At 55.9% G+C, this 57,671-nt stretch carries 45 protein-coding genes; 15 read left to right on the forward strand and 30 right to left on the reverse strand.

The window, feature by feature from the left end:
- Positions 1 to 42: 42 nt before the first annotated feature.
- The 4 genes from ACT3R7_RS16150 to ACT3R7_RS16165 all read right to left on the reverse strand — a co-directional run bounded on the left by ACT3R7_RS16150 (position 43) and on the right by ACT3R7_RS16165 (position 5,950).
- Positions 43 to 1,434, reverse strand: coding sequence for an L-cystine transporter (locus ACT3R7_RS16150; protein WP_192537400.1), 1,392 nt, complete (start codon positions 1,432 to 1,434; stop codon positions 43 to 45).
- Positions 1,435 to 2,072: 638 nt separating this feature from the next.
- Entirely contained in the window at positions 2,073 to 3,362 is a 1,290-nt protein-coding gene (eno, locus tag ACT3R7_RS16155) for a phosphopyruvate hydratase (protein ID WP_192537401.1), read from the reverse strand.
- A 56-nt stretch (positions 3,363 to 3,418) separates the two neighbouring features.
- The gene (gene kdsA / locus ACT3R7_RS16160; RefSeq protein WP_192537402.1) at positions 3,419 to 4,282 is read right to left on the reverse strand and encodes a 3-deoxy-8-phosphooctulonate synthase; all 864 of its coding nucleotides are present in this window, start codon (positions 4,280 to 4,282) and stop codon (positions 3,419 to 3,421) included.
- A gap of 12 nt (positions 4,283 to 4,294) precedes the next feature.
- Positions 4,295 to 5,950, reverse strand: a complete 1,656-nt coding sequence (locus ACT3R7_RS16165) for a CTP synthase (RefSeq protein WP_192537403.1) — start codon at positions 5,948 to 5,950, stop codon at positions 4,295 to 4,297.
- A 319-nt stretch (positions 5,951 to 6,269) separates the two neighbouring features.
- Between ACT3R7_RS16165 and ACT3R7_RS16170 the strand changes: the two genes are divergently transcribed.
- From ACT3R7_RS16170 to ACT3R7_RS16180, 3 genes are read left to right on the forward strand one after another with little or no spacing between them, the layout of a single operon-like run.
- Positions 6,270 to 8,294, forward strand: a complete 2,025-nt coding sequence (locus ACT3R7_RS16170; protein WP_225736081.1) for a TonB-dependent receptor — start codon at positions 6,270 to 6,272, stop codon at positions 8,292 to 8,294.
- Positions 8,295 to 8,311: 17 nt separating this feature from the next.
- Positions 8,312 to 9,844 (forward strand): MFS transporter, encoded by a 1,533-nt coding sequence (locus tag ACT3R7_RS16175; protein WP_087107930.1) that lies wholly within the window; start codon positions 8,312 to 8,314, stop codon positions 9,842 to 9,844.
- A gap of 23 nt (positions 9,845 to 9,867) precedes the next feature.
- Complete coding sequence (locus tag ACT3R7_RS16180) at positions 9,868 to 10,887, forward strand: HlyD family secretion protein (protein WP_225736082.1); 1,020 nt, start codon at positions 9,868 to 9,870, stop codon at positions 10,885 to 10,887.
- 72 nt (positions 10,888 to 10,959) lie between these two features.
- On the opposite strand, the gene ACT3R7_RS16185 is transcribed toward ACT3R7_RS16180, so the two are convergent.
- The 3 genes from ACT3R7_RS16185 to ACT3R7_RS16195 form a co-directional block, all read right to left on the reverse strand.
- Positions 10,960 to 12,201, reverse strand: a complete 1,242-nt coding sequence (locus ACT3R7_RS16185; RefSeq protein ID WP_087107926.1) for an MFS transporter — start codon at positions 12,199 to 12,201, stop codon at positions 10,960 to 10,962.
- 68 nt (positions 12,202 to 12,269) lie between these two features.
- A complete protein-coding gene (locus ACT3R7_RS16190) occupies positions 12,270 to 14,015 on the reverse strand; it encodes an ABC transporter ATP-binding protein (protein ID WP_192537404.1) in 1,746 nt (581 codons plus the stop codon).
- Entirely contained in the window at positions 14,012 to 15,760 is a 1,749-nt protein-coding gene (locus ACT3R7_RS16195; RefSeq protein ID WP_192537405.1) for an ABC transporter ATP-binding protein, read from the reverse strand. The genes ACT3R7_RS16190 and ACT3R7_RS16195 overlap by 4 nt, the downstream gene beginning before the upstream one ends.
- A 405-nt stretch (positions 15,761 to 16,165) precedes the next feature.
- Between ACT3R7_RS16195 and ACT3R7_RS16200 the strand changes: the two genes are divergently transcribed.
- The gene (locus ACT3R7_RS16200; RefSeq protein WP_496199299.1) at positions 16,166 to 17,101 is read left to right on the forward strand and encodes a helix-turn-helix transcriptional regulator; all 936 of its coding nucleotides are present in this window, start codon (positions 16,166 to 16,168) and stop codon (positions 17,099 to 17,101) included.
- Positions 17,102 to 17,199: 98 nt separating this feature from the next.
- On the opposite strand, the gene ACT3R7_RS16205 is transcribed toward ACT3R7_RS16200, so the two are convergent.
- The 9 genes from ACT3R7_RS16205 to pilM all read right to left on the reverse strand — a co-directional run bounded on the left by ACT3R7_RS16205 (position 17,200) and on the right by pilM (position 29,662).
- Positions 17,200 to 18,618 carry an FAD-dependent oxidoreductase gene (locus ACT3R7_RS16205; protein ID WP_192537407.1) on the reverse strand — a complete coding sequence of 473 codons (1,419 nt, stop codon included), beginning with the start codon at positions 18,616 to 18,618 and terminating at the stop codon, positions 17,200 to 17,202.
- A gap of 33 nt (positions 18,619 to 18,651) precedes the next feature.
- Positions 18,652 to 23,094: a glutamate synthase large subunit gene (gene gltB / locus ACT3R7_RS16210; RefSeq protein ID WP_192537408.1), complete on the reverse strand. Its 4,443-nt coding sequence runs from the start codon at positions 23,092 to 23,094 to the stop codon at positions 18,652 to 18,654.
- A 455-nt stretch (positions 23,095 to 23,549) separates the two neighbouring features.
- On the reverse strand, positions 23,550 to 24,656 hold the full coding sequence (gene aroB / locus ACT3R7_RS16215) for a 3-dehydroquinate synthase (RefSeq protein WP_192537409.1): 1,107 nt from the start codon (positions 24,654 to 24,656) through the stop codon (positions 23,550 to 23,552).
- The gene (gene aroK / locus ACT3R7_RS16220; protein WP_192537410.1) at positions 24,653 to 25,219 is read right to left on the reverse strand and encodes a shikimate kinase AroK; all 567 of its coding nucleotides are present in this window, start codon (positions 25,217 to 25,219) and stop codon (positions 24,653 to 24,655) included. The genes aroB and aroK overlap by 4 nt, the downstream gene beginning before the upstream one ends.
- A complete protein-coding gene (locus ACT3R7_RS16225) occupies positions 25,219 to 26,904 on the reverse strand; it encodes a type IV pilus secretin PilQ (RefSeq protein ID WP_417421649.1) in 1,686 nt (561 codons plus the stop codon). The genes aroK and ACT3R7_RS16225 overlap by 1 nt, the downstream gene beginning before the upstream one ends.
- 19 nt (positions 26,905 to 26,923) lie before the next feature.
- Positions 26,924 to 27,439: a pilus assembly protein PilP gene (locus ACT3R7_RS16230; RefSeq protein WP_417421651.1), complete on the reverse strand. Its 516-nt coding sequence runs from the start codon at positions 27,437 to 27,439 to the stop codon at positions 26,924 to 26,926.
- A complete protein-coding gene (locus ACT3R7_RS16235; RefSeq protein WP_496199300.1) occupies positions 27,436 to 28,116 on the reverse strand; it encodes a type 4a pilus biogenesis protein PilO in 681 nt (226 codons plus the stop codon). The genes ACT3R7_RS16230 and ACT3R7_RS16235 overlap by 4 nt, the downstream gene beginning before the upstream one ends.
- Entirely contained in the window at positions 28,113 to 28,682 is a 570-nt protein-coding gene (locus ACT3R7_RS16240; RefSeq protein ID WP_417421655.1) for a PilN domain-containing protein, read from the reverse strand. The genes ACT3R7_RS16235 and ACT3R7_RS16240 overlap by 4 nt, the downstream gene beginning before the upstream one ends.
- Positions 28,679 to 29,662: a type IV pilus assembly protein PilM gene (pilM, locus tag ACT3R7_RS16245; protein WP_496199301.1), complete on the reverse strand. Its 984-nt coding sequence runs from the start codon at positions 29,660 to 29,662 to the stop codon at positions 28,679 to 28,681. Before pilM ends, ACT3R7_RS16240 begins: the two co-directional genes overlap by 4 nt.
- Before the next feature lie 193 nt (positions 29,663 to 29,855).
- Between pilM and ACT3R7_RS16250 the strand changes: the two genes are divergently transcribed.
- Positions 29,856 to 32,384 carry a penicillin-binding protein 1A gene (locus tag ACT3R7_RS16250; protein WP_192537416.1) on the forward strand — a complete coding sequence of 843 codons (2,529 nt, stop codon included), beginning with the start codon at positions 29,856 to 29,858 and terminating at the stop codon, positions 32,382 to 32,384.
- A gap of 110 nt (positions 32,385 to 32,494) precedes the next feature.
- Here ACT3R7_RS16250 and ACT3R7_RS16255 read toward each other — a convergent pair whose 3' ends face one another.
- From ACT3R7_RS16255 to lhgO, 4 genes are all read right to left on the reverse strand, one after another.
- The gene (locus ACT3R7_RS16255) at positions 32,495 to 34,507 is read right to left on the reverse strand and encodes a TRAP transporter permease (protein ID WP_192537417.1); all 2,013 of its coding nucleotides are present in this window, start codon (positions 34,505 to 34,507) and stop codon (positions 32,495 to 32,497) included.
- Positions 34,508 to 34,647: 140 nt separating this feature from the next.
- Positions 34,648 to 35,172: a DUF1850 domain-containing protein gene (locus tag ACT3R7_RS16260; protein ID WP_496199302.1), complete on the reverse strand. Its 525-nt coding sequence runs from the start codon at positions 35,170 to 35,172 to the stop codon at positions 34,648 to 34,650.
- A gap of 68 nt (positions 35,173 to 35,240) precedes the next feature.
- On the reverse strand, positions 35,241 to 36,200 hold the full coding sequence (locus ACT3R7_RS16265) for a TAXI family TRAP transporter solute-binding subunit (RefSeq protein WP_193090929.1): 960 nt from the start codon (positions 36,198 to 36,200) through the stop codon (positions 35,241 to 35,243).
- 120 nt (positions 36,201 to 36,320) lie between these two features.
- Positions 36,321 to 37,517: an L-2-hydroxyglutarate oxidase gene (gene lhgO, locus ACT3R7_RS16270; RefSeq protein WP_192537420.1), complete on the reverse strand. Its 1,197-nt coding sequence runs from the start codon at positions 37,515 to 37,517 to the stop codon at positions 36,321 to 36,323.
- A 150-nt stretch (positions 37,518 to 37,667) separates the two neighbouring features.
- Here lhgO and csiR point away from each other — a divergent pair, with 150 nt between their 5' ends.
- The 6 genes from csiR (at position 37,668) to gabT (ending at position 44,269) form a co-directional block, all read left to right on the forward strand.
- Positions 37,668 to 38,357, forward strand: a complete 690-nt coding sequence (gene csiR / locus ACT3R7_RS16275; RefSeq protein ID WP_192537432.1) for a DNA-binding transcriptional regulator CsiR — start codon at positions 37,668 to 37,670, stop codon at positions 38,355 to 38,357.
- A gap of 193 nt (positions 38,358 to 38,550) precedes the next feature.
- Positions 38,551 to 39,729 (forward strand): acyl-CoA dehydrogenase, encoded by a 1,179-nt coding sequence (locus ACT3R7_RS16280; protein WP_193090928.1) that lies wholly within the window; start codon positions 38,551 to 38,553, stop codon positions 39,727 to 39,729.
- 32 nt (positions 39,730 to 39,761) lie between these two features.
- The gene (locus ACT3R7_RS16285) at positions 39,762 to 40,976 is read left to right on the forward strand and encodes a CaiB/BaiF CoA transferase family protein (RefSeq protein ID WP_496199303.1); all 1,215 of its coding nucleotides are present in this window, start codon (positions 39,762 to 39,764) and stop codon (positions 40,974 to 40,976) included.
- Between the two features lie 214 nt (positions 40,977 to 41,190).
- Positions 41,191 to 42,000: an EAL domain-containing protein gene (locus ACT3R7_RS16290; protein ID WP_193090926.1), complete on the forward strand. Its 810-nt coding sequence runs from the start codon at positions 41,191 to 41,193 to the stop codon at positions 41,998 to 42,000.
- Positions 41,993 to 42,919, forward strand: a complete 927-nt coding sequence (locus ACT3R7_RS16295; RefSeq protein ID WP_193090925.1) for a sensor domain-containing diguanylate cyclase — start codon at positions 41,993 to 41,995, stop codon at positions 42,917 to 42,919. Before ACT3R7_RS16290 ends, ACT3R7_RS16295 begins: the two co-directional genes overlap by 8 nt.
- Positions 42,920 to 42,994: 75 nt before the next feature.
- Positions 42,995 to 44,269 carry a 4-aminobutyrate--2-oxoglutarate transaminase gene (gene gabT / locus ACT3R7_RS16300; protein ID WP_193090924.1) on the forward strand — a complete coding sequence of 425 codons (1,275 nt, stop codon included), beginning with the start codon at positions 42,995 to 42,997 and terminating at the stop codon, positions 44,267 to 44,269.
- A 77-nt stretch (positions 44,270 to 44,346) separates the two neighbouring features.
- Here the strand turns inward: gabT and ACT3R7_RS16305 are convergent, their stop codons facing one another.
- The 7 genes from ACT3R7_RS16305 to ACT3R7_RS16335 all read right to left on the reverse strand — a co-directional run bounded on the left by ACT3R7_RS16305 (position 44,347) and on the right by ACT3R7_RS16335 (position 51,352).
- On the reverse strand, positions 44,347 to 45,651 hold the full coding sequence (locus ACT3R7_RS16305) for a TRAP transporter large permease (protein ID WP_193090923.1): 1,305 nt from the start codon (positions 45,649 to 45,651) through the stop codon (positions 44,347 to 44,349).
- A gap of 22 nt (positions 45,652 to 45,673) precedes the next feature.
- Positions 45,674 to 46,186, reverse strand: a complete 513-nt coding sequence (locus tag ACT3R7_RS16310; RefSeq protein WP_193090922.1) for a TRAP transporter small permease — start codon at positions 46,184 to 46,186, stop codon at positions 45,674 to 45,676.
- Positions 46,183 to 47,199 (reverse strand): TRAP transporter substrate-binding protein, encoded by a 1,017-nt coding sequence (locus ACT3R7_RS16315; protein WP_192537428.1) that lies wholly within the window; start codon positions 47,197 to 47,199, stop codon positions 46,183 to 46,185. Before ACT3R7_RS16315 ends, ACT3R7_RS16310 begins: the two co-directional genes overlap by 4 nt.
- Positions 47,200 to 47,493: 294 nt before the next feature.
- Positions 47,494 to 47,742: a YkoF family thiamine/hydroxymethylpyrimidine-binding protein gene (locus tag ACT3R7_RS16320; protein ID WP_192539586.1), complete on the reverse strand. Its 249-nt coding sequence runs from the start codon at positions 47,740 to 47,742 to the stop codon at positions 47,494 to 47,496.
- Positions 47,743 to 47,751: 9 nt separating this feature from the next.
- Positions 47,752 to 48,582, reverse strand: coding sequence for an alpha/beta fold hydrolase (locus ACT3R7_RS16325; protein WP_193090921.1), 831 nt, complete (start codon positions 48,580 to 48,582; stop codon positions 47,752 to 47,754).
- 172 nt (positions 48,583 to 48,754) lie between these two features.
- Positions 48,755 to 49,801: a DNA polymerase IV gene (gene dinB, locus ACT3R7_RS16330; RefSeq protein WP_193090920.1), complete on the reverse strand. Its 1,047-nt coding sequence runs from the start codon at positions 49,799 to 49,801 to the stop codon at positions 48,755 to 48,757.
- Between the two features lie 87 nt (positions 49,802 to 49,888).
- Positions 49,889 to 51,352, reverse strand: a complete 1,464-nt coding sequence (locus ACT3R7_RS16335) for a protein adenylyltransferase SelO (protein ID WP_193090919.1) — start codon at positions 51,350 to 51,352, stop codon at positions 49,889 to 49,891.
- Positions 51,353 to 51,422: 70 nt separating this feature from the next.
- On the opposite strand from ACT3R7_RS16335, the gene ACT3R7_RS16340 reads away from it, so the two are divergent.
- Entirely contained in the window at positions 51,423 to 52,034 is a 612-nt protein-coding gene (locus ACT3R7_RS16340; RefSeq protein ID WP_193090918.1) for a DNA-3-methyladenine glycosylase, read from the forward strand.
- Here ACT3R7_RS16340 and ACT3R7_RS16345 read toward each other — a convergent pair.
- Complete coding sequence (locus ACT3R7_RS16345; RefSeq protein WP_193090917.1) at positions 51,956 to 52,870, reverse strand: NAD-dependent protein deacetylase; 915 nt, start codon at positions 52,868 to 52,870, stop codon at positions 51,956 to 51,958. The genes ACT3R7_RS16340 and ACT3R7_RS16345 overlap by 79 nt on opposite strands.
- Positions 52,871 to 53,005: 135 nt before the next feature.
- On the opposite strand from ACT3R7_RS16345, the gene ACT3R7_RS16350 reads away from it, so the two are divergent.
- Positions 53,006 to 54,178 (forward strand): UbiH/UbiF/VisC/COQ6 family ubiquinone biosynthesis hydroxylase, encoded by a 1,173-nt coding sequence (locus ACT3R7_RS16350; RefSeq protein WP_193090916.1) that lies wholly within the window; start codon positions 53,006 to 53,008, stop codon positions 54,176 to 54,178.
- 72 nt (positions 54,179 to 54,250) lie between these two features.
- Here the strand turns inward: ACT3R7_RS16350 and ACT3R7_RS16355 are convergent, their stop codons facing one another.
- The gene (locus tag ACT3R7_RS16355) at positions 54,251 to 55,198 is read right to left on the reverse strand and encodes an alpha/beta fold hydrolase (RefSeq protein WP_226940020.1); all 948 of its coding nucleotides are present in this window, start codon (positions 55,196 to 55,198) and stop codon (positions 54,251 to 54,253) included.
- A gap of 92 nt (positions 55,199 to 55,290) precedes the next feature.
- On the opposite strand from ACT3R7_RS16355, the gene ACT3R7_RS16360 reads away from it, so the two are divergent.
- Entirely contained in the window at positions 55,291 to 55,863 is a 573-nt protein-coding gene (locus tag ACT3R7_RS16360) for a CGNR zinc finger domain-containing protein (protein ID WP_193090915.1), read from the forward strand.
- A gap of 127 nt (positions 55,864 to 55,990) precedes the next feature.
- Complete coding sequence (locus ACT3R7_RS16365; RefSeq protein WP_193090914.1) at positions 55,991 to 56,425, forward strand: hypothetical protein; 435 nt, start codon at positions 55,991 to 55,993, stop codon at positions 56,423 to 56,425.
- Positions 56,426 to 56,505: 80 nt separating this feature from the next.
- On the opposite strand, the gene ACT3R7_RS16370 is transcribed toward ACT3R7_RS16365, so the two are convergent.
- Positions 56,506 to 57,468, reverse strand: a complete 963-nt coding sequence (locus ACT3R7_RS16370; RefSeq protein WP_193090913.1) for a ribonuclease Z — start codon at positions 57,466 to 57,468, stop codon at positions 56,506 to 56,508.
- Positions 57,469 to 57,671: the final 203 nt, after the last annotated feature.

Raw genomic sequence — 57,671 nt, forward strand, 5'->3', positions numbered from 1 at the left:
ACCCTGGGGCGGCTCTTTGCGTTACATGATGCACCTGCTGGCTTACACGGGCTTCGGCTCGCCCAGCTCGTTATCATTAGAGTCAAAGACCGCGCTATCGTGCTGCTTGAGCAGGCGGCTGGTCACCGTGCCCGCGGTCATTGAGCCGTTGACGTTGATCGCCGTGCGGCCCATATCGATGAGCGGCTCGATGGAGATTAATAGTCCTGCCAGCGCAATCGGCAGATCAAGCGTCGAAAGCACAATGATGGCCGCAAAGGTTGCCCCACCACCGACGCCTGCAATCCCGAAAGATGCCAGAGTGACGACCAGCACCAGCGTTGCCAGAAACTCCAGCGAAAATGGATCGATCCCTACCGTAGGCGCAATCATCATGGCCAGCATGGCCGGATAAAGCCCGGCACAGCCGTTTTGGCCGATGGTTGCCCCGAAGGAAGCAGAGAAGTTGGCAATGGCGGGCGGCACGCCAATGCGGTCCACCTGGGCTTCGATGTTCAGAGGAATCGTGGCCGCGCTTGAGCGCGAGGTAAACGCAAAGGTGAGCACCGGCCAGACTTTTTGAAAATAGCGTTTGGGATTGACTCCAGCGCCCATCAGAAACAGCGTATGCATGACCAGTATCAGCGCCAACCCCACGTAGGAGGCGATGACGAAACCAAGCAGATTAAGAATATCGTTAAGATTGGATGTGGAAACCACCTTGGTCATCAACGCCATCACCCCGTAAGGCGTCAGGCGAATCACCATTCGCACCAGGCGCATGATCCACTTCTGTACGATATCAATACCTTCGATTAGCTTATCGCCAAGTGCTGCATTTTCACGCTTGATGCCCAGTGCCGCCATGCCCAAAAACGTGGCAAAAATTACCACGCTGATAATCGACGTCGGACGCGACCCAGCCAAATCTTGAAAAGGATTGCTGGGAATAAAAGATAGCAGCAATTGCGGTATGGTCAGGTCAGCCACTTGAGCACTGCGTTCAATAATGGCCTGGCCCCGCTCAAGCTCGCGGGCGCCCTGCACCAGCCCCTCGGCAGACAACCCAAACAGCTGCGTCATGCTGATGCCGATAACCGCCGAGATCGCCGTAGTAAGCATCAACATGGCGAGCACGCCCAGGCTGATTTTACCCAGCGCACTGGCATCATGCAGACGCGTTACGGCGGACAGAATAGTGACCAGCACCAGAGGCATGATGATCATTTTCAACAGTTGGACATAACCGCCGCCGACCAGATTGACCCAGTCGATAGTACCGTCAAGTACCACCGAATCCGCAAACAACCACTGTAGCAGCGTCCCCAACCCAACACCGATGACAAGACCGGCTAACACCACCTTTGAAAGGCTTGCGCCGTTTCGCTGCCAGCGTGCCAGCAGTGCGATCGCAAGCGCAAAGACCAATACGTTGATCGCAATCAACCCATGCATGTAATGCCTCTCCTAAAAAATAAAAAAACGGCACATCAACGATGTGCCGTAAGATAAGTAAAACAGAAATATAGCCTGCTAACTCTTGCGCGCCATAGTAATTAATAGCGGCACACAATAAAAATGTATTTTACTTATAACCTTGGAAGCATTTTCATCACTGGGTCGTCGGCAGAATGTCTTATTGAGAAAAGACCCATTGAAGCAAGGACCATTGAGATACTTTTTTCAGACAAAAAAAAGGCGGCCCATAGGCCGCCCGCTCCAAGCACTTCCTCTGACCACTCCCTGTGTCAAACTCCTCAGGTAACTTCCTTGCTAGGCCTCACATCAATGTGGCACCGCGCGTACCTGTTTACATCTCTTACATTGCATTCTGTCTAAAGCATCCTTGCCTCCCCTGTCCTGAATGCATTGTGGCAGATAACGAATGCTTCTCAAGACGGGCAAAATAGAAGAGGGCAAGCCTTATCGGCTCACCCTTTTTTTCAAACCAATTTAAAATCAATCACATGAATTTTAATTAAGGCAAAATTACGGATTTTCTTACCCTAAAACGAGCGATTTTCGTCGGCATTTGTAAGAGATCTCTTACAAAATCTTGAGACATATCTTACAAACCAACCCCTTAAAAAGCCTTACTGACCTTTAATAGCGCTGATGCCTGGGTAGTTAACATCACCTAGCTCAGCCTCAATCACCAGTAAGCGGTTATATTTAGCTACCCGGTCAGAACGGCATAGCGAACCGGTTTTAATCTGGCCAGCACAGGTACCCACCGCCAAATCAGCAATGGTGGTATCTTCGGTTTCGCCGGAGCGGTGCGAGATAACCGCGGTAAAGCCTGCATCCTGCGCCATCTTGATGGCGTCCAGCGTTTCAGACAGCGAGCCGATCTGGTTGAACTTGATCAGAATCGAGTTACCGATCTGCTCATCGATACCGCGCTTGAGGATTTTGGTGTTGGTCACGAACAGGTCATCGCCTACCAGCTGCACCTTGTCACCCAGCTTATCGGTCAGCGCTTTCCAGCCGTCCCAATCCGACTCATCCATACCGTCTTCGATGGAAACGATCGGGTAGTCGGCGCAAAGGCCCGCCAGATAGTCGGTAAAGCCTTGCGCATCGTAGCTTTTACCTTCGCCGGAAAGGTTGTACTGGCCGTCCTTGTAGAACTCAGACGAAGCACAATCGAGCGCGAGCGTAACGTCTTTACCCAGGGTATAGCCCGCATCTGCAACGGCCTGCTTGATAACCGCCAGGGCATCGGCATTAGAGGCCAAGTCAGGCGCAAAACCACCCTCGTCGCCAACCGACGTGGAAAGGCCTTTCGCCAGAAGTACTTTCTTCAACGCATGGAAAATTTCTGCGCCCATGCGTAGCCCTTCGCGAAAATTAGGCGCGCCCACCGGCTGCACCATAAATTCCTGGATATCGACGTTGTTATCCGCATGCTCGCCGCCATTGATGATGTTCATCATCGGTACCGGCATGCTGTATTGACCCGGCTGGCCGTAAAGCTCGGCAATGTGCGCATAAAGCGGCACGCCCTTGGCATTGGCCGCCGCTTTGGCAGCAGCCAGCGATACCGCCAGAATCGCATTCGCGCCCAGGGTCGCTTTATTGTCAGTGCCATCCAGCGCCAGCATGGCATCGTCCAGACCGCGCTGATCGCGCGCATCCATTCCCAGCAACGCATCACGGATTTTGCCATTGACCGCATCGACAGCTTTCAGTACACCTTTGCCGAGATAGCGCGCTTTATCACCGTCGCGCAGTTCAAGCGCTTCACGCGAACCGGTGGAAGCACCGCTGGGCGCGCAGGCTTCGCCTACCGCGCCACTCTCAAGACGCACGCGCGCCTGTACTGTCGGATTACCGCGTGAATCAAGTACTTCCAGTGCACTGATATCTACAATTTTGGTCATGACAGTGTCCTTGGTTGTGGGTCTAATAAAGGATTACGTACCGCGTTGGCTACCGCTTAGCGAATGGTCAACGGCGCAAAGTTTTTGACTAGTGAATCCAATTGCGAAAGCTGGGTTAAAAATGGCTCAAGCTGATCAAGCGGCAAGGCACAGGGGCCATCACACTTGGCATTATCAGGGTCTGGATGCGCCTCCAAAAATAGCCCGGCAAGCCCTACCGCAACGCCGGAACGGGCAAGCTCGGCTACCTGGGCACGCCGCCCATCGGCACTGTCGGCGCGTCCACCCGGGCGCTGAAGCGCATGGGTGACATCAAAAAACACCGGATAGCCGGTCTGTTTCATGTCCCCGAACCCAAGCATATCGACAATCAGGTTGTTGTAACCAAAGCTTGAGCCGCGCTCGCAGAGCATCAGGCGATCATTACCGGCTTCCTGAAACTTGCTGAGAATATGGCGCATCTCATGAGGTGCTAAAAACTGGGGCTTTTTGATATTGATCGCGGCACCGGTTTTGGCCATCGCCACCACCAGATCCGTCTGGCGCGCCAGGAAAGCGGGCAACTGGATGATATCCGCGACGTCTGCCGCCTGGGCCGCCTGCCAGGGCTCGTGAACATCGGTGATGATCGGCACGCCATAACGCGACTTGATATCAGCGAGAATCTGCAAGCCTTTTTCAATACCCGGACCACGGTACGAGTGAATCGAGCTGCGGTTGGCCTTGTCAAAGCTCGCCTTGAATACATACGGCATACCGAGCTTTTGCGTCACGCTGACGTAGGCTTGGGCTACCTCGTCGGCAAGCTCTGCCGACTCTAGCACGTTCATGCCGCCAAGCAGCATTAAGGGCAAAGAATTGCCGGCGGTTAGGCCGGCAATGTTGATGTGACGCTCTTGAAAAGGTGCTTGAGAAGACATTGGCTTCCCCCCTTATTCCTGAGGTGTCGCGTGAGATCGGGTACGCGCCGTTTTGTGCTCCAGCGCTGCATTCACAAAGCCCGAGAACAGCGGGTGCCCGTCACGCGGTGTGGAGGTAAATTCCGGGTGGAACTGACACGCCACGTACCAAGGGTGATCGGCCAACTCGATCATTTCAACCAGCGACTGATCAACGCTTTTACCTGAAATTACCAGGCCGGCTTTTTCCAGCTCGTCAATAAACTGGTTATTAACTTCGAAGCGGTGGCGGTGACGTTCAACGATTTCATCAGAGCCGTAAGCTTCACGCGCTTTGCTGCCGGAGGTCAGATGACATATCTGGCCGCCCAGACGCATGGTGCCGCCTAAATCAGACGCCGCATCGCGCAGCTCAATTTTACCTTCCGCATTCAGCCATTCGGTAATCAGGCCGACCACCGGGTGCTGAGTGTCATGGGTAAACTCAGTGGAGTTGGCATCTTTCCAGCCCGCCACGTTACGCGCAAATTCAATAACCGCTACCTGCATCCCTAAGCAGATCCCCAGGTAAGGCACGTTATTTTCGCGGGCAAACTGGGCGGTCATAATTTTGCCTTCCACGCCTCGCTCACCAAAGCCGCCGGGCACCAGAATAGCGTCTTTACCCGCTAGGCGCTCGGTGCCGTGACGTTCGATGTCCTCAGCGTCGATATAGTCGACATTGACTTTGATGCGCCCTTGAATGCCTGCATGAATCAAGGCTTCATTAAGCGACTTGTACGCGTCCAGCAGTTCCATGTACTTACCGACCATGGCGATACTTACGGACTTGAGCGGATTAAGCTTGGAGTCCAGCACTTTCACCCACTCGGAAAGATCGGCGGGCTCGGCATCAAGGCGCAGCTTATCGCAGACGATATCGTCCAGGCCGTGTTCATGAAGCATCAGCGGGATACGGTAGATGGTATCTGCGTCCTGAAGCGGTACGACCGCACGCTCTTCAACGTTGGTAAACAACGCGATTTTGCGGCGTTCGCTCTCTTCAAGCTCGACTTCGCTGCGGCAAATCAGAATATCCGGCTGAATACCAATCGAGCGCAGCTCTTTAACGCTGTGCTGGGTAGGCTTGGTTTTCGTCTCGCCCGCCGTCTTGATATACGGCACCAGCGTCAGGTGCATAAACAGCGCGCGATTAGCACCCTGCTCGCTACGAATCTGGCGAATAGACTCCAAAAACGGCAGCGATTCGATATCACCTACCGTGCCACCGATTTCTACCAGCGCCACGTCGAAACCTTCACCGCCGGCATAAACGCGCTGCTTGATTTCATCGGTGATGTGCGGGATGACCTGTACCGTGCCACCCAGGTAATCGCCACGGCGCTCTTTGCGCAGCACGTGCTCGTAAACACGGCCTGTGGTGAAGTTGTTGCGCTGGGTCATCTTGGTACGAATAAAGCGTTCGTAGTGGCCCAGGTCCAGATCGGTCTCGGCGCCATCCTCGGTGACGAACACCTCGCCGTGCTGGAAAGGGCTCATGGTGCCCGGGTCCACGTTGATGTACGGGTCGAGCTTGAGCATGGTGACCTTAAGGCCGCGGGCCTCTAAAATCGCCGCCAGCGAGGCCGACGCGATGCCCTTGCCAAGAGAGGACACAACGCCGCCGGTCACGAAGATATATCGTGTCATGGAAAACCTGTCGAAACGTGATCAAAAGGCGTAACAGAAAGCCACACCAGGATGGGACGACAGAATAGCAGACTACGCCCCAAGGCTCAATTTGAACTGAGCAGTCAAAATCAGCTCGGCCGAACCAGAATGGGCAGCTGCCCCAGCCCTGCGCTTGCATACATTCATAGGTAAACCGCCAACCACCATACTTAATAGCAATGATTACTATTTGCCTTAAGAGTATCCTTGTTCTCAGCGTACTCCCCGTACCGATGAGATTGTAGCGGGGAAATTAGCACGTAATGAAATAACATAAGGGAATAAGGGGAAACGAAAGATGCAGCACAAGCGACGTCGAATTTTCCATTTGGCAGCCATGATGAGTTGCCTGCAAGCCGTCCCCGGGTGGGCGAATACGACAAACTCAGCAATAACGACAGAGGGTGAAGCCCCCGCCACCCTCACACCGATAACGGTGACCGCGGAAAAAACCGAGCAGCCACTGGAAAATGTGGCTGCCAGTGTCGCGGTGATTGATGGTTCTGAAATTGAAGCAGCGGGCCTGACCAGCCTCGAACAGTTAGAGGGACGGGTTCCTGGGTTATCGTTTCAGCCATTCGGACAGGCCGGCATGAATTCTCCCGTAATGAGGGGACTAACGGCTAACTTCAACACCTTTTCCACCTCAACGTTGCTTCTGGTGGATGGTGTACCAACACTGTCTGCTCAGGGATTCGAGAGCAGCCTACTTAACGTCGACCGAATCGAGATACTACGCGGCCCTCAGTCCACACTCTATGGCAGTAATGCCGAAGCTGGCGTCATTGCTATCCACACCCAGCCGATGGACAACCAACCTCGCGCCACTGTTAGCGGTGAAGCCGGCAACCATGGCCATCGAGCCGTTCGCTTCGCCGTCAGTCACCCCATCGTTCAGGACAATCTCTATGCCAGTATTGCGGGTAGCACGTCGAGTGAGGATGGTTTTATCGACAACATCCACACCGGCAGTAATGAAGATGACCGCAATCGGCACGATCTCAACCTAGGGCTGCGCTGGACGCCTGGTGATGCGACTGATTTGGCACTGCGCTATACGCGCCAAGAGTATGATGATGGTGCATCCCGCTGGGGGGCACCTAGCGCGCATCGTGCCACTGTTGCCTCAGGCACCCCAAGTTGGAACCGATCCTGGGGGCAAACCCTAGCACTAACCGCGGAACATGAATTCGCCTCGGACTTGAGTCTCCATTCCGTCACTGCCTGGAATGATTTCCGGGATCATATACAGCAGGATACCGATTTCAGGGCCGAGGATATCTTGCACGTAGGTCGTGACAACCGGCTACGCACGCTATCCCAGGAGCTTCGCTTAGAGGGTGCTCTTGGCGAGACAGAGTGGTTGCTCGGCGTCTACGGCGATAGCAGTGATAACCGGCTGCATAGTATCAGCAAAAATATGATGGGCTCTGTGGATCTTCATGCCAATCAGGAAAGCCAAACGACAGCCCTGTTTACCCATTGGAACCTACCCTTGGCACAACACTGGCGCCTTTCTACCGGTGGGCGCATTGAGCACAATCAGGTGGAACTACACCCACGTGGTGCGGCAAGCCGGTCGGAATCATGGTCGCACTTTTCGCCCAAGATCGCGTTGCAATATGAAATCAGCCCACGCAATCAGTGGTACGCCAGTATCTCGCGAGGCGTGCGTAGCGGTGGGTTCAATATATTATCCCCCGCAACGAACTATCAGTCCTTCGGTCCAGAGAAAACTTGGTCCTACGAGACCGGCGCTAAGGGTTGGCTAGCCGAAGGGCGCCTGCGTTACTCTCTCGCCGCCTATCTGATGGACATCGACAACATGCAAGTCATGCAAATGCCCACCGCCGGCATGATGTACATCACCAATGCTGCCACAGCCACCTCTAAAGGGGTAGAACTCGACCTTGACTATCTGCTTGGCGATGGGTGGCAAATTAAAGGGGGGTTAGCCTGGAACCATACCCGATTTGATCAATTCCAAGATGGCTCAGCCGACTACGCTGGTAATCACAATCCTTTCGCTCCCGATTTTACCGGTTATTTGAGCCTACGCTACGACGATCCAGAAGGCTGGTACACCCAGGGCAGCCTGGTCGGTAGCAGCAAAGTCTACCTAGACGCCGCCAACCAATACGAGCGTAACGACTATGCACTGCTCAACTTGGTCGCTGGCTATCAGTTAGGTGATTGGGAGCTCGCCGCCTACGCCGACAACATCGGCGATAAGCGCTATGACGCCGTGGGCTACCAGAACGGCTTCGTCACCATCTACAGCCCGCCCCGGGAGGTAGGAATGCGCTTCACTTGGCGATTGTGATCGCCGGAGCGCTCTCCATGCCTAATACCCGCACCGCCACCCCAGCCCAGCCTGTTTTTGGCCCTCGGCTTATCGCCGGGCTGACCGGCGTATTCATCGCAGCCATCATGGCAGGATTTAACAACCGGGTTCCTGCCTTATCATTGCCAGATATTCGCGGCGCCCATGGTTTGGGTGCCGACGCTGCCTCCTGGCTGGATACCGTCTATCTCGTTGGCGAAATCACGGTACAACCGTTTGCCGCCTGGTTCGCCATCACCCTATCACTGCGCCGTTATCAACTGGTGTTAATCTCCGCTGCCACGCTGCTCGGATTACTACTGCCCTTTGCCCAGTCGCTACCGTCCATGCTCCTACTGCGCGGTCTGCAAGGTGCCGTCGCTGGCGGTCTGATCCCGACACTGATGATGGCAGCGCTGCGTTTTCTGCCGTTTCATATTCGCCTGCACGGTTTGGCGCTATTCGCCATGACTGCCACCCTAGCACCCAATCTGGCGGTGTGGCTGGCTGGCGTGTGGACAGATCAGTTGTTCGACTGGCGGTGGGTCTACTGGCAAATCGTTCCGCTGGGTATGTTCAGCTTAGCGCTATGTGCATGGGGCCTCCCTCAGGATCCACCACGCCATGAGCGCTTCGGTCAGGGCAACTGGATCGGCCATATTTGTCTGGTTACCGGATTAGCGCTGCTTGCGATAGTTCTCAGTCAGGGTGTACGTCTTGGCTGGTTTCATTCAACACTGATCTGCAGTGCACTTGCTGGCGGCCTAATCGCCACCTTCGCCGGTCTGCTCAGCGAGTGGCATCATCCCAGCCCTTTTATCCGCCTTCAACTGCTTTCCCGGCGCAACCTTGGGCTGGGCTTCACCCTGTTTGTTGGGCTGTTGGTTGTGCTGATGTCCGGCGCTCTACTGCCGCTTAATTTTCTCGCCCAAGTGCAAGGTTATAGACCACTGCAATCCAGTGCCGTTGGGCTCACCATCGGGCTACCACAGTTGGTGCTCGGCTCCCTGGTGGCTCTGCTTCTATACCAGCCTTGGATGGATGCACGCAAGGTATTTGCCACTGGCCTGCTGATTGTGGCGATAGCCTGCTGGCTAGGCGCCCAAATCACCAGTGAATGGATGTGGCACCAGTTCGTCGCTGTACAAGCACTGCAAGCGATCGGCCAGCCAATGGCGGTGGTCTCACTGCTATTTCTGGCTACCAGTGTGGTACAGCCAATGGAAGGCCCCTTCGTATCCGGGCTGGTGAATATGCTGCGCGCCTTCGGCACCGCCCTGGGCAGCGCGCTGGTCACTCAGTTGATACTGATTCAAAGCCATTTTCACAGCGACATGTTGCTGGACAGCATGGCTCGAGCTGGCGCCGCCCTAGGAATGCATGAAGACCAACTGATGACGTTGTCCGACGCCGTCACTACCCAAGCCGTCACGCTGGCCACCGCCGACGCTTACCGGGCACTTAGCGTGCTTGCCCTGATGCTGATTCCGCTGACGCTCTGTCTCACGCCCGTAACGCCACCGTCACCTCCCTCTCGTTCACCGGAATAATAGCCATGACCTCATTACGTCGCTTGCGAACTCCTTTCATTCTGATACTCCTGGCCCTGGCAATTACGGGTGTCTATGCGCTGAACCGCCCGGAAAGCGCCGCCAGATATCAATCCACCAACGATGCTTATATACAGGCAGATCTAACACGGGTGGCGTCGCAGGTTGCCGGTCGTGTACAGCGGGTACTGGTGGAAGAAAACCAGACGGTGAGCGTCGGCGACCTGCTAGTAGAGATCGATGACAGCGATACACGAGCTAAGGTGGAAGAAGCAAGTGCTGGACTGGCCCAGGCAGCTGCGGAAATCGTCAGTCTACAAGCGCAAATCGTGCGTCAGGAAAGTCGCATTCATCAAGCACAGGCAAAACTTGACGTCGATCAGGCCGCAGTGACACTGGCTCGACAGGAGCGAGAACGCTACCTCAACCTGCGCGCCCGCGGTGCCGGTACCGTTCAGTCGCTGCAAAGGGCAGAGGCAGAGTTAGCTGCATCAAGGGCCACCCTGATCGGCGACCAGGCCGCCTATACCGCTACCCAACAGGCGTTGGAAGTGTTGCAGGCCGACCTAGAGAAAGCCCAAGCGGCGCAAAACATCGCTCAGGCCAAACTGGACGCAGCGGAATTGGCATTATCCTACACCCACATTACAGCACCGGTGAAAGGTATCGTCGCTCAGAAAGTGGTGCGCCTCGGCGGCTATATGAAAATCGGTGAAACGCTGCTGACCTTAGTTCCTCTGGACAATCTCTATATCACCGCCAATTTCCGTGAAACACAAATCGCCCGTATGCGGCCCAGCCAACCGGTAAGTTTCACCATCGATGCTCTCCCCAACATCACCCTAACCGGCAGAGTGGATAGCCTAGGCCCAGCCAGCTCGGTGAGCTTTTCAGCCATTCAACCCCACAACGCCACAGGTAATTTCACCAAGATCGTCCAACGTCTACCGGTGCGCATCGCCATCGATCCAGGTCAACCTCAAGCCCAACAGTTAAAAGTCGGCATGTCAGTGGTGCCGGAAGTCGACACCGGACACGGCTAACATCACGATGTTCTCAGCACAACCGACCTAGCTCCGCAGTACCCCACTATAGTGACCACAACGGTTCGGGAATCAGGCGACACGCCCCATCTTTGGTGGCATCTCGCCCATGCCCCGCACAAATCGCAGGCTCCAGTAACCTATTCCCAGCATGCCAGCCATCAGAGCGCTTAACATGCCCAGATACCCGAAATGGTCAAGCAGCAGCCCTGCGAGCATGGGCACAACCGTACGCGTGAGCACGAATAGACTCGATTGCAGACCATAGTCCACAGCCGTCAAACCTTCACGGGTGTAGTACATCATCATGCCAAACACTAATCCAGCCGAGGCGCCCATGGCCAGCGCCAGAAGCACGGTGCAGGCAGTTAGCAACGGCAAGCTCGCATGGCTGGCCAACGCCGCCGATAATGCAGCCAAGGCAACGAGGGCGAGCATTGCAAAGCCAGGCAGGGCATAGTGCAAACCACGACGGTAAGTGACATAACCGCCTAGCAGACTGCCCAAAGCACCGACCACGCCACCCAGCAAACCAGCTACCACGGCCACCTGACCGGACGGCAGTCCTTGATCGAGCAGTAACGGTTTAAGGTATACCCAGGCAGTGCCAATAAAGGGGAAATAGAGCATCAACACGACCACCCAACGGCGACGCTGAGCAGAAGCGAAATAGCCAACCCATTGGCGCACCCCCACCTCTGAGCGTTTGGGTGTCGCTATCGTATCAAGATGCACTGGGCGTATGAGATAAAGTCCGACAAGGGCCAACAACAGTCCAACCCCCAGCACAAAGAACGGCCAAGACCAGCCAACACGATCATGCAAAATGAGCATCGCACCACCCCCGAACACTGCCCCCAATGAACTGGCGGCTGAACGGATAGTGCCTGCGCGCATACGTTCAGTCTCGGGTAAACAGCGAATAGCCAAGGCATTGACCGGCGCGTCGGCCCAAGTGCCGAATAAGCTAGCCAGCATCGCCAGGGCGAATAACGTCGTGAAGCCCGTTTTTCCTATGTCGAGCCCCGCCAGCGCTACAAGGCTTGCGGCATAACCGACCAACAGTACTAAGCTCCAGCGCCGATAACCGGCGGTATCTCGCGCCCAGCGATCTACCGGAGCAGCCAATACGAACTTGAGCACGGCCGGCAACCCTGCCAATTGGAAGAGGCCGATGGCGGTGCCGGACCACCCCTGCTGGCGCATCACCAGCGGTAACCCTAGGTAGAGATAGATCATTGGTGCGGTCATAGCGAAGTTGATCCAGCCGAGCAGCAACTGCAACGACCAGTACGAAATGGCGGGGGCTTTCATGTCGGTATTCCCAGGTTTTAAGTTTCTGGAGCTAAACGCTTAAGGTACTCGTTGCTAAGCATGTGTTTTTAAGCGCTGGCTGGCTGCGCGAGCAACTGGACATATTGCTCGCAACGGTGCAGCAACTGCTCATGAGAGCCCTGATCGAGAATGCAGCCATCCTGCAGGAGTACGACCCTGTCAGCCTGAGCAATGGTGCTTGGACGATGTGCTACCACCAGTAGCGTGTACTGCCCACGAAGCGCCAACAAGGCCTGCTGCAGGGCATGTTCACTGTCAGCATCGAGGCTGGATGAAGCTTCATCCATTACCAGCACGGGCGCTTGAGACAGCAGTGCCCGGGCGATGGCGATACGCTGACGCTGACCACCTGAAAGCCGCGCACCATTCGCGCCGCAACGCGTTTGGTAGCCCTCAGGTAGGGCCTGAATGAAATCGTGGGCCTGGGCCTGATGCGCAGCGATTTCGATTTCCTGCTGCGTCGCCTCTGGTTTGCCCAAGCGCAAGTTGCCCTCGATACTGTCGTCAAACAAGTAGGCCTCCTGACCAACCCAGGCGATCCAGTGGCGCAGCTCGGATAGGGGAATATCACGCAGATCTTCGCTGCCCAGCTTCACTGTGCCGCTCTGCACCTCATAGAAGCGCATTAGTAAGTTGGCGCAGGTGGTCTTGCCAGATCCAGAGGGGCCAACCAGTGCGACCATCTCACCCGTTTCTACCCGGAAGTTGACACCCTGCAGCACAGGGCGCTCGGAATGGGCGAACACCACTTGGTTGAATTCGATGCTGGCATCCTTAGGCAATCGCTGGCCATTGTCCTGAATCGGCGAACGCTGATGCAGCAACGCCAACACCCGTGCCGCACTGGCGCGCACTGCACCCAGTTGGCTGGCACTGCGCGCTACCTCTGCCAAAGGTAGCAGTGCCGCGCCTACCAGCACGACCGATAGCGGAACTTGAGCCAACGCTAGGGCTTGATATTCAAGCAACACTGCGCTGGCCACCAGCGCGGTGATCAATGCTAAGGACTGGATCAGCTCTATACCGCCTTGCTCCGCGCCTGTTCGCAAGGCGTAACGACGCTGCTCGCTCTTCAGCCGCGCCAGATACTGCCCCAGCCGAGCGCGCCAAGCCGCCTCCTGATTGAACAAGAGGATCTCTCGACGCGCCTCAATGCCCTCAATCACTTCAGCGTTTAGTCCCGCTAGCGCGGCATTCATCTCGCGCCCCTGGCGAAAAGCACGCTCCCCCAGCCAGAATGGCACGCTGGTCAGAGTCGGCAGAAATGGCAGTAACACTAAAGTAAGCCAAGGCTGTATCCAGGCCAGCGCCAGCAGTGCCAACAGCGGTACCACAACTGCAGCGATGGTATCGGCCAGGGTGTGGGCAAAAAAGTGTTCCAGCGCCTGAGCATCGTTCAGCGCCACGTTGGCCTGCTCGCCGCTGCGGGTGTCGGACAAACCACCTGGGGCGGCACGCTCTAGACCGTCGTAAATGCCCACCTGCAGCGTTTCGATCAGAGCAAAAGCAAAGGCATGGGAGATATGTGCCTGCCACCAGCGACCACCGGCCCCAGCAACGGCGCTGACAAGCATGCCCCAAAGCACGGGTTGCCAGAGGCTCTCCGGTGCACCCGTCAGCGCCAAACCTGCTAGCCAGGCACCCAACGCAAGGCTTGTCACCATGCCAGCCTGGGCAATGAGCGTAGCAGCGATAGTGAGTGCTAGCAGGCGCGGCTGGCCAGCGGAAAGGCGTAACAGGTCACCCCATGTGCTACGCGGCCCCTGGGGAATTTCGTGGGCATTGACTTTCATATTAGTTCTTCCTCGGTTTGGGGCGACGCTTCGTGGGCGTGCTGCCGGTTCCAGAGGCGCGCATAGAGGCCATTTCGGGTCAGTAGGTTGTGGTGATCACCGATCTCAACTAAACGACCACGATCAAGCACCAGAATGCGGTCGGCATTCCGAACGTTGGCTAGACGATGTGCAATCACCAGTAGCGAACGCTGACCGCGAAGCCGCTCGATGGCCTCTCCAATGTGGGTTTCGCTGGCAACGTCCACGTTCGCGGTCGCCTCGTCCAACACCATGACCGGTGTATTTTTTAGCCAAGCACGTGCGATAGCTATGCGCTGTCGCTGACCGCCAGAAAGTCGCGCGCCGCCTTCTCCCACGGCAGTGGCAACGCCTTTTTCAAGACTTGAAATCCACGATTCCAGTGACGCTACCCGGCATGCCTCAGCCAGATCCTCATCACTGGCTTGAGGAGCCCCCATCCTCAAGTTCTCTTCGATGCTGCCATGCAGCAGCACACTATGTTGGAACACGCCACTGACGTTTTCGTATACGTCATTGACGCGCAAATCGCGAAGATCAACGCCGCCCAGGCTGACGCGGCCGCAGTCAGGTGCAACAAAGCGCATCAATAGAGCTGCCAGGGTCGATTTTCCTGCGCCAGAGGGCCCTACCACAGCCACGAACTCACCAGGCTCAAGCGTAAAATTCACATTGTGCAACGCAGGTTCGCAGCCACCCGGCCAGGTATAACTAACGCTATCAAAGGCCACTCCATGATGGGTCGGTAAAGCCCGGGCCTCAATCGGCTCTGGCACCCCAGGTATAGCGTCAAGTAAACGAATGACGGGGGCCGCCGCCGCATTACCCGACCATGCAATGTGGAAGGTCTTATCAAGCTTTTCCAGCGTACCGAAGGCCTCGCGGGCCAGCAGCACAACGGCCAACAACGCAAACGGCGATAGCTCACCGGCAACGGCGCGCTGAGCGCTAAGCGCAGTCACCAACGCTAAACCACCCAAGCTAAGCAGCCCTGTTGCGCCGTTACGCATGAGAATGGCGTAAAGCACACCCATGGCCTGCTCACGCAGATCCCGTGCCTGTTGACTGAGTACCTGACGGCGCCGGGTCTGAGCATTGAAGGCCTTGAGCGTGGTGACGCCGCGCAAGCTGTCGAGCAAATACGCGGAAAAACGCCCCATACTCGCGAACAACCCACCTGCAGAAGCGCGCCGCCAACGCAACCAGAGGCGATCAGTAAAGGGTAGCGCCAGCGCAGCAAGAGCAGCCACAAGGGCAGAACGGCTATCGAAATACGCCATTAGCAGTAGCACACCCCCGCCACCAAACACCGCACCCAGCACTGCAGGCACATAACGGCTGTAATAGGCTTGCAAGGCTTCCACCGACTGCACCAAGGTGGTACTCAGTTCCCCGCTATCTCGGTCGCTGGCCGGATCAGCCGCCACACGTAATACCTGACCAATCAGGCGCTGACGCAAGTAGTGCCGGGCAAGCCCTGCCACACGCATAGCGAGTGCTTCAGACAACCCCATCAGCACGATGCGTAGCCAAGTAAAAACAAAAAAAACCGACAGCGGCCACCATAGTTCGGACAATGGCTGGTCAGCGAATAGCCCGGCCAAAGCACTGGCTAAGCATAGCGCCTGACCAACATGACAGGCGGTGACAACCACTTGGCCGAACGCAGCCAGTAAAATCGAAGGACGCAAAGGCCGCGACAAGCGCCAGAGAACCGGGTTCATGAATTCTCCTTCGCGTTAGTCAGCGCAGAGACTAATGATGGGTATTTGCCTGTCAGCGATGATATTACAAGGATCGAAATCATCAGTTCCTCCTCTTTTGACCACATACACTGAAACGGATATGCCCTAAAAACACACTCCCCGCTCAACACCAACTCAGACGGTGTGTAAGCGGCAACTTCCACTTGGCTGAGCAGTCAACGAATGATACTTTCAAAATAAATACACATCATTCTCATTTAATATTGCATCCAGCGTTATTCATATCCTATTCCGACTAGGCTGTTTTTATGCCTATGGGGCTTGTGCTCTTATGAGCTCAATCACAAGGCGACTGGTTCTGCAATGATTGGATGCTCTGCAATAGAGAGCACTCAGTAGGATGGAAATAAGGAAGGCTTTGCTGTGAATAATTTGTCACGCCCAACGTTGACCACTGCTCAACATCTAACTGAATGGGTTTCCCATAAGTGCGATTTACCCCATCGCCATACCCTGATTGAGCGGCTGGATTGCGAAGCAGGCTTTTCCGTTGTTCGTTCCAAAATCTCGTCTGGACGTGTATTACGTGAAGTCTGTCAACACGAAGGCAATGAGCGCACCCTGGTGATTACTTTCGGCTTATCTGGTCAATCAGAGTTTCTTGACCGTACAGGCAATCGTCTGCACTTCTCGGCTAACCAAACGACAGTGTCTGTATTTCAGGAAGGGGGTGGTGAGCGCCGCTACGCCGCCGACAAGCAGACTCAGCAGTTACGATTAGTGGTATCGGAATCGGCATTAAGGCGTTATATCGGACCACAGCGCTGTGACCAACTGCTCGGTAAGCCCTTGCGTCACAATGAAAGCTTTCGCCAACTATCTCACGTTAACAGCCGCGCCAGTCAACATCTAAGCTTTTACAAGCACCCGTGGGTAGGTGAGCAGGACGGATTACGCCAGCGTATCCATGCCCTCAGCTTACTCGGCGAACAACTCAACCTGCTAACCCCTGCGGAGGGGCAGAAAGAACGAATTATCGGGCGAGACGTGGACTTGCTTGAAAGAATCGAAGCCTATATGCGTGCGCACTTGGATCAGCCTCTAAACAATGCCTACTTGTGCGCCAAACTTGGTATCAGTGAATACAAACTCAAGGGGTGCTTTCGCCAAGCCTATGACACAAGCCCTGCCCAACACCTGCTAGCAATGCGCATGCAGCGAGCGCAAGAATTACTGGCCGCAGGATGTCGGGTATCGGAATCGGCCTATCAGGTCGGCTACCAGCACCCAAATAATTTCACTGCCGCCTTCACAAAGTTTTTCGGCTGTACGCCGAAATCGGTGCGAGGAGCACACTAGCAGTATGTCGAATCAAAGGCTGGGGAGTCTCGCGTTTGCCTGATGCCGGGGTAGTCGCGGAGCCAATTAAGGCCCCGGACAGCTGGAGTAAAGGTGAATTACACGCCCAGGTAGTTCATGATGCCTTCTGCGGCCTGGCGGCCTTCATAAATAGCCGTGACCACCAGGTCAGAGCCGCGCACCATATCGCCGCCGGCAAAGATTTTTTCATTGCTGGTCTGAAAGGCGAACTGGCCGTGCTCTGGGGCTTTTACCAGGTCACGCTCGTTCAGATCAATGCGCGAGCCCTCAAACCAGGGCGCAGGGCTTGCCTGGAAACCAAACGCTACGACCACGGCATCGGCGGCAATAATCTCTTCAGAACCTGGTACCACCTCAGGGCGGCGGCGACCGTTTTCGTCAGGCTCGCCGAGTCGAGTGCGCACAACCTTCACGCCTTCAACCTTCTCTTCGCCCACCACCGCCACCGGCTGGCGGTTGAACAGGAACTCGACGCCCTCTTCGCGCGCGTTGGTTACTTCACGGCGAGAGCCGGGCATGTTCTCTTCGTCACGGCGATAAGCACAGGTAACGCTCGCAGCACCCTGGCGGATCGAGGTGCGGTTACAGTCCATGGCGGTATCGCCACCGCCGAGAACAACGACGCGCTTGCCTTCCATCGAGATGTAATCGTTGGGATCTTTTTCGAATCCCAGGCAGCGGTTGACGTTAGCGATCAGGAAATCGAGCGCCTTGTACACGCCGGGCAGGTCTTCACCGGGGAAGCCGCCTTCCATGTATTTATACGTCCCCATGCCCAGGAAAACCGCGTCGTACTCCTGGAGCAGCGTATCGAACTCGATATCCGTACCGATTTCGGTATTCAGGCGAAACTCGATACCCATTTCCTCGAATACCGCCCGACGACGCTCCATCACGTTCTTTTCAAGCTTGAACTCAGGAATGCCGAAGGTTAACAGGCCACCGATTTCCGGGTACTTATCAAATACCACGGGCTTGACGCCGTTGCGCGCCAGAATATCGGCACAGCCAAGCCCGGCAGGCCCGGCGCCGACAATCGCGACTTTTTTATCCGTCCACACGACCTTGGACATGTCCGGGCGCCAGCCCATGGCAAACGCAGTATCGGTAATGTACTTCTCGACAGAACCGATGGTGACCGCGCCAAAGCCGTCATTGAGCGTGCAGTCGCCTTCACACAGCCGATCTTGCGGGCATACGCGGCCACATACTTCGGGCAGCGAGTTGGTTTTATGCGAAAGCTCAGCGGCTTCGATGATGTTGCCTTCCACGACCAGCTGTAGCCAGTTGGGAATGTAATTGTGAACCGGGCATTTCCACTCACAGTAAGGGTTGCCGCAATGCAGGCAGCGATGCGCCTGGCTTGCCGCATCAGTGGGTTTGAACGGTTCGTAAATCTCAGCGAATTCTTTGGCACGCGTATGGGCGGCTTTTTTCTGTGGGTCTTGACGACCCACATCAACAAACTGGAAATCGTTGTTTAAACGGTTAGCCATGATTTCTCTCCTCGAAGCGTAGACACAGGCGGTTTATTGCGGCTGACGCCGAGATTGATCCAGCAGACTGCCCAGGCTTGCCGCTTTTGGCTTCACCAGCCAGAAATGACGCAGGTAGTCGCTAAAGTCTTCTAAAATCGCGGCCCCACGGCTGGAACCCGTCTCTTCGACATAGGTGGTAATCAGCTCGCGAAGATGGCGGCGATACGCCTCCATGGCTTCCGTACTAATGCGATGAATTTCGACCAGCTCGTGGTTGTACTTGTCCACGAAGGTACGGTCTTCATCCAGCACGTAGGCAAATCCACCGGTCATACCTGCACCAAAGTTAACGCCCGTTTCACCCAGCACGCATACCAGACCACCGGTCATGTATTCGCAGCAGTGGTCGCCAGCGCCTTCAATCACCGCCGTGGCGCCTGAGTTACGCACCGCAAAACGCTCGCCTGCGGTGCCCGCGGCCATCAACGTGCCGCCGGTTGCGCCATACAGGCAGGTGTTACCGATAATCGCGGTTTTATGGCTTTCGAACTGGCTAACCTTAGGTGGCACGATCACGATCTTGCCGCCGTTCATGCCCTTGCCCACGTAGTCGTTGGCATCGCCTTCCAGGTACAGATTCAGGCCGCGGGCATTCCAGACGCCGAAGCTCTGCCCTGCCACCCCGGTAAAGCGTGCGGTAACGGGCGCGTTTTCCAGGCCTTCTTCCCCATAACGCTTGGCGATAGCGCCTGAGCTAAGCGCACCCACACTGCGATCACAGTTAGTGATGTTGAAGCTGAACTCACCGCCCGACTGGCTCTCGATAGCCTCTTTAAGCGCTGCCAATACTTCCTGGTTTTTAGCACCCGGGTCGTGAGGTACGTTGCGGCCCACCTTGCAGAACTGCGGCGCATCAGCAGGTACAAAATCGTTCGTCAGCAGCGGCATTAAATCGAGCTTGCGCTGGCTTGCCGTATTGCCTTCCAACACTTCCAGCAGGTCGGTACGCCCGATCAGGTCGGTCAACTGGCGCACGCCTAGCATGGCCATCAGCTCACGCACTTCTTCAGCGATAAAGCGGAAGTAGTTTTTGACCATATCCACCGTGCCGCGGAAATGCTCGCCGCGCAGGAAGTCGTCCTGGGTGGCAACCCCAGTAGCGCAGTTGTTCAGGTGGCAGATACGCAGGAACTTGCAGCCCAGCGCTACCATTGGCGCGGTACCAAAACCAAAGCTCTCCGCCCCCAGGATGGCCGCCTTGACCACGTCTAAGCCGGTTTTAAGGCCACCATCGGTCTGCAGACGAATCTTGTCGCGCAGGCCATTGATACGCAGCGCCTGATGCACCTCAGGCAAGCCCAGCTCCCAGGGGGAACCAGCATGCTTGATCGAGGTGAGCGGGCTTGCAGCGGTGCCGCCATCGTATCCAGATACTGTGATGAGGTCGGCGTAAGCCTTGGCAACGCCCGTGGCGATAGTGCCAATACCCGGCTCGGATACCAGCTTCACCGATACCTGCGCCTCTGGATTAACCTGCTTGAGGTCAAAAATCAGCTGTGCCAGGTCTTCGATTGAATAGATATCGTGGTGCGGCGGCGGTGAAATCAGCGTGACGCCGGGCACCGCATGGCGCAGGCGAGCGATAAGCGCGTTGACCTTGCCACCCGGCAACTGACCGCCCTCGCCCGGCTTGGCGCCTTGGGCCACCTTGATCTGCAGCACTTCGGCATTGACCAGATAAGCCGGCGTGACCCCAAAGCGGCCCGAGGCAATCTGCTTGATCTTGGAGCTGCGAATGGTGCCGTAACGTGCGGGGTCTTCGCCGCCTTCGCCGGAGTTGGAGCGTCCGCCGGCTTCGTTCATGGCCTGGGCCAGGGCTTCGTGGGCTTCTGGTGAGAGTGCGCCCAGGGACATGCCCGCGCTATCAAAACGTGGCAGCAGCGCATCAACCGGCTCAACGTCATCCAGCGGAATTGGCGTTTCAGCGGCTTTAAGCGTGAGCAGATCACGAATGGTCGCGACAGGACGCTCGTTCACCAGCTGCGCGAATTTTTTCCACTTGGCGTAACTGCCTTCCTGAACGGCTGCCTGCAGCGACTTTACTACATCAGGGTTGTACGCATGGTACTCATGACCATGCACATACTTGAACATACCGCCCTGGGAGATACCTTTACGGGTAATCCAGGCGTCCTTGGCCAACAGCTCTTGCTGCATCTGTAGTTCAGCGAAGCCTGCGCCCTGTATACGCGAGGCCATACCCACAAAGCAGGTGTTCATCACTTCATCTGAAAGCCCGACGGCTTCAAACAGCATGGAGCCACGGTATGAAGCCAGCGTCGAGATACCCATTTTGGAGAGTATCTTGAACAGCCCTTTCTGCAGGCCTTTGCGATAGTTCTCCCGGCCGTCGGCCGGATTACCGGAAAGCTCGCCGGTGCGGTGCATATCGGCCATAACCTGATAGGCAAGCCATGGGTACACGGCGGTGGCACCAATCCCAAACAGCACGGCCATTTGGTGCGCATCACGGGCGTAGCCGGTTTCAACGATAATATTGGCATTAGGACGCAACGCCAGACGACCCAGATGCGTGTGCACCGCGCCAACAGCCAGCGGTGCCTGAATGGGAATCAGCCCCTTGGGCAGGTCCGCATCGGTAAGCACCAGCAGTACTTTACCCGCTTTTACCTGGGCTTCGGCTTCCTGGCAAAGCGCATTGACCGCCTGCTGCAAGCTTTGCTGCTCGGGATCGTAACCCATGGACAGCGTATAGCTTGCAAACGCCGGGTCGTCCTGGTCGATCAGCGCGGTAAATTTACGCGGTGAAAGCACCGGCGTAGTAAGAATCAGGCGATGGGCGTGCTCGGGCGTTGCCTTAAAGACATTGAGCTCCGCGCCACAGCAGGTTTCCAGCGACATCACGATCGCTTCGCGCAGCGGGTCAATCGGCGGATTGGTTACCTGAGCAAACTTCTGACGGAAGAAGTCGGTCAAAAGGCGCGGGCGGCTTGAAAGTACCGCCATGGGCGTATCGTCACCCATCGACCCTACGGCTTCCTGGCCGCTTTCCGCCAGCGGGCGCAGCACCTGGTCGCGCTCTTCAAAGCTGACCTGGAACATTTTCTGCTGCACATTCAGCGCATCGGCTTCCATGGACTGGAAACTTGCAAGTTCGGTGAGTGCCGACTCAAGGTAGTTGGCTTCCTGCTTGAGCCAACGCTTGTAGGGGTAGGCCGATTTCAGGCGGTCATCGATATCCTGGGTATGCAGCACTTCGCCGGTCTGGGTATCGACAGCGAGCATTTGCCCCGGACCCACGCGCCCTTTAGCGACGACGTCTTCAGGCTTGTAGCCATAGGTGCCGACTTCCGACGCCAGGGTGATATAGCCGTTTTTAGTGATTACCCAGCGCGCCGGGCGCAGGCCGTTGCGGTCCAGCATGCACACCGCCTGGCGGCCATCGGTCATTACCACGCCTGCAGGGCCATCCCACGGCTCCATATGCATGGAGTTGTATTCGTAAAAGGCGCGCAGCTCCGCGTCCATGGTTTCAACGTTTTGCCAGGCCGGCGGCACCATCATACGCACGGCACGATGCAGCTCCATACCGCCGGTCAGCAGCACTTCGAGCATGTTATCCATGCTGGAGGAGTCGGAACCGGTGGTATTGACGACTTCATCGAGCTTATCGATATCGGGCAAATACTCGCTCACGAAGTTAGCCTTGCGCGAGTTAGCCCACCCGCGGTTAGCCTCAATGGTATTGATTTCACCATTGTGAGCCAATAAGCGGAACGGCTGCGCCAGCGGCCAGCGCGGTGCGGTATTGGTCGAGAAGCGCTGGTGGAACACGCAGATAGCAGTTTCCAGACGCGGGTCGTTCAAGTCCTTATAGAATGCCGGCAGATCTTCCGGCATTACCAGTCCCTTATAAGACACCACTTCCGCCGAGAGCGACGCCACATAGAAATCTTCATCGCCGCGCAACGCCTGCTCGGCGTAACGACGGGCCATGAAGAGGTCCACGGTGAACTGCTCGCTCTTGCCTGGCTCGACAAAAACCTGCTCAATACGCGGTAGGCAGTCCAGCGCCATCGGGCCGCATACGCTTGAATCGGTAGGCACCACACGCCAGCCCGCCACCTGAAGGCCACGTGCGCTCAGCTCGCGCTCGACAGTGTCACGCGCTTCAGTTGCCTGAGCATCATCGCTAGGCAGAAATACAACGCCTACCGCGAACTGCTCATTAAGCGCCACGCCCAAGGCTTCTTGGGCGGCTTCACGCATAAACTGGGTCGGCATTTTGAGCAATAGACCACAGCCGTCGCCGGTTTTACCGTCAGCAGCGATACCGCCCCGGTGTGTCATGCACGTGAGCGATTCGATCGCCGTTTTCAGCAAGTCGTGACTGGCCTGCCCTTCCATATGCGCAATAAGGCCAAAGCCGCAGTTATCGCGAAACTCGCCAGGCTGGTGGAGACCTCTATTCATGGGCGTGCCTCTAGTCAAGGTATTTTATTAGCAGCGTTCTTATGGTTTAATGGCAGGTTTTTCTTTTTTTATGAAGCTTTTTAACCGCCTAGAACAGGGCGCCCGCCCGATCCGCTGCTGCAAGAAAATGGTCGCTCAGCATAGCGATTCGCCCCCTTCCTGCGCAATCACTGCAAAACGACAATTAACAGAAAGTCTTTTCAAATCCTACAGTTGCAACCCAGTTAACAGGAAAAAAGATATACACTTCAAGCACTTGCAAAGCCATATAACGTTATTTCAACGAAAAACCACAAGAATTAAACTTTAGTCTAACGAGCACTAAAAACACCATGCCGATAGCGCATAAGCCATGCGAATTGCATTATACATGTGTGCATTGCAGTATCGTTGAGCCATAAAAAAACCCACCGTGAAGGTGGGCTTATTGAACACACAACGCTTTTACAGTCGAGTTACAGACGCGGGTAGCTATCCAGCAAAGCGCGCAAGACCTCCTCCGAGGTCGTGTCATCAATACACGCATTGCCGATAGCATGTAACAGTACCAGCCGCAGCTTGGCGTCCACGTTTTTCTTATCCAGACGCATGCGGGTTAAAAAGTCATCGCTTTGCATATCAGTTGGCGCCGCCAGCGGCAGCCCGGCACTCTCAATCACCGCCTGGGCACGCGTTAAATCAGCGCCACTGATAAAGCCCAGCTGCTGGGAGAGCGTGGCAGCCAACGCCATGCCTGCCCCAACCGCCTCGCCGTGCAGCCAGTTGCCGTAACCTTGATGGGCCTCAATCGCATGGCCAAACGTATGCCCAAGGTTAAGATGCGCCCGAACGCCCTGCTCGGTTTCGTCATCCGCCACGATGTCGGCTTTTATCTGACAGCTGCGCGCAATGGCTTCGATGATCGCCTCTGGGCTGATGTGGCGTAGCGCGGCCATATTGTCTTCAAGCCAGCTGAGAAACGGCTCATCACGAATCAGCCCATACTTAATGACTTCGGCAAGCCCAGCAGAAAGCTCACGCGCAGGCAGGCTCGCAAGCGTTGCGATATCAATCAGCACTGCTTTAGGCTGCCAGAAAGCGCCAATCATGTTCTTGCCGAGCGGATGATTAACGCCGGTTTTGCCGCCTACCGAAGAGTCCACCTGGGAAAGCAGCGTGGTAGGCACCTGGATAAAGGCAACGCCGCGCTGATAAGACGCCGCGGCATAGCCCACCATATCGCCAATCACCCCGCCACCCAACGCGACCAGCGTGCAGCGACGATTGAAGCCGGCTTCAAGAAGCGCATCCCAAATGCGGCTAACCTGCTCAATGGTCTTGTACTGTTCGCCGTCAGGCAGGATGACCGTGCGCACGTCCACATCGCTGGGTAGATGTGCGCAGAGCGCTTCCAGGTAAAGCGGTGCAACCGTTTCATTGGTTACCACCATTACCTGCTTGCCCGCCAGATAAGGCGTTAGCGCCTGGGGATCATCTAATAAGCCAGAACCAATATGGATCGGATAGCTGCGATCACCCAACGCAACATTTAACGTACGCTGGGCAGTGGCGGGCTGAGTCATGGGGATACCTTTGAGTTAAGCGTGACGGCGTGCTCTAGCGGGTCGGTCAAACGGTGTACCCGGCGCAGGATTTCATTGACCACGGCACGCGGGCTGCGCCGATCAGTGCGCACGGTAATATCCGAGGTAGCACGGTAAAGAGGGTCGCGGGTGGCAAACATATCGTTGAGCACCTGCTCTCGGTTAGCGCACTGGAGAAGCGGGCGATTGCGATCTTTCGCGGTGCGTTTAAGCTGCTGGTCGACCGTGGTCATCAGGTAAACCACCGTACCCCGCTCACGCAGTACGCGCCGATTATCTTCGCGAAGCACGGCGCCGCCTCCGGTGGCCACCACTACGCTAGAAAGCTGGGTCAGCTCATCGATCATCTGCATTTCACGCAGCCGAAAGCCTGGCTCACCCTCCACATCAAAAATCCATGGGATATCGGCACCGCAGCGATCTTGTATGGCGTGGTCGCTATCATAGAAGGTGCGCGATAGCTCTGCCGCCAACAGGCGACCTATCGTGCTTTTACCAGCCCCCATGGGGCCGATCAGAAAAAGGTTGGGTAAATCCTGCATCAGCGAACCGCCAAGCCATCGTCAAGTAATCGTGGAGTAATAAAGACTAACAACTCTACCTTCTCATTGCTCTCTGCGGTATAGCGAAACAGCCGTCCGAGCCAAGGAATATCTCCTAAAAGCGGAGTTTTTGCCATTTGGCTCAGCTGTTCAGTGGTTAGAATCCCACCCAACACCACCGTTTGGCCATTATCCACCAGTACCTGGGTTTCAATCTGATTGGTATCAATAGGCGGTTCACCGCCAAAACCCGACTCCCTGAAACTATCATTTTTTATCACCAGATCCATGATAATACGATTATCCGGGGTAATTTGCGGCGTTACCTCAAGCGACAGTTCCGCCTCTTTAAACTGGGTATCCGGATTGCCCTGCACATCCACACTCTGAAACGCCCGCTCTTCACCCTGGCGAATAATCGCCGTACGCTGGTTCGCGGTAATTACCCGGGGCTGCGAAATAGTCTGGCTTTTACCTTCGCTTTCCAGCGCGCGAAGCTCCAGGTCGAGTAGAATATCGCCGGACAAGTAGCCAAAGCTAAACCCGGTCCCGGCCCCTGACGGCGCACCTAAATCTACCGCCAAACCACCACGTGCCCGGTTCAAGCCGCGCGGGTTGATATTGCGCGGCCCTTGAGTACCGTCGGGCAGATCCTTAAAACCGCGCGTACTGGTGGCTCCCCAGTTAACCCCCAGCTCGCGGGAGGCGGTGTCCCGGGCTATCACAATGCGCGCCTCAATCTGTACCTGACGTACCGGCACATCAAAACGCGCCAGCGTGCGCCTAATGCTACGCACTTGTTCGGCCGTATCCCGCACTATCAGCGCATTGGTTCGGGAATCAACGCTCACCCGCCCACGTTCACTCAAAACCCCCAGGCCATCGTCTCCGCGCAACAATTGGGCCAGGTCTTCAGCGCGGGCATACTTTATTTCAATGAACTCGTTCACGATCGGCGACAACGTTTCGTGATGGCTACGCGCCGCTATTCCCTGGCTTTCAAGTTCGGCAAGCTCGCCCATTGGGGCGATCAGTATCACATTGCCATGCTCACGACTTGAAAGCCCCCGGCTATGTAAAATCGACGCCAGCGCTTGATCCCAGGGCACCTGATTCAGGCTCAGCGTGATACGCCCGGTCACGCTCTCACTAGCGATAAGATTAAGCCCGCTGAACTCAGCAAGCGTTGTCAGTACGGCGCGAATATCCATGTCCTGAACATTTAAACTCAGCCGCTCGCCTGTAAAATGCTCTTGCTGAGGCTCACTAACAGGCGGACTTTCTTGAGCAACGAAGGCACGAGTAGCCGCAGGTTCCACCAGAGAAACTCTCAGCCGATCCCTCATCACCTGCGAAGTCTGAATCATCGGCTGGGTTAAACCGACTACCAGCCGGGTACGGCCGTTACCCTCGGCTACATTAATGTGCTCAATCCCCGGCTGATTTACCTCGATATGACGGCGCCCCAGTCCATTTTGCGTAGCGATTAGGTCTAGCGTCAGACGTGGGGGGTTATCCAGACGGTAACTCTGCAATTCAGCCACTCCACCGCTGAAATGCAGATCCATCTCCAGCGCGCCGTGCTCTCCCTGATGCACATCTATATCCGTCAACTCCGATGCCAGAACCTGACAAGGCATGAAAGCGAGCAGTATTAGCAGCGTGCGGCGAATAACAATGGCCATGGCGTACTCCGGCAAGAGGTTAAGGCGATGTCTTCAGGGCAAGTGAGGTCTGATGCTCCTGCCATCCCTGCGGCGTTGCGATACGTTCGGTAATACGAATGTCTTGCTCGGTAATATGGGTAATACGCCCATACTCTTCGCCTATAAAAGCCCCCACTTGGGCACTGATGACGGTTTCTCCCGGGGTTTCAATCAGAGCAGTTCGCCGCCCTTGCATGGTAAGCGTGCCTACCAGGCGCAGCGCAGAAAGCGGATAGTATTCAAGAGGCTCTAATGGGCGCTGCGGGTCTGGCGCCTGCGTACCGCTTTGAACAAGCGCTTGTTCGGGGACACGGGCAGATGCTTGGAAGGGACTACGACGCTCAGCGAAGTGATAACCCGGCACTGAAGGCGCGCTGAATGGCTCATGACTTTCAACAGATTGGGGATTAGGGGACAGACGCAGCGCCTCAAGCGTTGCGTCTAGCTGATCAAGCTCAGGCCCATGACACCCTGTAAGCCACAGGGCGGCGAGCAGGCTGGCCAGCCACTTCATGGGGCTGTTACTCCGCTATTCAGCTCTTCTTGACGCAAATCTTCGCTCGCAGCGCTGCTGTACGCCTTGGCGACCAGACTCAAGGTTAATCCATCACTAGGGCCTTCAGCTGGCGCCAGAGTGATAGTGTGCTGTGTGACAAGACGAGGCAATGAACTGATATCATTAATAAACTGCGCCAACTGGTGGTAGCTGCCCAGCACCCTGATATCGAGCGGATGCTCACTATAAAAGTGATGGATGACGGTGGGCCGTAAATGGATAGCTTCAATGGTCAGTTGGTTCTGTTCAGCGGCGCTACTAATGCTGTCCAGCAACGACGGGATCTCGGCGCGGGTGGTCCACATGCCGTGGATGCTCACCATCTGCGCGGCCAGGTCCGTCAGCTGGCTACGCACGTTGTTGAGCAACCCGGCAGCATGAACGCTGCTGCGGTAGTTATTTAATAGCCTTACTTCCTGACGCTGCGCACTGATCAATGCCGAGCGGTAATCGCTAACCCACCACACGCTGCTGACTGCCAGCGCCGCTACCAACACCAGTACGCCACACAGCACTTTCACAAGCCGCGGCCAGGTTCCCGCATCGCGCAGATCAAGCGCTTGCCAGTCAAGCGCACGCAGCCGCTGCCACTCACCTTGCCATTCACTCGGCCACCGCTGGCGACTAAACTTCATGGCGAGCCACCTCCATCAACCGATGCTGAGCGTTGGCCGGTTTGCGTCACTTCAAAGTGAAAAACACTTCCGCCATCCTGACCACTGCTTACTTCAGATAGTAGAGGAACACCCAGGCCCGGCATCTCAGCAAGGCGGCGCAGCTGCTCCGACACCTGACGCTCATTGTCCGCCACCGCCGACACGCTTATCTGATGCGCTTGCCGTTCAAGGCGCCGATAAGTCACGCCCTCGGTAAGGCTTGAAGCAAGCGCATTAAATAGCTGGGGCGTTTGGACGCGTTCATCAAACAGGCGCTGAAACTGGGTTAACTGCTGGCTTAACTGCTCTACCTTCTCAACGTAACGCTCCGCCTCGGCAATTTCATGGTCAAAGCGTTCTATATGGATCGCAATATGTGCATTGCGCTGCTCCTGGATAGCAAGCGCTCGCTGATAGACATGGGCGACCACACCACCCAGAGCAATACCGATGATGAGCAACAACAGCATAACGGCGTAAAAACGGCGCGTGTATTTTTCGCGGCGCGCTTCGCGCCACGCCAGCAGGTTGATATCGATAGTCACGCCCTCACCCGCATGGCAAGACCACTAGCGGTAAGCAGCGCCGGCAAATCTCGGGCTAGCGCCTGGCGATCCAGACGTTTGTTGATCTGCATATGCTGAAGAGGATTGGCCACCGTCACCGTCATGCCGGTGGCCTTCGCCAGATAGGCGGCCAGCCCAGGAATAGCGCTGAAGCGTCCGGTTAATACCAGGTGCGTCACCTTCGACTGCCAGTCGCTTACATAATAAAGCTGCAGGGCGCGAGCGATGTGCCGGGCCAGCGTATCTCCAAAAGAGCTGAGTATCGCTTTTGGGACGTCATCAGGCAGATCATCGTGTGCGTTAGTTTGAGTGCGCGAGTAGACGATGCGGCCCTCATGAATAACGTGTAGCGCGCTTTTATGCGTGCCTATATCCACAAGACCGATGCCTGCGGCAATGTCCACAGGTAACGAGGCGCGCATGGCGGCAAATCCACGCTCAATGGCAAAGGTGTCGACATCAACCGCCACCGGCTCAAGGCCTGCACGCTCGAGCGTTTCGGTCATCTGCCAAATATCCTGCTGGCGGCAGGCTACGAGCAGGACCTGCTGTAAATGTGGGGCCAACGGTACAGCGCCCAAGCAGGTGAAATCAAAAGCCACCTCATTGAACGGAAAAGGGATATGCTGGTCTGAGTCGACCACAATGCGCTCCTCGATCTCCTGCTCGTTCAAAGCCCGAGGGAAGGTGAGCACTTTGGTAATAGCAGCGCTGGCCGGTATCGCCACAATGGCTTTGCGGGTGGTGGGCTTAGCCTGGTGAATCGCGTGGTTTAAGCTATTCGAGACATCGTTTATATTATTAATACGCTGTTCGTCCACCGCGCCCTCCGGCAGCAGGTGAATCGCAAAGCTTTCTACCTGGTAGGTATCAGGCCTCTTTTTAAGTTCCAGCAGCTTGACGGATCTTGAAGTAATATCGATACCGATCAACTCTTTACTGGCTTTCAATAAGCGCATTGTCGGTTTGGCCCTGCCTTGTGATATGCCTGCTGTGCGGCGATAAAACACATTAGTTAAATAGTCCGCAGTTAAATTTACGGCATATCAACACTGGTGGCGGCTGCCTCGCCTTCCTATAATGGCAGCCAATTGCGTGATACGGCCGTTTAGATGCCGATCCTATTCTCCTTTTCATGGGTGCCCTCTGTTCATGACGTTTTTGCGAACCCTCATTCTGTCGCTGTTCTTTCTTATCGTGTCGTTAGTAGGGGCCACCGCGCTCGCCGTGGTGGGCGCTGCTATCTATTTCTCTCCCGGCCTGCCTGATGTGCGCCAGCTACAAAACTTTGAGCTGCATTCACCGCTACGCATTTTCACCAATGACGGCAAGCTAATTGGTGAATTTGGTGAGGAGCGCCGGGTCGTTGTGGATTTTGATGAAATTCCCCAGGACATGGTGAACGCCTTGATAGCCGCCGAGGACACCAACTACTTTGATCACGCGGGTGTTGACCCCCGCGGGCTTGCCAGGGCGGCGGTAGAGCTTGCCCAGAGCGGCGGTGCCATACAGTCAGGCGGCTCGACCATCACTATGCAGGTGGCGCGTAACTACATGCTTACGCTGGACCAGACGTTTACCCGTAAAATCCGCGAGATCCTGCTTGCCTTGCAGATGGAAAAAGTGTTGAGCAAGCAGGAAATCTTCGAACTTTACGTTAACAAAATTTTCTTAGGAAATCGAGCATACGGCATTGCAGCAGCCGCCGATACTTATTACGACAAACCGCTTTCCGAGCTTACCCTGGCTGAAACCGCGATGATTGCGGGTCTGCCCAAAGCGCCTTCCGCATTTAACCCGCTGGCCAATTCCGAGCGTTCGCTGATTCGCCGCAACTGGATTCTGTTCCGCATGCGCGAACTGGGCTATATCGATGACACCACCTATCAGTCAGCGGTACAGGACCCCGTCACCGCACGCCGTCACTTTACCCAGACCGAAGTAGACGCCTCTTACGTGGCTGAAATGGCACGCCAGTACGCGGTTGAGCGCTTTGGTGATACAGCCTACACCGGCGGTTACCGCATCTATACGACGCTGGATAGCAAGCTACAGCCGTTTGCGCGTGACGCCCTGGCCAATGGCCTGCGTGAGTATGATTTGCGTCACGGCTGGCGCGGTGCCGAGCAACGCGATATCGCCCCGAGCCTGGTCGAAGCGCAGGAACGCACCGCGACACAGGGCCTTGAGGAGGAGCTTTCCGAGTCGCCCGAAATTCGTCAAACCGCCCGCCAAGCCGCCGAACGTAGTCAAACGGAAATCACTGGCGTTGAAGGCGACGTTAGTAACTGGCTGCAAGTATTGGAGCGTACACCTAACTATGGCCTGCTGAAGCCAGCGATTGTGGTCAAAAGCAGTGGCCGTGAAATGCAGGTATTGGCTCGCGGCGGTGAGCTGCATACCATTAACTGGGAGGGTTTAAGCTGGGCACGCGCCTATCAAAGCCCGCGTAGCCGCGGCGCTGAGCCTAGCTCTGCCGACCAAATTGCCGTACGTGGTGACCTGGTGCGTATTTTAGAAACCCAGGACGGCACGGTACGCCTTTCACAGCGGCCAGATGCAGAAGGCTCAATCGTTGCCCAAGACCCGCGTACCGGCGCTATTCTGGCCTTGCAGGGCGGGTTTGATTTCAATGCCAGCAAGTTCAACCGTGCGGTTCAGGCCCAGCGCCAATCAGGCTCCATCTTCAAGCCGTTTATTTATCTGGCGGCGCTGCAAGATGGTGAAATGAACGCAGCAAGCGTGGTCAACGACGCACCGGTCGTGCTCGATGATGGCAGCAACTCACTATGGCGCCCGGTCAACTCCAGCCGTGATTTCCAAGGACCGATGCGTTTACGCCCGGCACTGGCTCGCTCGCGCAATCTAGTCACCATTCGCGTTTTACAAACCATGGGGCTGGATCATACGATCGAATTCCTGAAAGGCTTTGGCTTCTCTCAGGATCGCCTACCGCACGGCCTTTCTCTGGCCCTGGGCAGCGCAAGCCTGACGCCTATGGAAATGACCAACGCCTACTCCGTGCTTGCCAACGGTGGCTTCCAGGTAGCTCCCTGGTTTATCGAACGCGTTACTCGCAATGACGATCACGAGCTTATTGATGAAGCCACCCCCCAGGTTGCCTGCCCCAGCTGTGCAGAAGGTCAGGAAACCGTCGAGATCGATGGGCGTGAATATCCGGTTGCCAAGCGCGTTGCCGATGCGGCGGCCACCTATATTCTGCGCGATATGCTGCGTGATGTTATTACCTCGGGCACCGGTCGCGGCGCGTTAAGCCTCAACCGTGACGATATCGTGGGTAAGACGGGTACCACCAATAGCCAGCGTGATGCCTGGTTTGCCGGTTTTAACAGCAATTTGGTGACCACCGTGTGGGTAGGTAAAGACAGCAACGAAACCATTGCGGAATATGGGGCAAATGCAGCGCTACCTATCTGGAAAGACTTTATGGGTAAAGCGCTGGAAGGCACACCGTCGGCGATACCGGAACGCCCGTCTACTGTTGTAACTGCTCGGATAGATCCTAACTCTGGTCGTCGTTTACATGAAGGCCAGCCGGGAGGTATTAGTGAGTTCTTCCACCAAGATCACTTGCCCGACTACCAGCCACGTGGCATCAGCCGTGAGCTAGAGGAAGCCAGCGGCTCACAAGGCTCTGGCACCGCGGAATCGATCTTCTAAGTAACAACTAGCGCTAGCAGCTAGCTCAAGAAACGCAAAAGCCCGGAAACCTAATGGTCTCCGGGCTTTTTTATACGCCTGTCTTACTGACAGATGCCTATTTGCAAGCTTTAAGCTGCAGCTATAGGCGCTTCATGCTTGCTGGCTCTCCAATTAAGGCCAATGGCGATCACCATGACCACAACACCGGCCACCTCGGTCAGCAGGCTTGGGTAGAACACGCCAAAGATCGCGGCGCTGATCGCCAGGCGCGGCAGCCATGACATGCGGGTAAACAGATACCCTTCCAGCGCCGCCGCAAAGGCGCATAGCGCCAGAATAGCAATCACCGCGTTCCACACCACGACCAATACTGGCCCGCCGATAATAATTTCAGGGTTAAACACCATAAACAGCGGAATCAGATAAAGCCCTTTAGCGAATTTCCAGGCCTGAAAACCGGTCTCCATGGGTTTACTGCCCGCGATGGCCGCCCCGGCAAACCCTGCCAGGGCAATGGGCGGCGTCACGTTAGAGTCCTGGGAGTACCAGAACACCACCAGGTGTGCAATCAGTAGCGGCACGCCAAACTCAGAGGTCAGCGCGGGTCCAACTAGCACAATCAGCACGATATAGCTGGCGGTTACCGGAAGTCCCATCCCCAGTATCAGGCTCGCCAACAGCACCATGACCAGCGCCAGCACCAGGTTACCGCCCGAGAATGCCAGCATCATAGAGGAGAATTTGAGCCCCAGGCCCGTCAAACCCACAACGCCGACGATAATACCCGCCACTGCGCAGGCCATGGAAACCGCCACGGCATTACGGGCGCCCAGTTCAAGCCCTTCCACCAGTTTGGTTAACCCGGCCCAGATAACGCCCTTGGTCCGGCTAAGCGTCACCGGCTGGCCCTGCCCTGGGGCTACGAAAAAGTACCATAGCGCATAGCGTATGACGGCCACGGCTACCATGGTAATGACCGCGTAATAACCTACCCGCATGGGCGACAGGTTCATCACCAGAAGCCACACCAATACCGCCAGCGGTAGGAGGAAATGCCAGCCCTCTTTCATCACCTGGCGCATTTGCGGCAGCTCGCTTTTGGGCATGCCCTGCATACCCTGTTTAAGGGCAATAATGTGTACAAACAGGTAAACCGTCGCGAAGTACATAATCGCTGGCAGAATACTGATCTTGACGATATCCAGGTACGGCGTATTGGTATATTCGGCAATCAAAAAGGCGCCTGCGCCCATCAATGGCGGCATGATTTGCCCACCGGTTGAGGCGGCTGCCTCGATACCGCCCGCCTGCTTGGGCTTATAGCCCAGTTTTTTCATCAGCGGGATAGTAAAGGCGCCGGTCGTTACCACGTTGGCAATCGCGCTACCTGAGATAGACCCCATACCCGCCGAGGCAAGCACAGCGGCTTTGGCCGGCCCACCACGCTGACGGCCCGTCGCGGCGTAGGCCATATCGATAAAGAACTTGCCCGCCCCGGTACTTTCCAGAAAGGCGCCAAACAACACAAAGATAAAGATGTAGGTAGCCGCCACGCCCAGCGGCAGGCCGAAGATACCTTCCTGCCCCAGATAGAGCTGCCCGGCGACCCGGTCGAGCGTATAGCCACGGTGATTCAAGATGCCAGGCAGCCACTCGCCAAGCCAAGGCAGCTCACCGCGCGGACCGGCAAACGCATACACGATGGCTAACACACCGATAATCGTCATGCCAAAGCCCACCGCGCGACGGCTGGCCTCCAGTACCGTGACCGTAGCGATACAGGCGACCAGAATATCGGTCTCGCTCCAGAAACCAGCGCGATTAATAATCTCGTCTAAAAAGAACACCAAATAGCCGCCGGTAATCAACGCACCAGCAAAAAATATGAGATCAATTCCCCAGCCAATCACACCGCGTTTACGCTTGGGCCCAAACGCTGGGAACATTAAAAACGCCAGCAGCATGATTAGCGCAAGGTGAATACCGCGTTGATAAAATAGTCCCAACGGCTGAATGCCGGCGGAGTAGAGTTGGAACAGGGAAAGTCCTACCGCCACGATGGTGATAAGCCACAGCACCACGCGCGGTTGAATCGCATTACCGCCTGGCATTAATACCGGCGGTGGATTGGATTCGCTCATGAAGTCCTCGGAAAATGTTGTCTAGCTTGTTTGTACTGACCAGTGTTTTGGTTGCTTAAGCTCTAGCGGCTTAGTGTGTAGTGCTGCAGTTTTTATTATCTGAGGGTTTATTTACAGCATATTTATTAAGCTTTGCGTATTTAGCGCGGCGAACTGTTAGCCCGTGGCGCATTGCTTGTGAGCTGGATCGTTACCCGCTGGCCGGCTGCCTGCTCGCTTAAACTAATGGCTGGGTGTTCGCCGTCAGGCCACACCACCTGATGATTGACCGCTTTCGAGCCGACCCGGAGAACGTAGCGGTTATTGGCAACCGGCTCATCAATCGCGTTGATCCAATATCCACCGTGACCATCGGACACCTGTTCACCACGTCCAAATATATGTCCTAGCCCTGCGGCAAAATCTGGCTGGTGGGAGCGTTCTAACTGCATCACGCCTGCCACATTACGGTAGCAATCCAGCACCGTGAACTTCTCAACGGAATGATTCCATTGAATACACCAGCGTGCCCCGGCGGGCACCACTTCGTCCACTAACGCTTTACCCCGCTCAGTCACCACTGCTAACCGCGTAGACGCAGTCGCCGGAGCGGGGGAAGCCCCTGCTCCGGCGAACGGTAAGCATATGAACAAGAGCGCCATCAGTCGTCGTTGTTGCCACTGCATGGCGAAATGCCCTTTATTAGCTATTTGCAAAACAGCCGCTTAATAAAAGCAGCTGTATAGGCCATCCGTTAAGGACGAAGACGGTCCGGAATTTCGACATCCATTTCCTCAAAATAACGAATAGCGCCCGGGTGCAGCGGTACTGGCGTTGATTTCATAGTGAATTCAACCGTGGTGTCATTAGCGGCCGGGTGTACCGCAATCAGCTCATCGGTGTTTTCAAACAACAGCTGGGTCAATTGGTACGCAAGCTCCTCATCCATATCGGCGTTAACCACCAATACGTTGGGGATACCAATAGTCTGAACCGCTTCATCCATGCCGTCGTACATACCGGCGGCCAGTTCGTAAGGTGCGAAAACCGCTTCTTCTTCCTGAGCATTGGCGATTTCTTCATCCGACAAACCAATCAGGCGGATATCGCGCGTGGCTGCCAGGTTAAGAATCGAGCTAGTCGGCGGGCCAACGCTCCAGAAACCGGCATCGATATCGCCGTCGCGAATAGCATCGGCGGTTTCGTTGAAGTTAAGGCGCTGGGGGGTAAAGTCTTCGTAGCTAATACCGTTGGCTTCAAGCACTGCGCGGGCATTAAGTTCCGTACCGCTTCCCGGTGCACCAACAGATACACGTTTACCGGCGAGATCGGCAATCGACTCAATATCCGATTCGGCAAGGGTTACCAGCTGGACAGCATTGGGATATACCGAGGCCAGCGCACGGGTATTTTCAATCTGGCGGCCTTCAAAATCACCGGTACCGGTATACGCCTGATACACGGTGTCGGCCAGGGCCAAGGCAAGGTCGGCGTCGCCACGCATGATCAAACCCATATTTTCAACCGAGGCGCCGGTAACTTCAGCGGTCGCCTGGGCACCTTCGATACGGTTATTAATCATTTCCGCAAGGCCGCCACCGATGGGGTAATAAACGCCACCCGTACCGCCCGTTGCAATTGAAAGTTGTTGAGCACTGGCCGGTAAAGCGACGGCTAACATGGATGCTGCGGCTGCATATTTTAATGTTTTCATGCGTATTGCCTCCGTCCTGCTTGGACTTATAGGTATGGTTTGACGATAGGGAGGTATGAAGCTCCGCCCCTGTTCCATCAGAAGCGATAGAGTGACGTTAGCACGGCTCGTGCGTTGATGTTAATGGGACAATAGTGCGACGACCTGCTGAGTAATATGCGCACCAATGGGTAGCGCCGAGGTGGCCGCCGGTGAGGGTGCGTTGCCGACGTTCACCGTTCGGCGTGTATTCACGAATACAAAGTCATCCACAAGTTTTCCCGCTTTAGAAACCGCCTGTGCGCGAACGCCCGCCGGATAAGGCTTGAGATCCTCAATCGTTAATTGCGGGCAGTATTTGCGTACAAGCTCCAGGTAACCACGTTTGTAAAACGAGTTTTTCATTTCTCCAAGCCCTGGTTTCAGGTGTCTGCCCAACACTTTTAAAATTCCCGGGTGGGTGAACATCTGCCCCATATCGCGCAGCGACATATCCTGCTTGCGGTAACCTTCGCGCTTAAGTGCCAGCACGGCATTGGGGCCCACCGTTACGCTGCCATCGATCATACGGGTCAGGTGTACACCCAGAAAGGGCATGGCCGGGTCAGGAATGGGGTAAATCAGATGGTTGACGATGTGATTATGCTTCTCGGGCAACAGGTAGTATTCGCCTCGGAACGGGCAGATGGTAAAGCCAGGGTCCTGGCCCAGCATGCGAATCACTCGGTCGGCCATTAACCCGGCACAGGTCACCAGATAACGGCTTGAGAAGGTATCGTTAGTGGTGGTCACCACCACCTCAGTACGCCGCTCTTCCAGCCCCTTAACCTCAACGCCATACTGGATTTTACCCCCCAGGCGCTCGAACTCCGCCGCCATGGCACGGGTAACCTGGGCGTAGTTGACGATGCCGCTTGAAGGCACAAAAATCCCCGCCTCCCCGCGGATATTCGGCTCGCGCTCTTTGAGTGCTTCAGCGCTTAGCCACTCGCGCTCAAGCCCATTGGCCGCCGTGCGCTCCCAAAGCGCCTGCATACGCTGGGTTTCTAGCGCGTTGGTGGCCACCAAAAGCTTGCCACAGATGGAGTAATCCACTCCGTGCTGATCACAAAACTCGCGGGTAGCGCGGTTTCCTTCAAGACAGAACTTGGCCTTTAAGCTTCCCGGCGTGTAATACACCCCGGCATGAATGACGCCGCTGTTATGGCCGGTTTGATGCTGCGCGGGGCCACTCTCTTTTTCCAGCACAAGCAGGCGCTTGTCGGGGTACGTCTGCTGCAGCTGCATGGCGGTCGACATGCCCAGAATTCCCCCGCCAATAATGATGAAATCCCACATTAATAACGCTTCCTGTGCCAAATTGTTAAAATTTATTGATAATAGCCGTTATTCTTCTACTTTCACTTATTTGCTACAAGATCACCAGGGAGTCGCGTCGTTATGGAAACTGTTATGGCGATTGCCATGGTGATTGATAGGGAGGTTGCCATGGAGCCAGATGCGCCGCGTCAGAACTTAGCGATTAGCGCTTATAGCACGCTCAAGCACGATATTATCCGTGGCCGCTACGCGCCTAAAGAAAAGCTATTAATGAGCCGTCTGAAAGAGTGCTACGGAGTTAGCACAGGGCCGCTGCGCGAAGCCCTTTCCCAACTGGTCGCCGACCGGCTGGTGGTGGCGATTAGCCAGCGCGGTTACCGCGTAGCTCCGATGTCGCTTGCCGAACTCAACGATATTTACGACGCCCGCGCCCAGCTGGAAGGCCTGATTCTACGCCTTGCCATTGAGCGGGGTGACGACGACTGGGAAGCGTCGGTGCTGGCCACAGCCCACCGGCTTGCCAAAGTGACCGATATAAGCTCCCCCGATGAGCTGCTGGATGGCTGGGACCTGCGCCATAAAGCTTTTCATACCGCCATCGCGAGCGGCTGCAACTCCCCTCACCTGCTGCAGATGCGCAATACGCTGTTTGATCAAGTTGAGCGCTATCGCCACTTGTGGCTCCAGGAAACCGTCATGTCGCCGGCCGCGCTTGAGCAAAAGCGCCAGGAGCACGCCGCGCTGGTCGACGTAATTCTAGCGCGCGATGCCGAAAAGGCCGCGATTTTGATGCGCGACCACCTGATGACGCCTGTTCCCATTATCACCCGAGTACTTCAGAACCGGGGAATCAGCTAAATTCTGCATTTTAAAAAAATGTAGATATTTTTAAATAACGGCGATACATTGAGTTTAATTACACCGTTTTTAACTACGTAGTAGATCAATTTTTAACTACGTTAGATCAATAGATCGCCGTGGGCGCCTGGGTGTGTCTACGCGAAATGCTTTCCTCAAGAATTCTTCTTAAGAACTAGCCAGGAGCTTCGTAATGACACATTTCAACTGGGATGACCCGCTACTGTTGGAGCACCAGCTCACTGACGAAGAGCGCCAGATTCGCGACGCGGCCCATGACTACTGCCAGGAAAACCTTCAGCCCCGCGTATTGAGTGCCTTTCGTGAGGAGCGCTTTGATCGCGAGATCATGTCTGAGATGGGCGAGCTTGGCCTTTTGGGCGCTACCGTGGCGGAAGAGTACGGCGGTGCGGGCGTCAACCACGTGGCTTACGGCCTGATCGCCCGCGAAGTAGAGCGCGTTGATTCCGGCTACCGCTCGGCCATGAGCGTTCAGTCGTCGCTGGTTATGTACCCCATCGAGACGTACGGCTCTGAAGAACAGAAACAAAAGTACCTGCCCAAACTTGCCAGCGGCGAAATGGTCGGCTGCTTTGGCCTGACCGAGCCAGACCACGGCTCCGACCCCGGCAACATGATTACCCGCGCTGAAAAAGTCGACGGCGGCTACCGACTAACCGGCGCCAAGATGTGGATTACCAATAGCCCGATTGCCGATATCGCCGTGGTATGGGCCAAGTCTGCTGCCCACGACAACCAGATCAAAGGCTTTATCGTAGAGCGCGGCACAGAAGGTTTCTCCACCCCGAAAATTGAAGGCAAGGTGTCGCTACGCGCCTCGATTACCGGTGAAATCGTGCTGGATAGCGCGTTTGTGCCCGAAGAGAACCTGCTGCCTAATGTCAGCGGCTTGAAAGGCCCGTTTGGCTGCCTGAACAAAGCGCGCTACGGCATCGCTTGGGGCGTTATGGGCACGGCTGAATTCTGCTGGCACGCCGCCCGCCAGTACACGCTGGACCGCAAGCAGTTTGGCCGCCCGCTGGCCGCCAACCAGCTGATTCAGAAAAAGCTCGCCGATATGCAAACCGAGATCACCCTGGGCCTTCAGGCCGCCCTGCAGGTAGGCCGGTTGATGGATAGTGGCAACTGGACGCCGGAAATGGTCTCGCTGATCAAGCGCAACAACTGTGGCAAGGCGCTGGATATTGCGCGCATGTCGCGGGATATGCACGGCGGTAACGGCGTGTCCGATGAGTACGGCGTAATTCGACATATGGTGAACCTGGAGTCGGTGAATACCTACGAAGGTACCCACGATGTACACGCGCTGATCTTGGGCCGTGCACAGACCGGCATTCAGTCGTTCTACTAAGCCGTTTTATTTTATAGGCCAAAGGAATCACCATGAGCACTCCTTCCAAACCGCTGGCTGGCATCAAGGTACTCGATATATCACGCGTGCTGGCTGGCCCGTGGTGTGGCCAGATGCTCGCCGACATGGGCGCCGATGTGATCAAGGTCGAGCGCCCTGTCGCCGGTGATGATACGCGTCACTGGGGCCCACCCTGGCTTAACGGCACGGCGGAGTCGGCCTATTATCTGTGCGCCAACCGCGGTAAGCGTTCGGTCACCATTGATATGGCCAAGCCGGAAGGTCAGGTGCTTATCAGGCAGTTGGTAAGTCAGTCAGATGTGCTGCTTGAGAACTTTAAAGTCGGTGGGCTGAAGAAGTACGGACTGGATTACGCCAGTCTGAAAGAGCTGAACCCCAAGCTTGTCTACTGCTCAATCACCGGCTTTGGTCAGGAGAGCCCCTACGCCCACCGCGCTGGTTACGACTTCATGATTCAGGCCATGGGTGGCATCATGAGCCTGACCGGCAAGCCCGATAGCGAGCCCGGCGGTGGCCCGGTAAAAAGCGGCGTGGCGTTTACCGATATTTTCACCGGCCTGTATGCCACCAACGCCGTTTTGTCAGCGCTTTATCAGCGCCGTGACAGCGGTGTGGGTTGCCATATTGATATGGCGTTGATGGATGTTCAGGTAGGCGTGCTGGCCAACCAGGCGCTTAACTACCTAACCTCCGGCAACGTGCCGCAGCGCCTGGGCAATGCCCACCCCAACATTGTGCCCTACCAGGCGTTTGCCACTCGGGATGGCCACATCATTGTCGCGGTGGGTAATGACGAACAGTTCAGACGCTTTTGCGAAGTGCTTGCGTTAGGACAGTTGGCCGCTGATGAGCGGTTTGCCACCAACGGGGCGCGCGTCCATCACCGTGAAAGCCTGGTACCTATGCTTGAGGCAGCACTGGCTCAGCGCACTATCGATGAGTGGCTCGCGGCCTTTGAAGTGGTGGGTGTGCCTTGCGGCCCCATCAATACGCTTGACCGCGTGTTCGATGATCCGCATGTCAAAGCGCGCGGCTTGAAGCAGTCGCTACCGCACACTCAGGCAGGCCAGGTAGACCTTGTCGCCAACCCCATTCGCATTAACGGGCATTCGCTAAGCGCTACCACCGCGCCGCCGAGTTTGGGTGAGCATACCGAGCACGTATTAAACGATATAGGCATTACGCCAGCCCAACAGCAGGCACTGCGCGAGGCAGGCATTATTTGATCGAGCACTGACTATTACTAGATTTAACGTTTGAAGCGCTCTTAACGGGGCGCTTTTTATTGCCACCTAATCTTTATCCCATCAATAAAGCTAGGAAGTCCATCAGAAGCCACGCTTATCCGCTACACTATTCACTGTTTTACAACCATGTGTCCGTTTGTAAGCAATGGTTTGCAACAAAGGATTGGGCGGACACAGTAAGCTAGGAGGCTTTATGGGGAACTGTGCACGCATTAACGGCAGCTGCAAACGCTGTGAAGGTGAATTGCCCTTTGCGTTCACCATGGCATTTCAACCTATTGTTAATCTCTCGACTGCCCGAGTAGATGCCTATGAAGCCTTGGTACGCGGGCCCAATGGTGAATCCGCCTGTAGCATTATTTCCCAGGTAACGGACGATCTGCTCTACCAGTTTGATCAAGCCTGCCGCGTCAAAGCCATTGAAATGGCAAGCCACCTTGGCATGCAGACCAATCTGTCGATTAATTTTCTTCCCAACGCGGTTTACGAGCCAACCGCCTGCATTCAGGCAACGCTGGATATCTCGCGACAGGTAGGCTGGCCATCCAAGCGACTTATCTTTGAGATTACTGAAACCGAGCGCGTTATCGATCGTCAGCATTTGCGCAATATCATCGACGCCTATCGCTCAATGGGTTTCAAAACCGCGCTGGATGATTTTGGCAGTGGTTATGCCAACCTGGATATCTTGACCGACCTTACCCCCGATAAGTTAAAAATTGATCGCCAACTAGTCATGAACTGCGATCAAGACCTGCGTCGCCAAGCCATTTTGCAAGCAATTATTACCCTGGCCCAACAGTTGGGCATTGTCGTCATCGCTGAAGGTGTAGAAACCCACGCCGAGGCGCTTTGGCTGGCAAGCAACGGCATCATGCGCCAGCAGGGCTTTTATTATGCCAAACCAGTCGTTAACTCACTGGGGGATGACCTCTCCGTGCGTTTGAGTGCACTACGCGAAGAGGTGCGATTAGGCCGGGAACAAGGGGGTCTACATGCTTGATATAAATCTTGAGCAAGTCTATCAGCTGTTCACCCGCTCAAAACGCAATACTGAGAATATTATCCAAACCGCCCCGCTAGGCATTTGCGTTACCAGCCCTGATGGCTATTTTGAGATGGTTAACAGCGCTTATTGCCAATTTTATGGCTACACGGAAAGCGAGCTTATAGGCAAGCACTTCACCCAAATGGTCTCCCCTACCTATCGTGATAGATTAGCAGCACTACACGACGAATTTATCCAAGGCGACAGCAACCAGGAATTACGCCAGGAGTGGGAAGTGCTGAACAAAAAAGGTGAGGCACGCACCATCATCGCTGAAGCGGCGCGCATCGAAGGCGATGACGGCCTACCGCGCAAGGTAACCTTTATTGTCGATATTACGGAGCGCAAGCAGCTCGAAGAGCGTTTAAAGCTGGCCAACGAGCGTTTGGATCAACTCGCGCATCGCGATGAATTAACCGGCCTGTTCAACCGCCGTGCCGGGCTTAAGCGCCTGGAAGAAGAGCTTCAGCGCTGCCAGCGTTATGAAAGCACGTTGAGCATTGCTATTTTCGATCTGGATCGCTTTAAAACGATCAATGATACCTACGGCCACGGCATTGGTGACGACGTACTCAAGGAAGTCACCGCGCTGGTCAGTCAAACCCTGCGCACAACCGATATTCAGGTACGCCTGGGCGGTGAAGAATTTCTGGTGATCATGCCGCAGGTCGATATTAGAGCAGCGCAGCGGGCGATTGAACGGGTGTGTAATGCCGTTGCCAGCACGCCTTTTACTAAGCAGCAATTAATCGTCACTGTATCCGCCGGTATTGCGTGCTACGTTGATACCTCCAACCGCTGCCTATTGGATCGTGCAGATAACGCCATGTATCAAGCCAAGGAGGCCGGTGGAAACGGTGCCGTCACTGCCTAGTAAATCATCATACCTGGTGAATCAACATCGGCGCCCGCGATGCTAAATCGACTCTCCAGCCTGAGGAGTAACGTTATGAGCAATGCTGAGCTAAACAAACTGAAGCAAAAATACGTTGCCAACGGCGCAGCGAGCCCTGCCACAGCGTTTGCCGACCATGCCGAAAATGCCGAAGTGTGGGATGCCGACGGCAACCGGTTTATCGACTTTGCCGGCGGCATCGGTGTGCTGAATATCGGCCATCGCCATCCAAAAGTGGTTGCGGCGGTGAAAGCACAGCTCGATAAGGTAATGCATACCTGCCAAACGGTAATGCCCTATGAAGGCTACGTCAGGGTTGCAGAACGTCTTAGCCACCTAGTGCCCGTTCGCGGCCATGCCAAGGTCATGCTCGCTAACTCCGGCGCCGAAGCGTTGGAGAACGCGGTCAAGATAGCTCGCGCCGCCACCGGGCGCTCCAACGTTATCTGCTTTGATGGCGGCTACCACGGCCGCACCTTCTTCACCATGGCGATGAACGGCAAGGTCGCGCCGTATCAGACCGACTTTGGCCCCATGCCCGGCACCGTGTTTCGTGCGCCCTACCCGGTGGACTACCACGGCGTCAGTGAAGACGAGGCGATTCGCGGCCTGATGATGACGCTGAAAACCGACGCTGGCCCCGCAAATACGGCGGCTATCATTTTAGAGCCTGTGCTCGGTGAAGGCGGCTTTTATCCCGCACCGGCATCGTTTCTGGAAAAGATCCGCATCATCTGCGATGAACTCGGCATCCTGATGATTATCGACGAAGTACAGTCAGGGTTTGGGCGCACCGGCAAGATGTTCGCCATCGAGCACAGCGGCGTTGAGCCTGACATCATGACCATGGCAAAAAGCATGGCCGACGGCATGCCGATTTCAGCCGTAGTGGGCACTGACAAGATCATGGATGCCTCTGGCCCGAACTCGCTGGGCGGCACCTACACAGGCAGCCCTACCGCCTGTGCCGCAGCGCTTGCCGTCATGGATGTTTTTGAGGAAGAAAATATCCTGGAGAGAAGCCAGGCCCTGGGCGAGAAGCTCGCCAAGCGTTTCCACCAGTGGCAGGCACGTTACGACGCGGTGGATAACGTACGCCATATGGGCGCCATGGCCGCCTTTGAGCTGGTATCTGATAAACACGCCAAGACACCTAACGCCGAGCTTGCCGGTGCCTTATGTAAAAAAGCCCGCGAAGAGGGCTTAATCCTGCTTTCCTGCGGTATGTACGGCAATACCATTCGGTTCTTAATGCCCATCACCATCGACGATAGCGTACTCAACGAAGGACTCGATATCATCGAATCCTGCCTGGAGTCGCTGATTTAACACGCCCTGAATGCAGCCTGCATACAAGAACGCCGCCCGATGGGGCGGCGTTCTTGTATTTACCCGGCACTAACGGTTCAGCCGTTCATGTAGCGCGGCAGCCAAAGCACCAAGTCAGGCCATACGCTGATGATGATAGCCGCCAGGCACATCAGCAAAAAGAACGGCAGCGCCGCCCAAGCCACACGTCCGATGCTCTCTCCGGTCAGGCTCTGCAGCACGAAGAGGTTGAAGCCCACTGGCGGGGTAATCTGGCCAAGCTCGATCATGATGATCAGGAAAATGCCGAACCAGATCGGATCGAACCCTGCCAGCAGCACGATCGGTAGCGTAATGGGCAAGCTCATTACAGTGATCGAGATACCGTCCAGAAAGAGCCCCAGCACGATGTAGAACACCGCCAGTGCCAGCAGCAGCATGGTCGGGCTGAAGTTCTGCTCGGCGATCCAGCTGGCAAGCTCGCGCGGCAAGTGCAGATAGCCCATCGCCGTCGACAGCAGGGTTGCCGTAATCAACAGGCTACATACCATGATCGAGGTAATCAGCGTGCCCCGAAACGCCTCGGTCAGCATGGCCAAAGTGATTTGCCGCTCGATGCCCAACAGCACCAGCGTGGCTGCCACGCCCACCGCCGCCGCCTCGGAGGGCGTGGCGATACCGCTGTAGATCGAACCGATCACGATCGCGATCAATATGAGGATCGGCAACAGCAACAGAATCGACTGGCCGATGGATTGCCCGTGCGCTATCTGTTTAGGCGCAAGCGCCGGTGAAAGCGTGGCGCGTATGCCAATATAGCCGCTGTACAGCAGCGCAATTACAAGCCCCGGCACCACACCCGCCATGAACAGCCGGCTGATCGATACTTCCGCCTGAACCCCGTATACGATCATGACGATCGACGGTGGAATCAGCAGGCCCAGACTACCAGCACCGGCTAGCGAGCCAATCGACAGGTGCCGGTCGTAGCCGCGTTGCTTGAGCTCTTGCGTGGTTATCTTGCCAATAGTGGCGGTGGTGGCAGCACTTGAGCCGCTTACCGCAGCAAACAGCGTACAGCCCAGCACATTGGTATGCAGAATGCCGCCCGGCAGACGGCTGGTAATGGGCACCAGCCCCTTGAACAAGCGCTCCGAAAGATTCGAGCGAAAAATCAGCTCGCCCATCAAGATGAACAACGGGATCGCCGAAAGCTCCCAGCTGTTGCTGGCACGATACAAAATACGCGAGAAGATCAAACCGATACGGTCAGCGCTGAAGTCCCCGAAAATCCAGAGTGAGCCGATGGAAATTGCCAGCATCGAGGCAAATATCCACGTACCCATGGACAGGAAAAACACCAGCAGCAGCGCCACACCAACGGCCGTCCAGAAAATATCCATAGTCCGTTCCTGTTAGCCAGGCCTAGGCCGTGTTGGGTGAATACCGCGAGCGCAGTAAGATGATTTTTATTGATCTCACCAGCAGCGTGAAGGAAATTAGCCACATGCCGATAAGGATAGCGCCTTCGGGAAGCCAGATAGGCGTTTCGGCCAGCGTCTCACTCACCACGCCGCGCTGGTAGCTGCGCTGGACGTTTTGTAGCCAGAACGTGGAGAGCCATAAAAAGCAGCCGGCAGTGACCAGGCTGCTAAACAGCTCCAGCGGCCACCGCCTGGATGCGGGAATGCGCTCCATGAGCAGCGACACCCGAATCAAGCCGCCCTTTTCGAGCACGTAGGGAAGCCCCATAAACGCCATGGTGGCCACGGCGTAGCCGATATACTCATCCAAAATAAAGGTCGAGCGGCCAAACAACCGCATCACGATTTCGAGGATGATATGGCCAAACATGTAAATGATGAGCGCCACGGCAATCAAGGCGCCCACCCGATTAAGCAATTTCGAGGCTTTTTCTATGGGTTCGAAAAACCTCATTGCTGGCTCCGAAACTCATCCATGATCGTCTTGCCGGTGTCGCCAGTGCTTTCAAGCCAGTTATCGATCACGCTTTCCGAGGCATCAGAAAGCGCGTCGGTTAGGTCTTGGGCTACCGGGTCGCTCACTTCAACGTTGTTCTCCGCAAGCGTCTGGTAGTTCTCTGCGGTGCGCGTTTCAACAGCGGCCCAGTTGTGCTGGTCGGTCAGGCGAGCGGCTTCCAGTACTGCCTGCTGCTGCTCTTCGCTGAATGAATCGAACACGGCCTTGTTCATGTGCACCATGTTGAGCGGGATGGCATATTGAACGGCAGAGAAGTGGTTTTGATGCTCCCAGAAGCTGCCGTTGGCGCCGGCTTCGGCGGAGGTCAGCACGGCGCTAATACCGCCGGTGGCCAATTGCGGCACTACATCACCCCAAGAGAGACTCACCGGCGAGGCGCCGACGTTTCTAAAGGTTTCAGTGCCACTGCGGTCAAAAGTGCGAATCTTGAGATTTTTCAGATCATCGGCGCTGTCGATCGCGTCTTTCGACCAGATACCGCTGGGCGGCCAGGGCGAGGCGTAAAGCAGTACCTGATCACTATCTTCAAACACCGCTTCGTAATAAGGCTTGGCGATATCGTAAAGCTGGCGCGCATCCTCGATATCGTTGACCAAAAACGGCAAGGAGGAGAGCAAAAAGAGGGAGTCTACGCCACTCATGGTGCCTGAAAGCGTATCCGCGATATCGACAGCGCCATCCGCCACAGCGTAGAAGTGATCGCCGGAGTTAAACCCTAGCGCGCCACCGGTATGCAGGGTAATGCTGATGTCACCGTTGGTCAGTTCCTCTACCTTGTCGATAAAGTAGGCGTCGCCCTGAGCGTGGATTGAGCTTGCGTTGTATTCATTTGAAAAATCCAGGCTGAACGACTGGGCATGCGATTGGCCGCTAACAATCGCGAGCCCCAGCGCGGCGATGAGACTTTTACCGGCGATGAATCGATGATTTTGGAATTTTAGCGTTGTCATGACGTAGGTTCCCTGCCGATTTTTATTAAATGTAGCTTTCAATGTACCTTTATCGGCAAGCTATTTATTTTTACAAACGACTTAGGCGCTTCTGAACGCGACATCTAAATAGTCAAAAACTAAAGTATTATTTACTTTATACGGTAATTAAACACTATAGCGTCAGGGTCGAAACAACGATTTCCCGCATGAAAAAGAGCAGCGTAAGCATCAAATATGGCCATAACCACGTGGCATAAAAAAGCGCCGCTATTGGAGCGGCGCTTTAGATAAAACGATCATCCTCTGGCTGTGCTAGCGCGGTCGACGGTCTCCCTCAAGAAAGTTCGCCGTAAATACCGCTTTACCGTAAGTCTCAAAGGACCACTTCATTACCTCGCTCAGCGCATTCATCACGGCATCGAATTCGCCAAATATCTGGGTACTCATTCGGTTGGGATAAACCTCCAGGCCTGACGCCTCGAAGCGCTTTACCACATCCTTCACCAATGGCTTGAAATCGTGGGCCAGTGGGTAGTAGCTAAGCTGCACGGAAAGATACATAACGCCTCCTTACGCTGTGTGTGATGGCCTGCCGGATACGCTCGACAAGCGCTGCCAGGCGGCCAGAATGGCGGCGCGGGTTTCATCCGGATGCTCCATGGGGAACATATGCGTACCAGGCACCTCCTCGACCTTCAGGCCCTTGCGCCTTAAACGCTTGATGCGCGAAGCGGTCATCAGATGCGACTCCTGCCCCGCCACCAGCTCAAGCGGCACGCCTACCCGGCTTGGCAGCCGAGATAGGTGATCTGGCAAATGGCGGAAAATCTCCACCTCAACACGTGGGTCGAAGGTCAGCTCGGCGCTGCCATCCTCTAAAAGCCGGGTACCTGCTTCAATGTAGTCGTTAAGCGCGGCGGGGGTAAAGCGGCGAAAAAGCCCGCGCTGACTTAGCGATTTGGCCATGATCTCACGGCTTGGCCATACGCTGCGCCGCCCCTGCGTTTTACCTGCAGGCGTTATGCGGTCAATAAAACCAAAGCGCTTGGCGGCCTTCATGGCCCAGGCGTCTGGCCCCAGCATAAGCGGCGGGTCAAGCATGATCACCCCGCAAAAACGCTCAGGCTGTTTGTCGGCGGCCATAGCCATCAGCGTGCCGCCCAGCGAGTGGCCCACGCCCAAAAGCGGCGCCTCGGTCTTCGGCAGGTAACTTAATAGCTCATCCACCAGATTGGCCCAGTTGTGGTTTACCGGGTAGTCCGGATGATGGCCCAGCCGATCAAGGGGGTACACCTCAAAGGTATCCGCCAGGGGCGCCAGCAGGCTTTTATAGCTCAGGCCTGGAAACCCATTGGCATGGGCAAATACCAACTGAGGGAGTGAAGCGGTCGTTGTTGTCATAGTGCAGCTCTTGGGCCTGTGTTCTTTGAGCTTGGCTTTTTAACCTTCGCTTTTGGTCTTTGAACCGGCCCTTGCGAATGCCGGTAGCACTTTATCTATCATACGTCTGTTTTAACGCGCCCTTGAAAAGCCGTCAATCGACATAAGGTTTAACAGGCTAACGAATTGCACATCAAAACAACGAAAGCTGTTCAGCAGGTGCGGCCTCAGCCAAGCGGTAGCCGACACCCAGCAACCGCACCGGGCGCTCGCCGCGTGCCCAGCCGACGTTCAGCAGCGTTTCGAACTGCTCAAGATTGGGTGCCGGGTCTGCGTGTTCTACGGTGGTTTGGGTAAAATCGTTAAACTTCACTTTAACCATTAACCCTCTGACCCCAGGCGGTGGGTCAAGGCGCGCATAGCGACGTTCCAGATCCTCTAAAAGCAGAGGGAGCTCCTGGCGGCAGGCAGCAAGCGACGGCAAGTCCTTGGCGTAGGTCTGTTCGGTACTTACCGATTTACGCTCACGGTGGGTTTTTACCGGCCGTTCGTCGTAGCCAAAGCTTAGCTCATGCAGGCGTTTTCCAAAGCGGCCAAAGTGCTCCACCAGCTCGGTCAGCGGGCGGGTACGCAAATCGGCGCAGGTATGAATATCCAGCCGGGCCATTTTTTCGGCCGTGCGCGGGCCAACGCCATGAATCTTTTTGACCGGAAGCGCCTGTACAAAGCGCTCTACTTCGTCGGGGGTAATCACACACAGGCCATCGGGCTTGTTCCAGTCGCTGGCGATTTTGGCCAGAAACTTGTTGGGGGCAACGCCTGCCGACACCGTAATGCCCACTTCCTGGCTGACGCGTTCGCGAATCGCCTGAGCCATGCGCGTAGCGCTCCCCTGATGCAGAGTCACGTCCGACACATCTAGAAAGGCTTCATCCAGCGACAGCGGCTCGATTAAATCGGTGATCTCGCGATAAATCGCAAACACCTGACGCGCCACGACCTTGTACTTGGCCATATCGCCACGAATAAGGGTTAGATGCGGGCAGCGCTTAAGCGCCTGGGCCATGGGCATGGCGGAGTGAATGCCGTATTCGCGGGCAGGATAATTGCAGGTAGCGACCACCCCGCGCTGCTCGACGCTACCGCCAATGGCGATAGGGATGTCCTTGAGCGCAGGGTTATCGCGCATTTCAACCGCCGCATAAAAGCAGTCACAGTCGCAGTGGATAATTTTGCGCACTGGCCACCCTTCTCACCTGTAAAAAACCACAGTTTATCACAGGAGTTACTTATTCTTTCAGGTGACACTCATTAAGGTGGCGCTCACTCAGGTGCCGCAAAAAGTGCGCAATACCTGCTCGCTATCACTTGCTGGCGCCGCCAGGCGGCGAGCTTCGGTTGATTCGTCATAAGGCTTCGTTACCACCGAAAGCAGAGCATGGAACGGCGCGAAATCGCCCTTGTAAGCGGCATCAATCACTTCTTGTACGCGGTGGTTGCGCGGAATAATGATTGGGTTTGCCCGGCGCATGGCATCAAGCCTTGCGGTATCCGTTGCAGCCACCGCTTCCGCCTGCCATGTATCCAACCACTCGGCCAAGACCTCGGGCTGGCTCGTCAGCGCCAGCAATGCTTCGCGGCTTGCGTCACTTGGCGAGGCCGCGCAGTGGGTTAACGCATCAAACGTCGCGGTCATATCCATACGGCCCTGATACATATGGCTTTGCAGGGCTTCCATTAAGGCATCGGCTTGGGCGCTTTCCATCGCAAGGCCCAGCTTATCGGCACGCAAACGGCGCTGTTCGGCGCTAAACAGAGGCTCAAAGTGGCGGATAGCATCGGTCGCTTGTTCTACCAAAGCGTCGCCCTCTTCACGCATCAACGGCAGCAGGGTTTCGGCAAAGCGGGCCAGATTCCACTGGGCAATTGCCGGCTGGTTGGCAAACGCATAGCGGCGCCCCTGATCGATGGAGCTATACACTTTCTGCGGGTCAAACTGCTCCATAAACGCACACGGGCCGTAGTCGATGGTTTCACCCGCGATGCTGCAGTTATCCGTATTCATCACGCCGTGAATAAAACCCACGCTCATCCAGCGCGCAATCAGCACGGCCTGGCGGGCCACCACCGCTTCAAGCAGCGCCAGATAAGGATCTTCCGCGTTGGCAGCTTCTGGATAGTGGCGCGCAATCACATGGTCCGCCAATGCTTTTAGCGCTACCTCATCCTGGCGCGCGGCGGCAAACTGAAACGTCCCCACGCGCACATGGCTACTCGCAACCCGGGTAAATACGGCGCCGGGCTCGGACATCTGGCGCACCACCCGCTCGCCGCTGGCAACCGCCGCCAAAGCGCGGGTCGTCGGGATGCACACGGCGGCCATAAACTCGCTGACCAGGTATTCACGCAGCACAGGGCCTAGCGGAGAACGGCCGTCACCGCCGCGCGAGAAAGGCGTTCGCCCGCTGCCTTTAAGCTGGATATCCCGGCGCTTGCCCTGCTGATCAATCACCTCACCAAGCAACAGCGCACGGCCATCACCCAGCTGCGGCACGAAGTTGCCAAACTGATGGCCTGCGTAGCCCAACGCTTTGGGTTCGGCGCCGGGCATGGGCGTATTGCCGCTCAGCCACTGGGCCAGGGTGGCATCATCAGGCACGTCGCTAGCCCCCAGCTCTTTTGCAAGCGGGCGGTTAAACGCGATAAGGGAAGGCTCAGCCACGGGAGTCGGCTCGCTGGCGATCCAAAGTGGCGCGGGTAGCGTTGCGTAATGGTGTTCAAAGGGCAGCATGTTCGCCTCCACTTTCATTGAGTGTGATCTCCTAATACCCTAGCAGCTCCCTCAAGTAGACGGCGAGATAATGTCATCACTACCTGAATCTTCCCTGCTTCCTCTTACGCGTGATTTTTATCAGCGCGACACCGTGGCGGTGGCCACTGATTTACTCGGCTGCTGGCTGGTGCGTGAGGTGGACGGCGCCTTGATGGGCGCACGGATTGTTGAAACCGAAGCGTACTGCGGCGCGCACGACTCGGCATGCCACGCCCACCGTGGATTGACGACAAGAACCGCCGCCATGTTTGGCGCGCCCGGCCACGCGTATATCTATTTGGTGTACGGCATGCACTGGCTATTCAATATCGTGACAGAGCCCGAAGGCTCGCCCTGCGCCTTGTTGGTGCGCGCCGTTGAGCCAGTATTAAACGAGCAGGCCATGCGTGAACGGCGCCTCACCCCAGGCAAACAGTTGAGCAATGGGCCCGGCAAGCTAACGCGGGCGCTTGATGTGGATAAAGCGCTCTACGGGCACGATTTGACTCGCGCCGAGCGGCTCTGGATCTGTGCAGGCAGCCACGACATTCCGATTGCCAGCGGCCCTCGCGTGGGTATCGACTATGCCGAACCGCATGACCGCGATGCGCCCTGGCGGTTTTGGCTTGAGGGCAACCCCTGGGTATCCAAAGCACGTTGAGTAGAGGCTAGCTGCTCGACCGCATGGGTGAGTACGGGCGTTAATGGCGCACGCCATTGATGGGTAAGCAGCGCGTCCGCCCGGGTGACGCCCAGCGACAGCGAGGCAATCGGCAAGCCCATGGCATGCGCTTCACGACAGAAACGGTAGCCTGAAAACACCATTAACGAAGTGCCTACCGCAAGCACTGCCTGGGCATTTTTCAGGCCCGCCTCGGCCGCCAGCCGACGCTCTGGCGGTACGACATCGCCATAATAGACCACGTCAGGTTTAAGAATGCCGCCGCAGCGTGGGCAGTCCAATACCTGAAACGTGCTGAAATCGGTTTCAAGATCCGCATCGCCGTCCGGCGCATGTGTGGCATCAAGCGCGGCAAAAGCCGGGTTCATGCGCGCCATTTCGCTATGCATGGCGTGGCGCATCATCTGGTAATGACAGGTCATACATTTCACAAGATCTGCCCGGCCATGCAGATCAACCACCCGCCGGGAGCCTGCACGCTGATGAAGACGATCCACGTTCTGCGTCACTAGCAGCTCGATAAACCCCATCGCCTCAAGCGCCGCCAGCGCTTGGTGGGCACCACTTACCTGGGCTTCGCGTAGGGCTTTAAACCCGACCAGCGCGCGCGCCCAGTAGCGCTGACGTACGCTGGGCGATGCCATAAAATCACCGTGCTGAACAGGCGGTGGCCGTTTCCACTGCCCCGCTTCATCACGGTAATCGGGAATGCCGCTGTCGGTACTCACACCCGCACCGGTAATGACCCACAATTTTGGGTGCTGCTCGATAAAACGGGCCAGTTCATCACCCAGTTGGGCCACACTTTTTTGCATTTCCACGGCCTGCGTCAATGGTTCACTCTAGGCAAGTTTCTACTATCTCGACGATACTGTAGGACATTCAGGGCACATGCAACGGCTAATGCCATGCACGAAAGCGGTGCCCAACCAGCATTCAAGGAGCGCCTCATGCAGAGGGATCACGATATTATTATTGTTGGCGGCGGCATGGTAGGAGCGGCACTAGCTGCCCGGCTGGGTAATGCGGGCTACTCCATCGGGCTGATCGAGCGTGGCGACGCGCTTAAAGCACCCAGCGGTGACTATGACCTGCGCATCTCATCACTGAATGCGCGCTCGCTTGCACTTATCAAGCTCAGCGGCACCGAACTGCCTGAGGATCGCTGCTGCCCGTTTCGGCACATCGATGTCTCCAATCAGGACGGCACCGGCCATAGCGTGTTTTCCGCCGCCGATAGCGATATGGACGACTTCGGCCTGTTTATCGAAAACCGCACGCTGCAATACGCGCTTTGGGAGCGCCTGAAAGAACTCCCCAGCGTTACCTGCTATACCCACAGCGCCCCGGTTAATACACTGGCTTCAGGGGAGACGCGCAGCATAGAGCTCGAAAACGGCAAACTATTGAGTGCGCGGCTTGTAGTCGGCGCAGACGGTGCCCACTCGACCCTGCGCAAGCTGGCCGATATCGACGTTACCCAGCACGATTATCATCAGCGGGCCATGATCATCAACGTGGAAACCGAGCTTCCCCAGCAGGATGTGAGCTGGCAGGTGTTTACGCCCACTGGCCCGATTGCCATGCTGCCGCTGCCCGGCCATAGGGCATCACTGGTGTGGTATGACACGACCCACAACACCCAGGCCCGCGAACAGCTCGACGATGAGGCGCTCAAGGCAGCGATTGAGGCGGCTTTTCCGAAACGCCTGGGCAACCTTATCCGGGTCGTGGCACACGCAAGCTTTCCCATCAAGCGCCAGCACGCCCGGCGCTACATCGGTAAGCGGCTTGCCCTGATGGGCGACGCTGCGCACGTGGTGCACCCGCTGGCCGGCCAAGGCCTAAACATCGGCCTACACGACGCCGACACCTTGGCGGAAATCATCACTAAGGGTCGCGACCCGGGTGACTACCTCAACCTGCTCCGCTTCGAGTGCCAGCGCCGAGCAGCCAACCAGGCGATGATCGCCGCGACCGACAGCTTCCACCACCTGTTCACCGGCGCCAAACCGCTGCGCCAACTGGGCGATTTAAGCCTGCACTTGGCCGAGCGCTTCCCGTTTGCCAAACGCATGATGATGCAGCAGGCCAATGGGTTAAATCCGTTCAAGATGCGCTAGTAGCTGGTACAACCAGGTGTTTTAGCCGCGAATAAGCCAAGCCGCTGAGCTTGGCTTTGTTAAAACCGCTAGTTACCCCTTGATGCGCTCATTCAAGAACTCATGTATCACCGGGATCATCACATCGCCATGGGTTTCCAGTGCAAAGTGCCCCGTGTCGTAAAAGCGAATATCTGCCTCAGGAATATCCCGCTTCCAGGCTTCAGCCCCCGGCGGAAGAAAGAACGGATCGTGCTTGCCCCACACGGCGAGTAACGGCGGTTGATGCTCACGAAAATAGGCCTGAAATTCGGGATACTTCTCAACGTTGGTTGCATAGTCCAGCAACAGGTCGAGCTGAATATCGGCCATCCCCGGTTGAGAGATCTGCGCGCCTTCCAACGTATAGGCGTCGGGTGCCACAGCACTGGTATCGCTGACTCCTTCCAGGTACTGCCATTTGATAGACGCCGGCGTCGGAAAGTCGTTAAGGGCATCACGGTTCGCCTTTGAAGGATTTTCCCAATACGTTTTGATCGGCTCCCACCCTGTTGAAAGCCCCTCCTCATAAGCATTGCCGTTTTGCGAAATGATCGCAGTGATTTTTGCCGGATGAGCCACCGCCAAACGCCAGCCAACAGGCGCACCATAGTCGTGAACGGCAATGGCGTAGCGATCAAGCTTCAACTGATCAGTAAATTGATCAATCGTCTTCGTCAGGTTGGCAAAGGTGTATTCATACTGGCCGCGCGGCGGTGATCGAGTAAAGCCGAACGCTGGCAAATCCGGCGCCACGACGTGATATTCATCGGCAAGCGCCGCAATCACATCGCGCCACATATACGATGAGGCAGCAAACCCATGAAGCAGCAATACCGTCGGCGCCGCCGGATCCCCCGCTTCGCGATAAAAGACATCGACATCGCCCACTTTCTCGAAACGATAATGAACCTGCTGAGTTGTCGAGCCAGCGCCCTGCGCGGCATTGGCGCTCATTGCTTCCTGAGTATTGGCAGAGGACGTTTTGTTTTGCGTTGTCATGGATGACTCCTTAGTAACCGTTAATAATTAATTTTGAAGGTTAGTTAAAATAATAGTAACCTGTCAAATTACATTTTAAAGGTTACCCAAATATGCCATCACACATTACCTCTCCGTTAATCGCAGGCAATCTCGCCATCGATTTCATCAATACACAGTTTGGCGTAGGGGAAGAGCATCAGGAGTGTCTGACCGACAGCAGCAGTGTCATCACCTGGCTTCAACAGGCGGGCGTGCTGTCGGAATACCGTGAAAGCCCGCCGCCTGGGCTAGCCCACCTTGCACGTGAATTGCGTGACAACATGCGAGAGCTGCTTATCTCGGCCCAGCAAGGAAGGAGTGCGGATCCCGCAGTGATAAATCACGTGCTGGAACGGGGCTGCCCCCTGGAAAAAATTGAATGGCAGCCAGCGGAAGCGGCATTTCAGAAAAAAACCTATCGGCGCAACCTAGAAAGCGAGAGCCTGTTGCAGCCTGTCGCGTGGGCGTTAGTTCAGCTGCTTACCGAAGAAGATGTGCAACTTGTTAAAGAGTGCGAAGCCTCGGATTGCATTCTCCTGTTTCACGATCAAACAAAATCTCACCGGCGCCGCTGGTGTAGCATGGCGTCTTGCGGAAATAGAATGAAGGCGGCCGCGCACCGGGCTCGAAAAAAGACCGGATAACCGCCCCTTAAAGTAATCAGCAAAACTTGCGCCTTATTCGCTTGTCCTATTTATGACAGAAAACGCCTCAAGCGCTTGATCAAGACTGATTTCCCTTCAACTTTTTCCACCGCCGGTGACACTAGCCATGATGAAAACAGCGTTAGCCCTATCGTTAACCCTATGCACCACGATGCTGATCAGCGGGTGTAATCAAGACACCAATGCCACCGCCTCAAACACAGCGGATGCAGATACGGTAGCCGAGCAAAGCCAGCCCCCTCATGAGGTGACCGATCAATGGGTCGGCCGCTGGGTCGGCGTGGAAGGGTTAGTCCTGGACGTCAGCCAGGACGATTCCGCAGGCCCCGGCCATTATCTGCTTGAGATGCAGTACGGCCTGGATGCCAACCAAAGCGGAACATTCGAAGGGCAAGCCACAGACGAAGGCATAAGCTTCAGCCGCGATGACGGCCCACAGCTGCTTCGCGCCAGTGATGGCGAAGCCACCGGCTTGAAATGGCTAGCGGACAAAGAAGACTGCCTGGTAGTGCAGGCGGGCGAAGGCTACTGCCGCGACTGATCTTCCCGGCAATCGCTAGTCGCGGCTACCCGCTTTCGGGTAGCCGCATGACTGCAAGAATGATTGAAACACGAAAAAATCTATTCGCTCGCCATTTCAGAAAAGTGGCCTGATTTATCCAGGGTAAATTCGAGAAAATCCCGCGCCAGATACAGCGCGCCCGAATAGGCGCTCTGGGCCTCTTTACGGATATCCTCGATGGAAGGCGACGACTGGGGGTTGAACTGGTAACGCGGGCTAAAGTGCGTCAGCACCAGGTTAGGCAGCGCTACCGATTCGGCAAAATCAGCAACAAGCTTAGCGTAGCTATGCCCCACTTCTACAGCCTTCTGGGCCATCTCTTGGGTATAGGTGGCTTCATGCACCAGCACTTGAGCACCCGCGCATGCGTCAATCAACAACTCAGGCCGGTCATTGTCTCCCGCGATCACCACTTTCCTGGGCTTGTTCTTGAAGATTAAGTAGTCAGCGCTTTTTAATAGCTCACCCGCAAACTCAACATCAAACCCTTGCTTCAATTGCCCCCACAACGGCCCTCTCGGGATGCCCTTTTGGGTTAGCTTTTCGATATCTAAGGCAGCGTCGACGTTTTTCTCCGTCAACGAATAGGCGTAGCACGCCACCCGATGGGAAAGCCTGAACGTGGCAACCGCCATGTTCGCAAATTCAACGCTTGGCAGGTCGTCCGAGGCGATAAACTCCAGGGCGAAAGGCAAGCCTAGCTGTGTGGTTTCACAGGTCGCCTCCAACCACGCCTTGATGCCTGCGGGCGCCACAATGGTAAGCGGCGCTTTACGGCCATTCATCCCCGCACTCGCCAATATGCCCGGCAGCCCATAGCAGTGGTCGCCGTGTACATGGGTAATCAAAATGGCTTTTAGTGAATTAAACGACAGCTTCGTGCGCAAGACCTGATGCTGAGTACCCTCCCCGCAATCGATCAGGTACCAGCCTTTACCCTTGCTCTCGCGCAAAGCGATGCCGGTGACGTTGCGGGTCTTCGTGGGTACGCCAGCGGAGGTGCCTAGGAATAATAGATTCATATTTTATTTATGCTCTCTTGCGCTTGCTCTGTAAAGGCTCCGGGCTACCGCATAGTAAGCTCCGCTTCTCAGGTTTTTTCACGGCTGAGTGGTCAGCAAGCATGCCCTTTCCTTTAAAAAGAAATAACCGATAACTGGCAATATCCGTGCGACGAGCAGTACCGCCACCCCCATAAATTTGATTTAGATCAACTTTATCGCAG

Origin of the sequence: Halomonas sp. AOP43-A1-21, from assembly GCF_052376775.1 — a bacterium.
In the GTDB taxonomy this organism is placed as follows: Bacteria; Pseudomonadota; Gammaproteobacteria; order Pseudomonadales; family Halomonadaceae; genus Vreelandella; species Vreelandella colorata.

Excerpts from the sequence above, each read along its gene's own strand:
- ACT3R7_RS16150 (WP_192537400.1), bottom strand. The coding sequence starts at position 1,434 with ATGCATGGGTTGATTGCGATCAACGTATTGGTCTTTGCGCTTGCGATC.
- eno (WP_192537401.1), bottom strand. The coding sequence starts at position 3,362 with ATGACCAAAATTGTAGATATCAGTGCACTGGAAGTACTTGATTCACGC.
- kdsA (WP_192537402.1), bottom strand. The coding sequence starts at position 4,282 with ATGTCTTCTCAAGCACCTTTTCAAGAGCGTCACATCAACATTGCCGGC.
- ACT3R7_RS16165 (WP_192537403.1), bottom strand. The coding sequence starts at position 5,950 with ATGACACGATATATCTTCGTGACCGGCGGCGTTGTGTCCTCTCTTGGC.
- ACT3R7_RS16170 (WP_225736081.1), top strand. The coding sequence starts at position 6,270 with ATGCAGCACAAGCGACGTCGAATTTTCCATTTGGCAGCCATGATGAGT.
- ACT3R7_RS16175 (WP_087107930.1), top strand. The coding sequence starts at position 8,312 with ATGCCTAATACCCGCACCGCCACCCCAGCCCAGCCTGTTTTTGGCCCT.
- ACT3R7_RS16185 (WP_087107926.1), bottom strand. The coding sequence starts at position 12,201 with ATGAAAGCCCCCGCCATTTCGTACTGGTCGTTGCAGTTGCTGCTCGGC.
- ACT3R7_RS16190 (WP_192537404.1), bottom strand. The coding sequence starts at position 14,015 with ATGAAAGTCAATGCCCACGAAATTCCCCAGGGGCCGCGTAGCACATGG.
- ACT3R7_RS16195 (WP_192537405.1), bottom strand. The coding sequence starts at position 15,760 with ATGAACCCGGTTCTCTGGCGCTTGTCGCGGCCTTTGCGTCCTTCGATT.
- ACT3R7_RS16205 (WP_192537407.1), bottom strand. The coding sequence starts at position 18,618 with ATGGCTAACCGTTTAAACAACGATTTCCAGTTTGTTGATGTGGGTCGT.
- gltB (WP_192537408.1), bottom strand. The coding sequence starts at position 23,094 with ATGAATAGAGGTCTCCACCAGCCTGGCGAGTTTCGCGATAACTGCGGC.
- aroB (WP_192537409.1), bottom strand. The coding sequence starts at position 24,656 with ATGACTCAGCCCGCCACTGCCCAGCGTACGTTAAATGTTGCGTTGGGT.
- aroK (WP_192537410.1), bottom strand. The coding sequence starts at position 25,219 with ATGCAGGATTTACCCAACCTTTTTCTGATCGGCCCCATGGGGGCTGGT.
- ACT3R7_RS16225 (WP_417421649.1), bottom strand. The coding sequence starts at position 26,904 with ATGGCCATTGTTATTCGCCGCACGCTGCTAATACTGCTCGCTTTCATG.
- ACT3R7_RS16230 (WP_417421651.1), bottom strand. The coding sequence starts at position 27,439 with ATGAAGTGGCTGGCCAGCCTGCTCGCCGCCCTGTGGCTTACAGGGTGT.
- ACT3R7_RS16235 (WP_496199300.1), bottom strand. The coding sequence starts at position 28,116 with ATGAAGTTTAGTCGCCAGCGGTGGCCGAGTGAATGGCAAGGTGAGTGG.
- pilM (WP_496199301.1), bottom strand. The coding sequence starts at position 29,662 with ATGCGCTTATTGAAAGCCAGTAAAGAGTTGATCGGTATCGATATTACT.
- ACT3R7_RS16250 (WP_192537416.1), top strand. The coding sequence starts at position 29,856 with ATGACGTTTTTGCGAACCCTCATTCTGTCGCTGTTCTTTCTTATCGTG.
- ACT3R7_RS16255 (WP_192537417.1), bottom strand. The coding sequence starts at position 34,507 with ATGAGCGAATCCAATCCACCGCCGGTATTAATGCCAGGCGGTAATGCG.
- ACT3R7_RS16260 (WP_496199302.1), bottom strand. The coding sequence starts at position 35,172 with ATGCAGTGGCAACAACGACGACTGATGGCGCTCTTGTTCATATGCTTA.
- ACT3R7_RS16265 (WP_193090929.1), bottom strand. The coding sequence starts at position 36,200 with ATGAAAACATTAAAATATGCAGCCGCAGCATCCATGTTAGCCGTCGCT.
- lhgO (WP_192537420.1), bottom strand. The coding sequence starts at position 37,517 with ATGTGGGATTTCATCATTATTGGCGGGGGAATTCTGGGCATGTCGACC.
- csiR (WP_192537432.1), top strand. The coding sequence starts at position 37,668 with ATGGAGCCAGATGCGCCGCGTCAGAACTTAGCGATTAGCGCTTATAGC.
- ACT3R7_RS16280 (WP_193090928.1), top strand. The coding sequence starts at position 38,551 with ATGACACATTTCAACTGGGATGACCCGCTACTGTTGGAGCACCAGCTC.
- ACT3R7_RS16285 (WP_496199303.1), top strand. The coding sequence starts at position 39,762 with ATGAGCACTCCTTCCAAACCGCTGGCTGGCATCAAGGTACTCGATATA.
- ACT3R7_RS16290 (WP_193090926.1), top strand. The coding sequence starts at position 41,191 with ATGGGGAACTGTGCACGCATTAACGGCAGCTGCAAACGCTGTGAAGGT.
- ACT3R7_RS16295 (WP_193090925.1), top strand. The coding sequence starts at position 41,993 with ATGCTTGATATAAATCTTGAGCAAGTCTATCAGCTGTTCACCCGCTCA.
- gabT (WP_193090924.1), top strand. The coding sequence starts at position 42,995 with ATGAGCAATGCTGAGCTAAACAAACTGAAGCAAAAATACGTTGCCAAC.
- ACT3R7_RS16305 (WP_193090923.1), bottom strand. The coding sequence starts at position 45,651 with ATGGATATTTTCTGGACGGCCGTTGGTGTGGCGCTGCTGCTGGTGTTT.
- ACT3R7_RS16310 (WP_193090922.1), bottom strand. The coding sequence starts at position 46,186 with ATGAGGTTTTTCGAACCCATAGAAAAAGCCTCGAAATTGCTTAATCGG.
- ACT3R7_RS16315 (WP_192537428.1), bottom strand. The coding sequence starts at position 47,199 with ATGACAACGCTAAAATTCCAAAATCATCGATTCATCGCCGGTAAAAGT.
- ACT3R7_RS16320 (WP_192539586.1), bottom strand. The coding sequence starts at position 47,742 with ATGTATCTTTCCGTGCAGCTTAGCTACTACCCACTGGCCCACGATTTC.
- ACT3R7_RS16325 (WP_193090921.1), bottom strand. The coding sequence starts at position 48,582 with ATGACAACAACGACCGCTTCACTCCCTCAGTTGGTATTTGCCCATGCC.
- ACT3R7_RS16335 (WP_193090919.1), bottom strand. The coding sequence starts at position 51,352 with ATGCTGCCCTTTGAACACCATTACGCAACGCTACCCGCGCCACTTTGG.
- ACT3R7_RS16340 (WP_193090918.1), top strand. The coding sequence starts at position 51,423 with ATGTCATCACTACCTGAATCTTCCCTGCTTCCTCTTACGCGTGATTTT.
- ACT3R7_RS16345 (WP_193090917.1), bottom strand. The coding sequence starts at position 52,870 with ATGCAAAAAAGTGTGGCCCAACTGGGTGATGAACTGGCCCGTTTTATC.
- ACT3R7_RS16350 (WP_193090916.1), top strand. The coding sequence starts at position 53,006 with ATGCAGAGGGATCACGATATTATTATTGTTGGCGGCGGCATGGTAGGA.
- ACT3R7_RS16355 (WP_226940020.1), bottom strand. The coding sequence starts at position 55,198 with ATGACAACGCAAAACAAAACGTCCTCTGCCAATACTCAGGAAGCAATG.
- ACT3R7_RS16360 (WP_193090915.1), top strand. The coding sequence starts at position 55,291 with ATGCCATCACACATTACCTCTCCGTTAATCGCAGGCAATCTCGCCATC.
- ACT3R7_RS16365 (WP_193090914.1), top strand. The coding sequence starts at position 55,991 with ATGATGAAAACAGCGTTAGCCCTATCGTTAACCCTATGCACCACGATG.
- ACT3R7_RS16370 (WP_193090913.1), bottom strand. The coding sequence starts at position 57,468 with ATGAATCTATTATTCCTAGGCACCTCCGCTGGCGTACCCACGAAGACC.